Annotated in this window: 58 protein-coding genes (2 of these 58 only partly in view); 38 read left to right on the top strand and 20 right to left on the bottom strand. The window is 72.0% G+C overall.

The features are described from left to right. The 3 genes in view from ACFQU3_RS12970 to ACFQU3_RS12980 are tightly spaced (at most 37 nt apart) and all read left to right on the top strand, a layout consistent with a single transcriptional unit that may run on beyond the window. Nucleotides 1-1,041, top strand: partial view of a 6-phospho-beta-glucosidase gene (locus ACFQU3_RS12970; protein WP_385910365.1) — the 3' portion only. It extends 321 nt beyond the left edge of the window; only the last 1,041 of its 1,362 coding nucleotides appear in the window; its start codon lies off the left edge, out of view; its stop codon occupies nt 1,039-1,041. A gap of 34 nt (nt 1,042-1,075) precedes the next feature. Next, nucleotides 1,076-1,681, top strand: a complete 606-nt coding sequence (locus ACFQU3_RS12975) for a TetR/AcrR family transcriptional regulator (protein WP_385910367.1) — start codon at nt 1,076-1,078, stop codon at nt 1,679-1,681. A gap of 37 nt (nt 1,682-1,718) precedes the next feature. Further along, complete coding sequence (locus ACFQU3_RS12980) at nt 1,719-2,945, top strand: glycosyltransferase (RefSeq protein WP_385910369.1); 1,227 nt, start codon at nt 1,719-1,721, stop codon at nt 2,943-2,945. Here ACFQU3_RS12980 and ACFQU3_RS12985 read toward each other — a convergent pair. Both ACFQU3_RS12985 and ACFQU3_RS12990 read right to left on the bottom strand, forming a co-directional pair. Continuing rightward, nucleotides 2,935-3,369 (bottom strand): hypothetical protein, encoded by a 435-nt coding sequence (locus ACFQU3_RS12985; RefSeq protein ID WP_385910371.1) that lies wholly within the window; start codon nt 3,367-3,369, stop codon nt 2,935-2,937. The two genes, ACFQU3_RS12980 and ACFQU3_RS12985, sit on opposite strands and share 11 nt — an antisense overlap. 74 nt (nt 3,370-3,443) lie before the next feature. Beyond that, nucleotides 3,444-4,511, bottom strand: a complete 1,068-nt coding sequence (locus ACFQU3_RS12990; protein WP_385910372.1) for a LacI family DNA-binding transcriptional regulator — start codon at nt 4,509-4,511, stop codon at nt 3,444-3,446. Nucleotides 4,512-4,628: 117 nt separating this feature from the next. Between ACFQU3_RS12990 and ACFQU3_RS12995 the strand changes: the two genes are divergently transcribed. From ACFQU3_RS12995 to cobA, 10 genes are all read left to right on the top strand, one after another. Next, nucleotides 4,629-5,753: a substrate-binding domain-containing protein gene (locus ACFQU3_RS12995; RefSeq protein WP_385910374.1), complete on the top strand. Its 1,125-nt coding sequence runs from the start codon at nt 4,629-4,631 to the stop codon at nt 5,751-5,753. A 3-nt stretch (nt 5,754-5,756) separates the two neighbouring features. Continuing rightward, nucleotides 5,757-6,782: an ABC transporter permease gene (locus ACFQU3_RS13000; RefSeq protein WP_385910376.1), complete on the top strand. Its 1,026-nt coding sequence runs from the start codon at nt 5,757-5,759 to the stop codon at nt 6,780-6,782. Continuing rightward, nucleotides 6,779-7,642 (top strand): ATP-binding cassette domain-containing protein, encoded by an 864-nt coding sequence (locus ACFQU3_RS13005; protein WP_385910378.1) that lies wholly within the window; start codon nt 6,779-6,781, stop codon nt 7,640-7,642. The genes ACFQU3_RS13000 and ACFQU3_RS13005 overlap by 4 nt, the downstream gene beginning before the upstream one ends. 116 nt (nt 7,643-7,758) lie before the next feature. Further along, the gene (locus tag ACFQU3_RS13010) at nt 7,759-8,157 is read left to right on the top strand and encodes a universal stress protein (protein WP_385910380.1); all 399 of its coding nucleotides are present in this window, start codon (nt 7,759-7,761) and stop codon (nt 8,155-8,157) included. Nucleotides 8,158-8,275: 118 nt separating this feature from the next. Beyond that, on the top strand, nt 8,276-9,235 hold the full coding sequence (locus tag ACFQU3_RS13015; RefSeq protein ID WP_385910382.1) for a lytic transglycosylase domain-containing protein: 960 nt from the start codon (nt 8,276-8,278) through the stop codon (nt 9,233-9,235). A gap of 255 nt (nt 9,236-9,490) precedes the next feature. Continuing rightward, a complete protein-coding gene (locus tag ACFQU3_RS13020) occupies nt 9,491-11,209 on the top strand; it encodes a nitrite/sulfite reductase (protein WP_385910383.1) in 1,719 nt (572 codons plus the stop codon). Further along, nucleotides 11,206-11,955, top strand: coding sequence for a phosphoadenylyl-sulfate reductase (locus tag ACFQU3_RS13025; RefSeq protein ID WP_385910385.1), 750 nt, complete (start codon nt 11,206-11,208; stop codon nt 11,953-11,955). Before ACFQU3_RS13020 ends, ACFQU3_RS13025 begins: the two co-directional genes overlap by 4 nt. After that, on the top strand, nt 11,952-12,923 hold the full coding sequence (cysD, locus tag ACFQU3_RS13030; RefSeq protein WP_385910387.1) for a sulfate adenylyltransferase subunit CysD: 972 nt from the start codon (nt 11,952-11,954) through the stop codon (nt 12,921-12,923). The genes ACFQU3_RS13025 and cysD overlap by 4 nt, the downstream gene beginning before the upstream one ends. After that, on the top strand, nt 12,923-14,302 hold the full coding sequence (locus tag ACFQU3_RS13035) for a sulfate adenylyltransferase subunit 1 (RefSeq protein ID WP_385910389.1): 1,380 nt from the start codon (nt 12,923-12,925) through the stop codon (nt 14,300-14,302). Before cysD ends, ACFQU3_RS13035 begins: the two co-directional genes overlap by 1 nt. Further along, nucleotides 14,290-15,525, top strand: a complete 1,236-nt coding sequence (gene cobA / locus ACFQU3_RS13040) for a uroporphyrinogen-III C-methyltransferase (protein ID WP_385910391.1) — start codon at nt 14,290-14,292, stop codon at nt 15,523-15,525. Before ACFQU3_RS13035 ends, cobA begins: the two co-directional genes overlap by 13 nt. A gap of 205 nt (nt 15,526-15,730) precedes the next feature. Here the strand turns inward: cobA and ACFQU3_RS13045 are convergent, their stop codons facing one another. From ACFQU3_RS13045 to ACFQU3_RS13085, 9 genes are all read right to left on the bottom strand, one after another. Continuing rightward, entirely contained in the window at nt 15,731-16,303 is a 573-nt protein-coding gene (locus ACFQU3_RS13045) for a hypothetical protein (RefSeq protein WP_385910393.1), read from the bottom strand. 43 nt (nt 16,304-16,346) lie between these two features. Continuing rightward, a complete protein-coding gene (locus tag ACFQU3_RS13050) occupies nt 16,347-17,288 on the bottom strand; it encodes a phosphotransferase enzyme family protein (RefSeq protein ID WP_385910395.1) in 942 nt (313 codons plus the stop codon). Nucleotides 17,289-17,316: 28 nt separating this feature from the next. After that, nucleotides 17,317-17,796 (bottom strand): hypothetical protein, encoded by a 480-nt coding sequence (locus ACFQU3_RS13055; RefSeq protein ID WP_385910397.1) that lies wholly within the window; start codon nt 17,794-17,796, stop codon nt 17,317-17,319. A 35-nt stretch (nt 17,797-17,831) separates the two neighbouring features. Beyond that, on the bottom strand, nt 17,832-18,485 hold the full coding sequence (locus ACFQU3_RS13060) for a VWA domain-containing protein (protein WP_385910399.1): 654 nt from the start codon (nt 18,483-18,485) through the stop codon (nt 17,832-17,834). 12 nt (nt 18,486-18,497) lie between these two features. Beyond that, a complete protein-coding gene (locus ACFQU3_RS13065) occupies nt 18,498-18,926 on the bottom strand; it encodes a hypothetical protein (RefSeq protein WP_385910401.1) in 429 nt (142 codons plus the stop codon). A gap of 68 nt (nt 18,927-18,994) precedes the next feature. Then, nucleotides 18,995-19,864: an anti-sigma factor domain-containing protein gene (locus ACFQU3_RS13070; protein ID WP_385910403.1), complete on the bottom strand. Its 870-nt coding sequence runs from the start codon at nt 19,862-19,864 to the stop codon at nt 18,995-18,997. Next, nucleotides 19,861-20,472, bottom strand: a complete 612-nt coding sequence (gene sigK / locus ACFQU3_RS13075; protein WP_385910405.1) for an ECF RNA polymerase sigma factor SigK — start codon at nt 20,470-20,472, stop codon at nt 19,861-19,863. Before sigK ends, ACFQU3_RS13070 begins: the two co-directional genes overlap by 4 nt. 59 nt (nt 20,473-20,531) lie before the next feature. After that, nucleotides 20,532-21,206, bottom strand: a complete 675-nt coding sequence (locus tag ACFQU3_RS13080) for a fasciclin domain-containing protein (protein ID WP_385910407.1) — start codon at nt 21,204-21,206, stop codon at nt 20,532-20,534. A 111-nt stretch (nt 21,207-21,317) separates the two neighbouring features. Next, the gene (locus ACFQU3_RS13085; protein WP_385910409.1) at nt 21,318-22,898 is read right to left on the bottom strand and encodes a molybdopterin-dependent oxidoreductase; all 1,581 of its coding nucleotides are present in this window, start codon (nt 22,896-22,898) and stop codon (nt 21,318-21,320) included. A 93-nt stretch (nt 22,899-22,991) separates the two neighbouring features. Here ACFQU3_RS13085 and ACFQU3_RS13090 point away from each other — a divergent pair, with 93 nt between their 5' ends. After that, on the top strand, nt 22,992-24,008 hold the full coding sequence (locus ACFQU3_RS13090) for an LLM class flavin-dependent oxidoreductase (RefSeq protein WP_385910411.1): 1,017 nt from the start codon (nt 22,992-22,994) through the stop codon (nt 24,006-24,008). A 13-nt stretch (nt 24,009-24,021) separates the two neighbouring features. On the opposite strand, the gene ACFQU3_RS13095 is transcribed toward ACFQU3_RS13090, so the two are convergent. The 4 genes from ACFQU3_RS13095 to ACFQU3_RS13110 form a co-directional block, all read right to left on the bottom strand. After that, entirely contained in the window at nt 24,022-24,381 is a 360-nt protein-coding gene (locus tag ACFQU3_RS13095) for an SDR family NAD(P)-dependent oxidoreductase (RefSeq protein ID WP_385910413.1), read from the bottom strand. A gap of 139 nt (nt 24,382-24,520) precedes the next feature. Beyond that, nucleotides 24,521-25,213, bottom strand: a complete 693-nt coding sequence (locus tag ACFQU3_RS13100; protein WP_385910415.1) for an MBL fold metallo-hydrolase — start codon at nt 25,211-25,213, stop codon at nt 24,521-24,523. A 9-nt stretch (nt 25,214-25,222) separates the two neighbouring features. After that, the gene (locus tag ACFQU3_RS13105) at nt 25,223-26,389 is read right to left on the bottom strand and encodes a sensor histidine kinase (RefSeq protein WP_385910417.1); all 1,167 of its coding nucleotides are present in this window, start codon (nt 26,387-26,389) and stop codon (nt 25,223-25,225) included. A gap of 48 nt (nt 26,390-26,437) precedes the next feature. Continuing rightward, the gene (locus tag ACFQU3_RS13110; protein ID WP_385910419.1) at nt 26,438-26,881 is read right to left on the bottom strand and encodes an SRPBCC family protein; all 444 of its coding nucleotides are present in this window, start codon (nt 26,879-26,881) and stop codon (nt 26,438-26,440) included. 112 nt (nt 26,882-26,993) lie between these two features. Between ACFQU3_RS13110 and ACFQU3_RS13115 the strand changes: the two genes are divergently transcribed. The 11 genes from ACFQU3_RS13115 to ACFQU3_RS13165 all read left to right on the top strand — a co-directional run bounded on the left by ACFQU3_RS13115 (nt 26,994) and on the right by ACFQU3_RS13165 (nt 38,402). Then, nucleotides 26,994-28,022, top strand: a complete 1,029-nt coding sequence (locus tag ACFQU3_RS13115; RefSeq protein WP_385910420.1) for an ABC transporter ATP-binding protein — start codon at nt 26,994-26,996, stop codon at nt 28,020-28,022. Then, entirely contained in the window at nt 28,019-28,765 is a 747-nt protein-coding gene (locus tag ACFQU3_RS13120) for an ABC transporter permease (protein WP_385910422.1), read from the top strand. The genes ACFQU3_RS13115 and ACFQU3_RS13120 overlap by 4 nt, the downstream gene beginning before the upstream one ends. Next, nucleotides 28,762-29,904, top strand: a complete 1,143-nt coding sequence (locus tag ACFQU3_RS13125; RefSeq protein WP_385910424.1) for a sensor histidine kinase — start codon at nt 28,762-28,764, stop codon at nt 29,902-29,904. Before ACFQU3_RS13120 ends, ACFQU3_RS13125 begins: the two co-directional genes overlap by 4 nt. Continuing rightward, nucleotides 29,901-30,515, top strand: a complete 615-nt coding sequence (locus ACFQU3_RS13130; RefSeq protein ID WP_385910426.1) for a response regulator — start codon at nt 29,901-29,903, stop codon at nt 30,513-30,515. Before ACFQU3_RS13125 ends, ACFQU3_RS13130 begins: the two co-directional genes overlap by 4 nt. Nucleotides 30,516-30,657: 142 nt before the next feature. Next, nucleotides 30,658-31,038 carry a YciI family protein gene (locus tag ACFQU3_RS13135; RefSeq protein WP_385910428.1) on the top strand — a complete coding sequence of 127 codons (381 nt, stop codon included), beginning with the start codon at nt 30,658-30,660 and terminating at the stop codon, nt 31,036-31,038. Between the two features lie 54 nt (nt 31,039-31,092). After that, nucleotides 31,093-32,316, top strand: coding sequence for an acetyl-CoA carboxylase biotin carboxylase subunit family protein (locus ACFQU3_RS13140; protein ID WP_385910430.1), 1,224 nt, complete (start codon nt 31,093-31,095; stop codon nt 32,314-32,316). Between the two features lie 4 nt (nt 32,317-32,320). Beyond that, nucleotides 32,321-33,262, top strand: coding sequence for a hypothetical protein (locus tag ACFQU3_RS13145; protein ID WP_385910432.1), 942 nt, complete (start codon nt 32,321-32,323; stop codon nt 33,260-33,262). After that, nucleotides 33,259-34,416, top strand: a complete 1,158-nt coding sequence (locus ACFQU3_RS13150) for an alpha/beta hydrolase-fold protein (protein WP_385910433.1) — start codon at nt 33,259-33,261, stop codon at nt 34,414-34,416. The genes ACFQU3_RS13145 and ACFQU3_RS13150 overlap by 4 nt, the downstream gene beginning before the upstream one ends. A gap of 28 nt (nt 34,417-34,444) precedes the next feature. Then, nucleotides 34,445-35,170, top strand: coding sequence for an esterase family protein (locus ACFQU3_RS13155; protein WP_385910435.1), 726 nt, complete (start codon nt 34,445-34,447; stop codon nt 35,168-35,170). Between the two features lie 8 nt (nt 35,171-35,178). Next, entirely contained in the window at nt 35,179-36,468 is a 1,290-nt protein-coding gene (locus tag ACFQU3_RS13160; RefSeq protein WP_385910437.1) for a Gfo/Idh/MocA family protein, read from the top strand. A 113-nt stretch (nt 36,469-36,581) separates the two neighbouring features. Next, nucleotides 36,582-38,402, top strand: a complete 1,821-nt coding sequence (locus tag ACFQU3_RS13165) for an ABC transporter substrate-binding protein (RefSeq protein ID WP_385910439.1) — start codon at nt 36,582-36,584, stop codon at nt 38,400-38,402. A 126-nt stretch (nt 38,403-38,528) separates the two neighbouring features. On the opposite strand, the gene ACFQU3_RS13170 is transcribed toward ACFQU3_RS13165, so the two are convergent. Beyond that, a complete protein-coding gene (locus ACFQU3_RS13170; protein WP_385910441.1) occupies nt 38,529-39,719 on the bottom strand; it encodes an ROK family protein in 1,191 nt (396 codons plus the stop codon). A gap of 67 nt (nt 39,720-39,786) precedes the next feature. On the opposite strand from ACFQU3_RS13170, the gene xylA reads away from it, so the two are divergent. Further along, entirely contained in the window at nt 39,787-40,965 is a 1,179-nt protein-coding gene (xylA, locus tag ACFQU3_RS13175; RefSeq protein ID WP_385910443.1) for a xylose isomerase, read from the top strand. A gap of 27 nt (nt 40,966-40,992) precedes the next feature. Here xylA and ACFQU3_RS13180 read toward each other — a convergent pair whose 3' ends face one another. Then, nucleotides 40,993-41,349: a VOC family protein gene (locus ACFQU3_RS13180; RefSeq protein WP_385910445.1), complete on the bottom strand. Its 357-nt coding sequence runs from the start codon at nt 41,347-41,349 to the stop codon at nt 40,993-40,995. Nucleotides 41,350-41,438: 89 nt separating this feature from the next. Between ACFQU3_RS13180 and ACFQU3_RS13185 the strand changes: the two genes are divergently transcribed. The 4 genes from ACFQU3_RS13185 to ACFQU3_RS13200 are packed head-to-tail and all read left to right on the top strand — an operon-like array spanning nt 41,439 to nt 45,377. Continuing rightward, on the top strand, nt 41,439-42,125 hold the full coding sequence (locus ACFQU3_RS13185) for an NTP transferase domain-containing protein (RefSeq protein WP_385910447.1): 687 nt from the start codon (nt 41,439-41,441) through the stop codon (nt 42,123-42,125). Between the two features lie 54 nt (nt 42,126-42,179). After that, complete coding sequence (locus tag ACFQU3_RS13190; protein WP_385910449.1) at nt 42,180-43,085, top strand: AAA family ATPase; 906 nt, start codon at nt 42,180-42,182, stop codon at nt 43,083-43,085. Further along, entirely contained in the window at nt 43,082-44,203 is a 1,122-nt protein-coding gene (locus ACFQU3_RS13195) for a VWA domain-containing protein (protein WP_385910451.1), read from the top strand. Before ACFQU3_RS13190 ends, ACFQU3_RS13195 begins: the two co-directional genes overlap by 4 nt. Next, nucleotides 44,196-45,377, top strand: a complete 1,182-nt coding sequence (locus ACFQU3_RS13200) for an XdhC family protein (protein ID WP_385910453.1) — start codon at nt 44,196-44,198, stop codon at nt 45,375-45,377. The genes ACFQU3_RS13195 and ACFQU3_RS13200 overlap by 8 nt, the downstream gene beginning before the upstream one ends. 23 nt (nt 45,378-45,400) lie before the next feature. Here the strand turns inward: ACFQU3_RS13200 and ACFQU3_RS13205 are convergent, their stop codons facing one another. Together ACFQU3_RS13205 and ACFQU3_RS13210 are read right to left on the bottom strand one after the other, a co-directional pair. Continuing rightward, on the bottom strand, nt 45,401-45,829 hold the full coding sequence (locus ACFQU3_RS13205) for a DUF309 domain-containing protein (protein WP_385910454.1): 429 nt from the start codon (nt 45,827-45,829) through the stop codon (nt 45,401-45,403). A 107-nt stretch (nt 45,830-45,936) separates the two neighbouring features. After that, on the bottom strand, nt 45,937-46,446 hold the full coding sequence (locus tag ACFQU3_RS13210) for a PaaI family thioesterase (RefSeq protein ID WP_385910456.1): 510 nt from the start codon (nt 46,444-46,446) through the stop codon (nt 45,937-45,939). An 82-nt stretch (nt 46,447-46,528) separates the two neighbouring features. On the opposite strand from ACFQU3_RS13210, the gene ACFQU3_RS13215 reads away from it, so the two are divergent. From ACFQU3_RS13215 to ACFQU3_RS13225, 3 genes are read left to right on the top strand one after another with little or no spacing between them, the layout of a single operon-like run. Then, entirely contained in the window at nt 46,529-47,269 is a 741-nt protein-coding gene (locus ACFQU3_RS13215) for a FadR/GntR family transcriptional regulator (protein ID WP_385910458.1), read from the top strand. Beyond that, a complete protein-coding gene (locus tag ACFQU3_RS13220) occupies nt 47,269-48,096 on the top strand; it encodes a sterol desaturase family protein (protein WP_385910459.1) in 828 nt (275 codons plus the stop codon). Before ACFQU3_RS13215 ends, ACFQU3_RS13220 begins: the two co-directional genes overlap by 1 nt. Before the next feature lie 8 nt (nt 48,097-48,104). Next, nucleotides 48,105-48,488 (top strand): YciI family protein, encoded by a 384-nt coding sequence (locus ACFQU3_RS13225; protein WP_385910461.1) that lies wholly within the window; start codon nt 48,105-48,107, stop codon nt 48,486-48,488. A 3-nt stretch (nt 48,489-48,491) separates the two neighbouring features. Here ACFQU3_RS13225 and mgrA read toward each other — a convergent pair whose 3' ends face one another. Beyond that, nucleotides 48,492-49,535, bottom strand: coding sequence for an L-glyceraldehyde 3-phosphate reductase (mgrA, locus tag ACFQU3_RS13230; protein WP_385910463.1), 1,044 nt, complete (start codon nt 49,533-49,535; stop codon nt 48,492-48,494). A gap of 164 nt (nt 49,536-49,699) precedes the next feature. On the opposite strand from mgrA, the gene ACFQU3_RS13235 reads away from it, so the two are divergent. From ACFQU3_RS13235 to ACFQU3_RS13255, 5 genes are all read left to right on the top strand, one after another. Further along, nucleotides 49,700-50,170, top strand: coding sequence for a (2Fe-2S)-binding protein (locus ACFQU3_RS13235; protein WP_385910465.1), 471 nt, complete (start codon nt 49,700-49,702; stop codon nt 50,168-50,170). Continuing rightward, nucleotides 50,167-52,662 (top strand): xanthine dehydrogenase family protein molybdopterin-binding subunit, encoded by a 2,496-nt coding sequence (locus ACFQU3_RS13240; protein WP_385910467.1) that lies wholly within the window; start codon nt 50,167-50,169, stop codon nt 52,660-52,662. Before ACFQU3_RS13235 ends, ACFQU3_RS13240 begins: the two co-directional genes overlap by 4 nt. After that, nucleotides 52,659-53,516: an FAD binding domain-containing protein gene (locus tag ACFQU3_RS13245; RefSeq protein ID WP_385910469.1), complete on the top strand. Its 858-nt coding sequence runs from the start codon at nt 52,659-52,661 to the stop codon at nt 53,514-53,516. Before ACFQU3_RS13240 ends, ACFQU3_RS13245 begins: the two co-directional genes overlap by 4 nt. A 7-nt stretch (nt 53,517-53,523) precedes the next feature. Beyond that, complete coding sequence (locus ACFQU3_RS13250) at nt 53,524-54,288, top strand: SRPBCC family protein (protein WP_385910471.1); 765 nt, start codon at nt 53,524-53,526, stop codon at nt 54,286-54,288. 69 nt (nt 54,289-54,357) lie between these two features. After that, nucleotides 54,358-54,440 carry the start of an NAD(P)H-binding protein gene (locus ACFQU3_RS13255; protein ID WP_385910472.1) on the top strand. Its footprint extends 571 nt past the window's final position, so only the first 83 of its 654 coding nucleotides appear in the window; its start codon is at nt 54,358-54,360; its stop codon lies off the right edge, out of view.

Here is a 54,440-nt window from a genome sequence, read left to right on the forward strand (position 1 = left end):
GGCCAGGAGACGACCGGCCCCGGTGGGGTCGGCTACGGCCTGCGCACCGTGCCCGTCGCGCTCGACGTCGCGCGTCGGGTCCAGCACCTCGCGCCCGACGCGTGGGTCATCAACTTCACCAACCCGGCCGGCCTGGTGACCCAGGCGATGCAGTCGGTGCTCGGCGACCGGGTCGTCGGCATCTGCGACTCGCCACTCGGGCTCGCCAAGCGCGCGGCCGCCGCCCTGGGCCATGACCTCGGCGACCTCGACATCGACTACGCCGGGCTCAACCACCTCGGCTGGCTCACGGGCCTGCGGCTGGAGGGCCGTGACCTGCTGCCCGACCTGCTCACCGACGACGCCGCGCTCGCGGGCATCGAGGAGGGCCACCTCTTCGGCACGGACTGGCTCCGGTCGCTCGGTGCACTGCCCAACGAGTACCTGTACTACTACTACTTCACGCGTGACGCGATCGCCCAGATCGCCGGTGCGCCGCAGACCCGTGGCGAGTACCTCGTCGCCCAGCAGGCCGACTTCTACCCCGCCGTCGCCAGACACCCCGGTGAGGCGTGGGACCGGTGGGATGCCGTGCGCCGCGAGCGCAACGCGACGTACATGCAGGAGACGCGCGAGGCCGACGACGGCGAGTCGCACGAGCGGTCCGAGGCCGACGTCGAGGGCGGCGGCTACGAGGGAGTCGCGCTCGCCCTCATGGCCGCGATCGCGCGCGACGAGCCGGCACGCCTGATCCTCAACGTGCGCAACCGCGGCACCGTGGCCTGCCTCCCCGACGACGCCGTCGTCGAGGTGCCGTGCCGGGTCGATGCGTCGGGCCCGGTGCCGGTCGCGGTCGGTCCGCTGCCCGGTCATGCGCTCGGGCTGGCGCAGCAGGTCAAGGCGGTCGACGAGCTCGTGATCAGGGCGGCGGTCGAGCAGTCGAGATCGCTTGCGGTGCAGGCGTTTGCGCTCCACCCGCTCGTCGACTCGGTCACGGTCGCGCGGGAGCTGCTTGCGGCATACGGCCGGCGGCTCCCGGAGTTCTACTCGAGGTTGCGGTAGACACGTCCAACATATTGGAGTTAACCTCGTTAACATGAAAAGCGAGGGAGGCCAAGGCGGTCGTGGCTACGTCATGCGCGAGCGTGCGCGGTCCACGGCCGAGACGGGCGAGCGCATCCTCGACGCGACGGCAGCGCTGTTCCTCGAGGTGCCGTACCCCCAGCTCACCCTCGCCTCCGTCGCTGCCCGTGCCGGGGTCACGGTCCAGACGGTGATCCGCCGCTTCGGCGACAAGGAGGGCCTGGTCGCGGCCGCCGCAGCGCGGGGCACTGACGCCGTGCGTGCACAGCGCATGACCGCGCCCATCGGCGACCTGCCGGGCATCGTCGACAACGTCGTCGAGCACTACGAGACGACCGGCGACGTGGCGCTGCGGCTGCTCGCCGAGGAGGAGTCGTCGCCCACCATCGGGGACATCACGGCGAGGGCTCGGGCCCTGCACCGTGAGTGGTGCGCGCACGTCTTCGCGCCCCAGCTGTCGGGGCTGACGGGGGTCGAGCACGACCGCCGACTTGCCCAGTTCGTCGCCGTGTGCGACGTCTACACCTGGAAGCTGCTGCGCCGCGACGCCGGCCTCAGCAGGCGCCAGCTCACCACCGCGCTGCTCGAGCTGCTCGAGCCGTTCACCACCGAGCGCTGACGCCGCACGCGTCACGCCCATGCCCGGGAGGGGCCCCATGTCCACCGTTCTCGCCTACACCTCTCCAGCCCTCGGTCACCTGTTCCCGATGACGCCGCTGCTGCTCGAGCTGCGTGACCGCGGCCACGACGTCCACGTGCGCACCCTCGGTTCGCACGTCGACCTCCTGCGCTCCCTCGGCCTGTCCGCTGAGCCGCTCGACCCTGCCATCGGGAAGATCGTCCACGCGGACTGGGAGGCCAGAGGCCCCAGGCAGGCCCTCGAGCTGACGGTGCGCACCTTCTGCGAACGTGCGGCCCTCGAGGCTCCCGACCTCGAGCGCGCCATCGGGCAGGTGCACCCCGACGTCGTCATCGTCGACATCAACGCCTGGGGTGCCTCGCTGGTGGCGGAGGCGTGGGGCGGGCCCTGGATCTTCTTCAGCCCGTACACGCCACCGCTCCGGTCACGCGGCACCCCGCCGTTCGGTCCCGGCCTGATGCCGATGGCAGGGCCTCTCGGCCGGCTGCGTGACGCCCTCCTGCGGCCGCTCGTCCTGGGCGCAGCGGAGAAGGCGATGGTGCCGCGGATCAACGCGCTGCGTGCTCCCCGTGGCCTGGCCCCCATCGACACCGCCGACGCCTTCTTCCGGCGCGCGGACGCCCTGCTCGTCACGACCGCCGAGCCGTTCGAGTACCGCCACGACGACTGGGGTGACGGCGTGACGATGATCGGCGCGCTCCCGTGGGAGCCACCGGCTGAGGTGCCCGACTGGCTCGACGAGATCGAGGGTCCGGTCGCGCTCGTGACGACGTCGTCGGAGTACCAGGCCGACGAGGCCCTGGTCCGGGCCGCGGTCGAGGGCCTCGCGGGCGAGCCCTGGACGGTCGTCGCGACGATGCCGGCCGGCGTCAGCGCCCCTGACGACCTGCCCGCCAACGTCCGTGTCGTCGAGTTCGTCCCTCACGGCACCGTCCTCGACCGGGCTGTCGTCGCCGTCACCCATGGCGGCATGGGCGCGACCCAGAAGGCCCTGGCGCGCGGCATACCTGTGTGCGTCGTTCCCTTCGGGCGCGACCAGCTCGAGGTCGCGGCCCGGGTCGTCCACGCGGGCGCCGGCACCAAGCTCACCCCGCGACGTCTCACGGCCGAGACGCTGCGCGACGCCGTCCGGGAGGCCGCGACGCGCGCAGAGGGTGCGCGGCGGGTCGCCTCGGGGTACGCCGCTGCGGGCGGTGCAGCCGCCGGTGCCGACCGCGTGGAGCGCGTCCTCGTCAGGCGGTGACGAGGCCGATCCCGAGCGTCGTCAGGGAGATCGCGAGGAGAACGGCGCCCCCGAACACGAGGCCGATGAGCCGGTTCGGGCGGTCCCGGCCGGCGCCCATCGAGGAGAAGAAGAAGCCGCCCGGCATGAGCAGGGCCGACGCCGCGACGCCGGAGCGCGCCAGCCACTCCCAACCACCGGTCAAGCCACTGTGGTCGACGAGGAGCTGGCAGATGAGCGCGAGCAGCAGCAGCACGCCGGCGTGGGCATGGCCGGCGCGGGCGAACTTCTCCTGGAAGGCGGTCGTGCCGGCGCGTCCCGTCACGACCTTCACCAGGTAGAGCCCGCCGGTCTCGACCGTGACGAGCGCGAGCAGCAGGATGCCGGCGAGCGTGCGCGAGGCGTCGGACAGGTGACGGCGTCCATGAAGAGCTCCTTGAAGCATTGGATAGTGAGGCTGTCCAATAATGGATAGTTCCGCTATCCAATGTCAAGGACGTAGACGAGCCGCGGTGCGGGTCAGGAGGGGGAGATCTCGCCCGACCCGCGGAGGACCAGCGTCGGCTCGATGATGACGCGGCGCGGGGGCGCCGTGTCGCCGGCGATCCGCGCGAAGAGCAGCCGGCCGACCTCGGCGCCGATCTGGGCGACGTTCTGCCGCACGACCGTGAGGGCGGGATCGAGCAGGTCGGCAAGAGGGAAGTCGTCGAAGCCGACGACAGCGACCCGGTGCGCGAGCCCGAGCGAGCGAAGGGCCCGTACCGCCCCGACGGCCAGGTCGTTGCGGCCGGCGAAGACGGCGGTGGGCGCCGGACCCGACCGGTGGTAGAGCGCGCGCACCGCCTGCTCGGCATCCTCGGGAGTGCGCAGGTCGCTCACCTCGAGCTGCTCGGCGGCCGGGATCCCCGCCGTGCCCATCGCGTCGCGATAGCCTCGCAGGCGGTCGCCGGCCGTCTGGATGGCCCCGAGGTCGCTCAGCACGACGATGCGTCGGTGGCCATGGGCGAGCAGGTGCTCGACGGCATGCCGGGACCCGAGGACGTTGTCGACGGTGACGGAGTCGGCGTCGACGCCGTGCGGCACGCGGTCGACGAAGACGGTCGGCAGCCCGGCTCGGAGCTCGGCCGCGAGGTACTCCTGACGAGACGTCGCCGGCATGAGCACCAGTCCGTCGACCCGCCGGGCGACGAAGGCCTTCACGAGGGCGCGCTCACGCTCGGGCTCCTCGTCGAGACTGGCCGCGAGCACCGCGGTCGAGTGCCCTCGCGCGACGTCCTCGAGCGAACGGAGCAGGCTGGCGGAGAAGCTGTTGCTGATGTCCTGGAACAGGGCGGCGATCGTTCCGGTGCGTCCGCTCGTGCGCCGGAGGTTGCTCGCGTGGACGTTGTGGCTGTAGTCGAGGCGGGCCGCGGCGCGGTTGACGCGCTCGCGCACCTGCTGCGAGACGCCGGGCTCGTCGTTCACCACGCGTGAGACGGTCTTGATGCTCACCCCCGACAGCGCTGCGACGTCCTTCATCGTCGCTCGCGCCACGGTCGGCGGGGCGACCTCGTCTGACGGCGGGGCCGCCTCCGGATCAGATGACATCGTTGTCTCATCCACGTTGCGATTTGTAGCCCATCACTTGACGTCACGGCAAGGGGGCGCCTATAACCGGACCTGACAACGTTGTCACAAGGCGACGTCAGACAGAGAGGTCACGTCATGCAGCAGAGCCCCACCTCCTCCCGACGCGCGGCGGCCGGACGCCGCGCCCTCGTGGCCGTTGCCGCCGGGACGCTCCTCCTCGGTGCCGCGGCATGCGGCAGCGGCGACGGCGGCGGTTCGGGCAGCACCGGCGGCGGCGCCGGCGGCGAGAAGATCGGCGTCGCGCTGATCACGAAGGACTCGAGCAACCCGTTCTTCGTGGCGATGCAGAAGGGCGCCAAGGCGGACGCCGACAAGAACAACGTCAGCCTCACCGTCGCATCCGGCAAGCAGGAGGGTGACGACGCCGGGCAGATCACCGCCATCGAGGACGCGATCGCCCGTGGTGACAAGGGAATCCTCATCACGCCGATGAGCACCGGAGTCAACGCGGCGATGAAGAAGGCTCGCGATGCGGGTCTCTACGTCATCGCCCTCGACACCCCGCCGGACCCCGCCGACACCGTCGACATCACCTTCGCCACCGACAACCGCGAGGCGGGCAAGCTCGACGGGAAGTGGGCTGCGGCGCAGCTCGACGGCAAGCCAGCCGTCATCGCGCTCCTCGACCTGTTCAACGACAAGATCGTCTCGGTGGACTACAACCGTGACCAGGGCTTCCTCGAGGGCATGGGCATCGACGTCAAGGACGGCAAGAAGAACGGCGACGAGGACAAGACCGGCAAGTACACCGGCGGCAAGGGCGGCGACTACACGATCGTCTGCAACGAGGCGGGCAACGGCGGCGAGGACGGCGGCCGCACGGCCATGGAGAAGTGCCTCAGCAAGAACCCCGACATCAACCTCGTCTACACCATCAACGAGCCGACGGCCGTCGGCGCCAACGGCGCCCTGCAGGCCCAGGGCAAGACCGCGCTCATCGTCTCGGTCGACGGCGGCTGCGCTGGCGTCAAGTCCGTCAAGGACGGCGTCATCGGCGCGACGGCACAGCAGTACCCGCTGAAGATGGCGACGCTGGGGATGGAGGCCATCGCCAAGGTGGCCACCGGCGGTGAGAAGCCGAAGGTCTCGCCCGGCCTCGACTTCTACAACACCGGCGTCGCGCTCGTGACCGACAAGAAGGTCGAGGGGCTCGACAGCATCAGCTCGGACGAGGCCACCAAGATCTGCTGGGGCAACTGAGTCATGACTGCCACCCAGTCCACTGCTGCCGCCGAGTTCGCTCGGCGGCAGCAGAGCCCGCTCCAGAGGATCCAGCACGTCCTCCACGGATACCCGTGGCTGAGCCCGCTGTTCATCCTCGTCATCGCGTTCATCGCCTTCACGTCGCTGAACCCCAGGTTCGCGTCACCCTCGTCGATGGGGCTGATGCTGCAGCAGACGGCTGTCGTCGCGGCGCTCGCCATCGGCCAGACCCTCATCATCCTCACGGCCGGTATCGACCTGTCCGTCGGCGCGATCACCGTCCTGTCGATGATGGTGATGGCGAGCCTGGCTCAGGACGGCGGCATGAACGGGTTCCTGGCCCTGCTCATCGGCTTGTTCCTCGCCGTCGTCGCCGGCTGGCTCAACGGCCTGCTCGTGACGAGGCTGAACCTGCCGCCCTTCATCGTCACGCTCGGCACGCTCAGCATCTTCACGGCGATCGCGCTGCTCTACTCGGGCGGCTCGAGCATCCAGGCAGACCACCTCCCGGGCCTGCTCAACTCGCTCGGCGAGGGCTTCGGCCCACGCGGCGGCTTCCGCCTGACGTGGGGCGTCGTGGCCGTCGGCCTCATGTACGTCGCCGTCGGTTTCGCCCTCTCACAGACCGCCTGGGGACGGCACGTGTATGCCGTGGGCGACGACCGCGAGGCCGCCCGCCTCTCCGGCGTGGCGACCCAGCGCGTCCTCCTCACGGTGTACACCGTGGCGGGGCTCATCTACGGCATTGCGGCGTGGGTGCTCATCGGCCGCTCCGGCGCCGCCACGCCGAACGCCATCGTCGACGCCAACCTCAACAGCATCACGGCAGTCGTCATCGGCGGCACGAGCCTCTTCGGTGGCCGGGGCCGGCTCGTCGGCACCCTCATCGGTGCGCTCATCGTCCAGTCGCTGCAGTTCGGTCTCTCGCTCGGCGGCGTCGACCAGCAGTTCCGAGTCCTCGCGACCGGCGTGCTCGTCATCATCGCCGTCTCGGTCGACCAATGGATCAGGAAGGTCAAGGCATGAGCGCCGACGCTGTCTCCACCACAGACATCTCCACCACCGACGAGGCCACCCACCACCACGGCAGCATCTTCGCGACGACGGAGCCGAGTGCGAACAAGGGCGAACCCGTGCTCTCGGCGCGCGGCCTCGTCAAGACGTTCGGCCGCGTCGTCGGTCTCGACGGCGTCGACCTCGACCTCTACCCGGGCGAGGTGCTCGCGGTCATCGGCGACAACGGCGCCGGCAAGTCCACCCTCATCAAGTGCCTCACCGGCGCCCTCGTCCCCGACTCCGGCGAGATGCGGCTCGACGGCCAGGTCGTGCACTTCAAGCGGCCGCAGGACTCCCGCGACGCCGGGATCGAGACGGTCTACCAGCAGCTGGCTGTCATCCCGGCGCTCGACATCGCGAGCAACCTCTACCTCGCCCGCGAGGAGCGCCGGCCGGGTCCGCTCGGCTCCGTGCTCCGCATGCTCGACAAGAAGGGCATGAAGGAACGCGCCGGAAAGGCGGTACAGGACCTCGGCATCCAGACGATCCAGAACATGGGCCAGGCGGTCGAGACCCTCTCCGGAGGCCAGCGCCAGGCGGTCGCCGTCAGTCGCGCGGCGGCCTTCGGCGGCAAGGTCGTCATCCTCGACGAGCCCACCGCCGCGCTGGGTGTCAAGGAGGGCAACCAGGTGCTCGAGATGATTCGCCAGCTGCGTGACCGAGGGCTCGGCATCATCCTCATCTCGCACAACATGCCGCACGTCTGGGACGTCGCAGACCGCATCCACATCCAGCGTCTGGGCGGTCTGGCCGGCGTCATCACCCCGTCGTCGCACTCGATGACCGACGGTGTCGCGATCATGACCGGCGCGATGAAGCTCGAGCCCTGAGTCCACACCGACGGGCGGGGCCGCCGACCGAGACCGGCGGCCCCGCCCCACTCGGGCAACCCTCGCGTACCCGGACGCGCACCCACCGGGACGCCAGCACCCCAGTCAGGAGAGGCATGTTCGCCAAGATCGTCGTCGGCTACATCCCGACCAAGGAGGGCATCGCAGCCCTCGACGCCGCCATCGAGATCGCCAAGGAGCGCGGGTCCCAGCTCACCGTCGTCAACACCGGGCGCGACGGCAACTACGCCGACCCGTCCTTCGCGACGGCGGAGGACATCGACACGATCGACCTGCAGCTCGCCAACGCCGACATCGCGCACGAAGTCCGTCAGCCGACGAGCGGCCGCTCCGCGGCCGACGAGATCCTCGCCGCGGTCGACGAGCTCGGTGCCGACCTCGTCGTCATCGGCGTCCGACGTCGCTCACCCGTCGGGAAGCTCGTGACTGGCAGCACCAGCCAGCAGGTGCTCCTCGATGCGGCCTGCGACGTCCTCGCCGTCAAGGCCCGCTGACCGCTCGCGTCCCCCCGACGGGCCCGGCGTTCACCGGTTCACATATCGGACCGGCCCCCTCGTTCGGCCACGGCGCTCCCTCCCTCTGGGGTTCCATGGTCGGAGGAGGCGAGGGACCATGCGTCGCACCGAGCGAGGGGCCGCCGCAGTCACGACCGCGGCGCTCGTAGCCGTGCTCGTGGCCGTGCTCGTGACTGTCTCGGCCATCCTCACGACCGCCCTCCCGGCTCACGCCGCAGACGACGGTTCCGTGCCGACGCCGACACCGTCGCCCGCGCTGACGTTCCCGCCCAGGCAGGGCCCGGGTGCCTCCGGGGCACCCGGCCCGCCAGTGACCTCAGGTCCCGGGTTCGGTGCCGTGGCGGCCGAGCTCGTCGGTCCGCTGTTCGACGGGATCAGGGTCGCGGCCGCCTACGTCGTGGGCGTCCCGGTGACGGAGGAGGTCGCCCGGCTCGAACCCGGCGGAGGCTCGAGCACCAGCCCCCGCAACTGGACGCCACCGGCCGACCTGCGCACCCCGACCGCCGTCGCCCCGCGTCCAGGGTCGACCGGCCGCCGCGCCGCCCGCACGAAGGAGGAGATCCTCTGGGCGGCCTACGAGTCCGCGGCGGCCAGCGAGGCGAAGGGCTGCCGCATACCCGTGATGCTCCTCGCCGCGATCGGTGAGGTGGAGTCGTCATCGCTGCGCGGACGCTCGCTCGACGCCCGGCACGACGTCGTCCCGCCCGTGCGCGGCCCGGCCCTCTCGGGCGGGTCCTTCGCGGCCATCCGCGACAGCGACGGCGGGCGCTACGACGGCGACCCCGTCTGGGATCGGGCCGTCGGGCCGATGCAGTTCATCCCGGGGACGTGGCGGCTGTGGGGCGCCGACGGCAACGGGGACGGCGTCGCCGACCCGCAGAACGTCGAGGACGCGACGCTCGCGGCCGCCCGTTACCTGTGCGCCGGTGGCCGCGACCTGTCCCGGACCGACGACCTGCGCGCCGCGGTGCGCTCGTACAACCACTCCGACCGCTACGTACGCACGGTCCTCGGACTCGTCGAGGCGGTCACGTCAGGAGAGCAGGCCGGCCCCTGAGTCGGACGTGCGAGTCGGACGTGCGAATCGGACGTGGTGAACCGCCGCCGGGGGCGGCCGCCGTGGTCACGCGGTTCACAGTCGCCCCGGTTCATGGGACCCTTCCTCATCCGGGCTCGCCCGGGACCACCGCCGCAGGGCTGAGGACGCCGCCCGCGAGACCCGGCGGGGCGGCATTCCCACTTGGGTGGTGGGAAAGGGCCGGAATCTGGACCCCATTGGGCGCAGATAATGGCTGGTTATACATTCTATTACATGACCGTCACTGACATCGCGTCCGGGCCCGCCCGCCCGGCGACCCGCCCGCCGCGCGCCGGCCGCTCCAACGGGCAGTGGAAGGTCGACGGCACCGAGCCCCTCAACGCCAACGAGACGTGGAAGCAGGAGGACGGCGGCCTCAACGTCCGGGAGCGGATCGAGCAGATCTACTCCAAGGAGGGCTTCGCCTCCATCCCGCCGCAGGACCTCAGCGGCCGGTTCCGCTGGTGGGGCCTCTACACGCAGCGCAAGCCCGGCATCGACGGCGGCCGCACGGCCCAGCTCGACGACACCGAGCTGTCCGACGAGTACTTCATGCTCCGCGTCCGCCTCGACGGCGGCGCGCTCACCCTCGCCCAGCTGCGCACCCTCGCCGAGATCAGCCAGGAGTTCGCGCGCGGCACCGCCGACATCAGCGACCGGCAGAACATCCAGTACCACTGGATCCGCGTCGAGGACGTGCCCGAGATCTGGCGGCGCCTCGAGGCCGTCGGCCTGCAGACGACCGAGGCGTGCGGTGACACCCCCCGCGTCATCCTCGGCAGCCCGCTCGCCGGCATCGCCGAGGACGAGATCATCGACCCGACGCCGGTCATGGACGAGATCCTCGACCGCTACATCGGTGACCCCGAGCTCGCGAACCTCCCGCGCAAGTTCAAGTCGGCGATCACCGGCCACCCGAGCCTCGACGTCGTGCACGAGATCAACGACATCTCGCTCGTGGGGGTCGTCCACCCCGAGCTCGGTGCCGGCTACGACCTCTGGGTCGGCGGTGGCCTCTCGACGAGCCCGCGCCTCGCCGAGCGGGTCGGCGTCTTCGTGCGGCCCGAGGAGGCGGCCGAGGTCTGGCACGGCGTCATCCGGATCTTCCGTGACTACGGCTACCGCCGGCTGCGCAACAAGGCCCGGCTCAAGTTCCTCCTCGCCGAGTGGGGTCCGGAGAAGTTCCGTCAGGTGCTCCAGGACGAGTACCTCGAGCGGGCCCTGCCCGACGGCCCGGCTCCCGCGCCGGCGACCGGGCCGGGCGACCACGTGGGCGTCCACCTGCAGAAGGACGGCCTGCGTTACGTCGGTGCCGCCCCGACCGTCGGCCGCATCAGCGGTGACGTGCTCGCCGGCCTCGCCGACATCATGGAGTCGGTCGGCTCCGACCGGCTGCGCCTGACCCCGCACCAGAAGCTCGTCCTGCTCGACGTGCCAGGGCGCCGCGTCCGCGGGGTCGTCAGTCGCCTCGAGAAGCTCGGTCTGACGACGACGCCGAGCCCGTTCCGGCGGCACACGATGGCCTGCACCGGCATCGAGTACTGCAAGCTCGCCATCGTCGAGACGAAGGCGACGGCCGCCACCACCATCGCGACGCTCGAGCAGCGCCTTGCCGACGTCGCGCCGCAGCTCGACACCCCGATCAGCCTCAACGTCAACGGCTGCCCCAACTCGTGCGCCCGCATCCAGGTCGCCGACATCGGCCTCAAGGGGCAGCTCGTCACGATCGACGGAGAGCAGGTGCCGGGCTTCCAGGTGCACCTCGGCGGCGGCCTCGCCTCCGTCGACCGCGACGAGGCCGGCCTCGGCCGCACCGTCCGCGGTCTCAAGGTGACCGCCGACGACCTGCCCGACTACGTCGAGCGCGTCGTGCGCCGCTTCCTCGACGAGCGCGAGGGGGGCGAGACGTTCTCCCAGTGGACCGCCCGAGCCGACGAAGGAGCGCTGGTATGACCACCGTGGATCTCGCGATGCCGAAGGTGCCGCGTCGCCGTCGCAGCACCGAGGAGCTCAAGGCCCTCGTCGACGACTTCAACGCGACGCTGGGCGCCGACCCCGACAACGAGCCGACCGCCGACGAGGTGGCCGCGTGGGCCGCGTTCCACTTCGACGGCACCCTCGCGGTGGCCTGCTCGATGGCCGATGCCGTGCTGCCGCACGTCGTCTCGCGGTTCTCGCCCGGCGTCGACGTGCTCTTCCTCGACACCGGCTACCACTTCTCCGACACGATCGTGACGCGCGACATCGTCGCCGAGGACCTGCCCATCACCCTCGTCAACGTCATGCCCGAGCTGACCGTCGCCGAGCAGGACGAGAAGTACGGCGCCCGCCTCTACGAGCGCGACCCGGCCCTGTGCTGCCAGATGCGCAAGGTCGAGCCGCTCGCGCGCACGCTGCCGCTCTACGAGGCCTGGGTGACCGGTGTCCGCCGCGAGGAGTCCCCGACCCGGACGGACACGCCGCTCGTGTCGTGGGACGACAAGAACGGCCTCATCAAGATCAACCCGCTCGCGGCGTGGACCTTCGACGAGCTCCTGGCGTATGCCGAGGAGCACCAGGTCGAGGTCAACTCCCTTCTCTCCGACGGCTACCCGTCGATCGGCTGCGAGCCGTGCACCCGCCGGGTCGAGCCCGGTGAGGACCCCCGCGCCGGCCGCTGGGCCGGCTTCTCCAAGACCGAGTGCGGACTCCACACATGACGGCGACGACGAAGGACCTCACCGTGCCCACGGTGCCGACTGCTGACGCGGCCGCGGCGGCATCCGCCGACGACCGGCGCCTGACCCACCTCGACGCGCTCGAGGCGGAGGCGATCCTCGTCATCCGTGAGATGGCGGGCGAGCTCGAGCGCCCCGCCCTGCTCTTCAGCGGAGGCAAGGACTCCGTCGTCATGCTGCACCTCGCGGCCAAGGCCTTCTGGCCGGCGCCGATCCCGTTCCCGGTGCTGCACGTCGACACGGGCCACAACTTCCCCGAGGTGCTCGCCTACCGCGACGAGACCGTCGAGCGGCTGGGCCTGCGGCTCGTCGTCGCGAGCGTGCAGGACTACATCGACGACGGACGGCTGCGTGAGCGCGCCGACGGCACGCGCAACCCGCTGCAGACGCTGCCGCTGCTCGATGCCATCAACGACAACCGTTTCGACGGCGTCTTCGGTGGCGGCCGCCGCGACGAGGAGAAGGCCCGCGCCAAGGAGCGCATCGTCTCCCTGCGTGACGAGTTCGGCCAGTGGGACCCGAAGAACCAGCGGCCCGAGCTGTGGAACCTCTTCAACCCGCGGCACCGCCCGGGCGAGCACGTGCGCGTCTTCCCGATCAGCAACTGGACCGAGGTCGACATCTGGCGCTACATCGAGCGGGAGGACATCCCGCTGGCGCCGCTGTACTACGCCCACGAGCGCGAGGTGTTCCACCGCGACGGCATGTGGCTCGCGGTCGGCCCGTACAGCCAGCCGCGCGACGACGAGCCGGTCCAGACGCGCCTCGTGCGCTACCGCACGGTCGGTGACATGTCGTGCACCGGGGCCGTCGAGTCGCCCGCCCGCACGAACGCCGACATCGTCCTCGAGGTGGCCGCCTCGACCCTGACCGAGCGCGGCGCCACCCGCGCCGACGACCGGATCTCCGAGGCTGCCATGGAGGACCGCAAGAAGGAGGGCTACTTCTGATGTCCAGCCCCACACAGACCACGGCACCCGTCCTCGACCCTGCCGCCGTCGCCGGTGCCGCCCGTGGCACGCTGCTGCGGCTCGCGACCGCCGGCTCGGTCGACGACGGCAAGTCGACCCTCGTCGGCCGGCTGCTCCACGACACGAAGTCCGTGCTGTCCGACCAGCTCGCAGCCGTCGAGCGGGTCAGCCGCGACCGTGGCCTGACGGCCGCCGACCTGGCGCTGCTCACCGACGGCCTGCGCGCCGAGCGCGAGCAGGGCATCACGATCGACGTCGCCTACCGCTACTTCGCCACGGCCAACCGCTCATTCGTCCTCGCCGACTGCCCCGGCCACGTGCAGTACACCCGCAACACGGTCACCGGGTCCTCCACGGCCGACGTCGTCGTGCTCCTCGTCGACGCCCGCAAGGGCGTCCTCGAGCAGACCCGCCGTCACCTCGCGGTGACCGCGCTGCTCCGGGTGCCGCACGTCGTCGTCGCCGTCAACAAGATCGACCTCGTCGACTTCTCGCAGGAGGTCTACGACCGTGTCAACGCGGAGGTGCAGGCCGTGGCCCGCGACCTCGGGCTCGAGGACGCCATCGCGATCCCGGTCAGCGCGCTCGACGGCGACAACATCGCCGGGCGGTCCGCGCGCACCCCGTGGTACACCGGCCCGAGCCTGCTCGAGCTGCTCGAGGCGCTGCCCCCGTCCGACGACCCGGCCAACGAGTCCTTCCGCCTGCCGGTGCAGCTCGTCATCCGCCCGCAGGGCGCGGCGCGCGACGAGGCCTACCGCGACTACCGCGGGTACGCCGGCCAGGTCGCCTCGGGCGTCGTGCGCGTCGGTGACGAGGTCGTGGCCCTGCCGTCCGGCCGCCGCACCACCGTCGTGGGCATCGACCTCGGCGAGCGCACGCTCGAGGAGGCCTTCGCGCCGCAGTCGGTGACGCTGCGCCTCGCCGACGAGATCGACATCTCGCGGGGCGACGTCATCGCGTCGGCGTCCGACGCCCCCGAGCCCACCCAGGACATCAAGGCCGTCGTGTGCTGGCTCGGCGACGCGCCGCTGCGGCCCGGCCAGCGCCTGCTCCTCAAGCACGGGTCACGCACGGTCCAGACCGCGGTTCGTTCGCTCGACGGCGCGCTCGACCTGGACGACCTGCACACCGTCCCGTCAGAGGCGCTGTCGCTCAACGACATCGGCCTGGTCACGCTGCGCCTCGCCGGCCCCGTGCCGGTCGAGAACTACTCCGTCTCGCGCCGTGGCGGCTCGTTCCTGCTCATCGACGCCCACGACGGTCGCACCGTCGCTGCGGGCATGGTCGGCGCGACCCTGCCGAGCTCGGCGCCGGCGCCGACCCGGCCCGAGGGTGACGAGGAATGGGACATCTGAAGCCCGCCCTGCCGGTCGTCCTCGACCTGACCGGCCGCCTCGTCGTGGCCGTCGGCGGCGGCCCCGTCTCGGCGCGCCGGGTGCGGGCCTTCCTCGACGAGGGTGCGGTCGTGCGCGTCGTCGCGCCCTGGGTCTGCGAGGACCTGCGCGACCTCCTGGCGGACGACCGCGTCGAGTGGCTCGAGCGCGACTACGCCGGCCCGGCGGACCTCGACGGCGCCTGGTTCGCGCACACCGCGACCGGTGAGCCGTCCGTCGACCGTGAGGTCGCGGCCGACGCCGAGACCCTGCGGATCTGGTGCGTCGACGCGACCGATGCCGCGGGCACCAGCGCGAGCGTGGCCGCACGTGCCGACGTGTCCACCCCGGACGGCCGCGTCACCGTCTCGGCGTATGCCGCCGGGGACCCCGGCCTCGCCGTGACCGTCCGCGACGGCGTGGAGCGGGCGATCGTCTCGGGCGCCCTCGACCTGCGCCGCACCCGGACCCACGGTCGCCCTGGCTGGGTCGCGCTCGTCGGTGGCGGGCCCGGTGCTGACGGGCTGCTGACGACCCGAGGGCACGAGCTGCTCGCGTCGGCCGACGTCGTCGTCGTCGACGGGCTCGCTCCGCGCGCCGTCGTCGACCGGCTGCCCGCGTCCGTTCGCGTCATCGATGTCGGCAAGACGCCCGGTCGCCACCCGGTGCCCCAGTCGCGGATCAACGACATCCTCGTCGAGGAGGCCCAGCGCGGCGTCGGCGTCGTGCGACTCAAGGGCGGTGACCCCTACGTCCTCGGCCGCGGGGGCGAGGAGCGCGAGGCCTGCGAGGCGCACGGCATACCCGTGGAGGTCGTGCCCGGCGTCACGAGTGCCGTCTCGGTGCCTGCGGCGGCCGGCATCCCGGTGACCCACCGCGGGGTCGCGCGCGGCTTCACGGTCGTCACCGGGCACGACGACATCCCGGTGCTGCCCACGGGCGGTGACCACACGCTCATCCTGCTCATGGGCGTCAGCCGCCTGAGCCGGACCATGGACCTGCTTGTGGCCCATGGCCGCTCGGCCGACTGCCCGGTTGCGATCGTCGAGCGGGGCTTCATGCCGACGCAGCGCACGACGGTCGGGACGGTCGCGACCATCGCCCGGCTGGCCACTGCGGCAGCGGTCGAGGCGCCGGCCGTCGTCGTCGTGGGCGACGTCGTGCGGCTGTCCCCCGACTGGCGCCGTGTCTCCTCCGCCGGTTAGCGTGACGGTCGCCGGACATCCCCGGGGATGTGCCACGACCGCTGGAGGAGACCGACGATGTGCCGAGCCGTGACCTGCCGGACGTGCGGCAGGACGACATGGGCGGGCTGCGGCCAGCACGTCGACGACGTGATGCGCCACGTGCCCGCCGACCAGCGATGTGAGGGGCACGAGACGTCCGAGAAGCCTGCGAGCGGAGGCTTCCTCAGCCGGCTGCTCGGTCGCGGCTGAGCGCCGCGAGCTGCGCCTCGACGATCCCCGACAGCTGCGACCAGCGCACCACCTCGGCGCGGCCGCCGAGACCGGCCACCACGACGAACGGGCCCATCGTGCACCACAGGGTGAGCGTGCGGGCGTGCTCGCCGTCGAGGACGAAGGCCTGCTCCGCGGCCTCGGTCCGGTCGGCGCCCGCCACCTCGGGACGCGACGCCGTTCGCAGTGGTCCCACGTCGGACACGCCCTTGGCGTGAGGCACCGAGCGCGGCAGTGCGCGCAGCTCGTCCACCGCCACCCGCGCGTCGCCGGCCGAGGCGAACTCGACGACCTGCACGAACAGGTCTGCCCGCCCGGCGTCCCGGTAGGCGCGCAGGCTCGTCACCGAATGCACGGCCCGGGCGCGTTCGACGACCTCGCTCGTGCTGCCGCTCGCGCCGGTGCGGTAGGTGCGCTGCCCGAGCACGGTCCACGGACCGCCGGGCACCTCGCGAGCGGGCAGGCACGCGTTGCGTGAGCCGATGGCGCGGACCTGGGCCAGCAGCAGGCGTCCGAGACTCGTCACCGCGCCAGCGTAGGCCCGCGGTGGCGGGGTCGGACGGCCCTGGTCAGGCGACCGCGGCGAGGATCCGGTCGATCCGGGCCAGGGTGACGGGGTCCTCCGGGATCTCGAGGAACCACGCCGCGAGCCGCTCGCGCTCCGACCCCGCGGGCGTGCCGACCCAGCGCGAGCAGGCGAGCTGACCGATGTGCGCCTGCTCGGCCACGAGCATCGTGAAGTGTCCCCTCCTGGTGACGCGACCCGGGCCGCCGGCCTCGCGGTAGGCCGTGTGGAGGCGTCGCGCACGGGAGGGGTCGTCGTTGCCGAACTCGAAGAGCACCATCGCGAGCTCCTGGCTCGGGTCGGCAGGGCCCATGTTCTCGAAGTCGATCACACAGACGCGTCCGTCCGCTGTCGCGAGGACGTTGTCGGCCCACAGGTCGCGGTGGCAGGCGATCGGCGCCTCGTGCGGCTCGATGACCGACTCGACGGCGACGAGCTCGTCGACGAGCGCCCCGAGCTGGCCGGCGAAGGGCGCGCCTTCATCGGTGACGCGACGGAACAGCTCGCGCCAGCTCTGCTCGCCGAAACCCGTCGCGAACCAGTTGTCGACGCCGTCGACGCTGCGGGGGCCGGCGCGATGCAGTCCGGCCACGGTGCGACCGACCTGCGCCGGGTCGAGGCGGCGCGACCGCGCCCGGAGGTCGACCCAGCCGAACACGCGGACCGCCGTGCCGTCGACGGTCGTGGCGACCGCGCCGCGCGGCGTGCGCACGATCTCGGGGGTGAGCACCCCGTGGCTGCGGGCGGCCTCGACGAGCTCGGCGTCGCGCGAGGCGTCGGCGAGGTCGGGCGCCGCGAACCATTCCTTGACGGCGTAGCTGCCGTGCGCTGTGTCGAGCCGCCACACCTGACCGAGCTGGCCCCGCGCGACCGGCCCGGTGAGCCGGGCCGGCGAGGGGAGGCCGTAGGCGTCGGCGACTGCCGCCGCTGCCGAGGGTTCGAGCACCGTGCGTGCCCCGCTCAGGAGGTCCGCGTCATGGCAGCAGCCGCCAGACGGCGACCGCCACGGTGAGGACGGCGAGCACCGCGGAGGCCCAGCCCAAGGTGGAACGACCCGCGCGACCACGCCCGAGAAGGAGCAGCAGGGCCGCGAGCACGGAGAGGACGGCGGCGACGACCGTCTCCTCGGCGCCGCGGTCGATGGTGCGGATGACGATCGTGTCGGTGAGCCCGAAGCGGGTGAGGTGGCCGAGGACACGGATGACGAGGAAGGCCCACCAGCCGACGACGACCCAGAGGAGCGCGGCCCCGATCTGGCCGATGAGCGGGTCGACAGCCGGGCCGCCCTGGGGAGGCCCGACCGGCCAGGCCGGCCCTCCGGCATACGGGTTGGGCGGGACGGCTGGTGCAGCGAAGGGCAGGACTCGGGTCGGCTCGGCGACCGGCAGCTCCTGGGTCCGGCTCGCGGTGGGCACCGGTGGGACGGGCACGGTGAACTGCTCGTCGTCCGTCATGGCGACAACGTACCCCGCGGGCCCGTCCCGGGCGCTCACTCCTGGGCGGCGGCGCGCTGCTCGGCGTCGAACGCGATCAGCGAGGACGCCTCCTGCATCGAGGCGCCCGCAGCGACGGCGGAGCGAGTGCGGCCGATGTTGCGCGACGTCGCGGCCATGGCGGCGGCGACCCGCCCCCGGCTGTACGTCATCGAGTTGGCGGCGGACACGCCGATGCTCGAGCCCACCTCGATGGCGTCCTGGTCGGCGCCCATGTAGAGGAACTGCCAGCCGTAGTCCTTGGTCTGCCGCTCGATCAGCGCCTTGACCTGCGGGTGCGTCAGCTCGCGCGACGCGTTCTCGTGTCCGTCGGTCATGATCCCGACGATGACGACTCCCGGACGCTGCTCGTCGGGCAGGGCGGCAAGCCGCTCGCCGGCCTCGCCGACGAGGCGGCCGATCGAGTCGAGCAGGGCCGTGCTGCCGCGTGGCTGGAGCTTGAGCGGTGGCACGTCGCCGACGGGGCGGTCGCGGTAGACCTCCTCGTACTGGTCGTCGAACTGGGCGAGGGTGACACGGCAGTCGCCCGGCTGCGAGCGCTGCTCCGCGATGAAGGCGTCGAAGCCGCCTTCGGTGTCGTCCTTGATGGACTGCATCGACCCGCTGCGGTCGAGCAGGAAGTAGAGGTGGGTGAGGTTCGGGTCGGTCATCGTGGTCCCCTCTCAGGTGGTGCGCCGAGCGCGGAAACGCATCGGCTTGGGCTGGTCGGGCAGGTCGGCCGCCACGCGGTGGCGTCCCTCCTCGAGGTCATAGCGGGCGCGCTCGACGCCGGCTGCCGTGACGCGTCCGGACTCCGAGCCGTATGCCGCGAGCAGTCGGGTGCGGGCGAGCCGCGGCCCGACGGCGTTCTCCGACAGGCCGGCGAGCGCACCAGTGGTGCGGATGGTGCCGCCCTCGGCGACGAGCACGGCGGCCATGGCCTCGTCGATGGCGGTGGTGACGTGCTCCTGGGCGGAGCGCAGCAGGGGCAGTGCGGCGCTCGGCGCCGCCGGGTCGGCCTTGGCGAGTGCCGCCGTGGCGGCCTCGATCGCCGCCCGGACGGTCTCGCTCGAGGCCTCGGGTGCTGGCGGCCGGCGCTCACTGCTGTTCATGCCACCATCGTGCCGCATTAACTGCGGCAGCGCAATACTCGCGTTGCCGCGTCATCGTCGACGCGCAATCAGGCGAAGCTGAACAGAGCGATGGGGTCGGACGTCGGCTGTCCCGAGCCGCCTGCGGGCTCGATCGTGATCCCGGCACCCGTCGCCCTGCTCGCGTCGCCCTCGAGGACGACGACGTGGTCGGGGCCCGGGGGCATGACGCCGGCCGAGGCCATGTGCCCGGTCGGGTCCTGCAGCCAGAGCTGGTAGACCTTGCCGCTCGGAGCCTGCGCCATGCCGCTCGTGATGATGACGGCCTTGCGGAGCGAGCCCGACCGCACGATCGTGGCCGTGGACCCGTCGGGGAAGGTCTTGGAGGTCCGTGTCGCGTCGCCCGCGGCGAGCACCTGGTCGGCGATCCTCGTGGACGGGTCGTCGGTCACCTGCCGCCACACGACGAACCCGCTGATCGCCAGCACGGCCACGGTCGCCGCCGCGACGAGCCCGCGCCAGCCGCGAGACAGACCCCGCGCGCGACGTCGGTCGGCAAGCCGCTCGACGGGTGCCGCCTCGGCCCCCTCGTCGTCAGGCCGGTCACCAGGCCGGTCACCAGGCCGGTCACCAGGCCGGTCACCAGGCCGGTCACCAGGCCGGTCACCAGGCCGGTCACCAGGCTGGTCGGCACGCGCGGCGCCGAACTGGTCCGCAGGCGTCGTCAGCGGCGGCAGCGGACGAACGGTCGCGATCTCGGAGAGGAGCCGGGCACGCAGGGACGCCGGAGCGGTGGCCTCGGTGAGCACCGACAGCTCGGACGCGGCCGCGACGAGGCTCTCGACCTCGGCCTGGCAGGCGGAGCAGCCGGCGAGGTGGCGTTCGAACCGCGCCCGCTCGTCGTCGTCGAGAGCATCGACGGCGTAGGCGCCGGAGAGAGCGTGGATGTCGTCGTTCATCGTGTCACCCCCAACGTGTCTCGTAGTCTGATGAGTCCATCACGGATGCGGGTCTTGGCCGTCCCGAGTGGCAGGTCCAGCATGGTCGCCACCTCCGTATGCGTGTAGCCCGAGAGGTAGGCCAGCTCGAGCGCCTGGCGCTGGGCCGCGGTCAGGGTCTCCAGTGCCCGGCGGACCCGCTCGGCATCGAGCCGTTCGACGACGGCCTCCGACGTGGAGTCGTGCGTCACGTCCTGGTTGCTGGAGCCGTAGCCCTCGTCGCGGTGCCGGGCCGCCTCCGCCGACCTGACCCGGTCGACGGCCTTGCGGTGGGCGATGGTGAGCATCCAGGAGAGTGCGCCCCCCTTGCTCGGGTCGAACCGTCCGCTGTGCCGCCAGATCTCGAGGAAGACCTCCTGGGTGACCTCCTCGGACTGGGCGGGGTCGCGCACGACGCGGCGCACGAGGCCGAAGAGCCGTGCGGAGACGGTGTCGTACAGCTCGGCGAAGGCCGTCTCGTCCCCGGTCGCGGATCTGCGGAGCAGCTTCTCGAGCGTGACGGGGCGGGTGGTTCCCTCCGGCGACTCGTCGCCGGAGGGAACCACCGAGAACCGTGACATGGGGTCCATTGTCTCGCCCGTCGTCGTGGTCTGCGTCAGCCGTGGCTGTGCGGAGGTCAGGGTGTTGGTCAGGGCATCAGGACGGAGTCGACGATGTAGACCGTCGCGTTGGCGGTCGGCACGTTGCCGCAGAGGACGGCGGCCTTCTCCTTGCCGACGGTGAACGACTCGCCCGAGCCGGCGACCGTCAGCTCGGTGCCCGCGAGCGTCTTGTGCGTGCCCGTGAGCTGGCCGGGGGCCAGCGTGCCCGCGACGACATGGTTCGTGAGGATCTTGGTCAGGGTCGGCTTGTCCGCCAGGACCTTCTTCAGGGTGTCGGCCGGGATCTTGGCGAATGCGTCGTTGGTCGGCGCGAAGACGGTGATGTCGGGTGCCGAGTTGAGGGTGTCGACGAGGCCGGCGGCCTTGACGGCGGTGACCAGGGTCGAGAGCAGCGGGTTGTTGCTCGCGGCGGTCGCGACGGGGTCGGTCGCCATTCCGGTGAAGGAGCCCTTGCCGTCCTTCGGCACGGCCGAGCAGGCCTCGCCGAAGACCTGCGCGGCCGGGTCCGCCATGCCGTCGTCGGAGGGCGTCATCGTCTCGGAGGGCGTCGGGGCCATGGCGTCCGAGCCGGAGGCGGACGGCGTGCTGCCGGCAGCCGCCGGGGTGTCGGACGAGCTGCCGCAGGCGGCGAGGCTGAGGGGCAGGATGATCGCGAGGGCGACGAGGCCGGTGCGGGTCTTCAGGGTCTTCGTGGTCTTCATGTCAGTCACTCCTTGTGGCGCGGTGGTGCGAGGTCTGCTGGGGTTCGGCGCCACGTCGGTCTCGGATTGGTTTGGCGCACAAGTATTTTCGTGACACTCGTCGAGGCGCTGTCACGCGACGGTCACCACGACCTCCTGGATCCCGCTCGACCCGTCCGGGAAGGGAGTGGCTCGTTCGGCGACCTGCTGCCGCCCCTGCAGGTCCGTGGCCCGGACGGCGAGTCGGTGAAGCCCGGGCCTGACGTCCCACGCGAGGTACCACTGGCGCCAGTAGTCGATGCCGACGTCGGGCCCGAGCGTCGTCTGCTGCCACGGGCCGTCGTCTACCCGAACCTCGACCGTGCCGACACCGCGGTGCTGCGCCCAGGCCACGCCGCCGACGGCGACCGTGCCCGCCCTGACGGTCGAGAGGGGCGCGGGTGTGTCGATGCGCGCGCTCGTCTTGATGGGCGCGTCCGTCGCCCACTGGCGCTTCGTCCAGTACGCCTGCTCGGCGGCATACGTCGTCAGGGTCAGCTTGGTCAGCCACTTCGTCGCGCCGACGAAGCCGTAGAGGCCAGGCGTGACGAGGCGGGCCGGGAAGCCATGGACGTCCGAGAGCTGGGCGCCGTTCATGCCGATGGCGATCATCGCGTCCCGGCCGTCGCGGACCACGTCGAGCGGCGTGCTGATGGTGAAGCCGTCGACGGCGGTGCTGAGCAGCTGGTCGGGTGTGCCCGTCGTGCCGGCGCGGTCGAGGACGTCGGTGAGGCGGACACCGAGCCAGCGGGCGGCGCCGATGTAGCCGCCGCCGACCTCGTTGGAGACACACGTCATCGTGATGTCGCGCTCGATGAGCGGCATGGCGGCGAGCTCGGCGAAGGTCAGGGTGAAGGGCCTCTCGACCATGCCGTCGACCTCGAGCGTCCAGGCCTCGACGTCGACCGTGGGCACGACCAGGTTGGTGTCGACGCGGTAGAAGGTCTCGGTCGGCGTGCGCAGGGGCGAGATGCCGGAGACGGTGGCCTCGAGCCCCCTGGGCAGGGCCTTCGCGGGCTCGGCGGCCTGCGGGAGCACGACCTTCTTCACGGCCTGGGCGCCGCTGCGCAGCTGGCCGCCGGCGGCGGCGAGCACCGACAGCAGGCTGACGCCGAGTGCGCCACCGAGGAAGTGGCGCCGGCCGGTGCCGGCCAGGGCGCCGCGGTCGGTGGGGTTCGTCATGAAGGAGCCGCGCGGACCGGCGGTCACGTCGTCCTTCCCGGCGTTCTTCGTGGGACCTTCGCCCGAGGCGACGCGCGCGGAGCGGGCGAGCCAGACGAGCGTCGCGACACCGGCGGCCATGCCGACCGCGGCGGGCAGCGCGTCGAGCGGTCGCGCCGCGGGCCGCAGCAGCGCCGCGGCCCCGGCCAGCGCGGTGAGCAGGACGATGAAGCCGATCGCGAGCGCGAGCCGGCGACGAGCGAGCAGGCCCGCCACGGCCGCGAGGGCCAGGGTGACGAGGACCACCGACCCCTGGAGGATCGTCTTGTCGGCGGTCCCGAAGGTCGCGATCGCCCACTCCTTCACCGGCGTCGGCGTCAGGTCGATCACCGTCGAGCCGATCGCGAGCACCGGCGACGAGGCCGGGGCGACGAACGCCGCGACGAGGTGACCGGCGGCGATGCCGGCGGCCGCGGCGAGGATCCCGCTGAGGGCAGCTCGTGAGCGCGTCATGTCCGTCGTTCGCAGCCGACGGCCCGCGCGGATTGTCCGGAGCCCCGCGCCGGCCGCGGGAAGGGTGCGCACGCCCGCGTTGTTGCACGCCACGTGAAGAACATCGGCTTCCTCTCGTTCGGGCACTGGAACCCCTCGCCGCACTCGCAGACGCGGTCGGCGTCCGACGCGCTGCTGCAGTCGATCGACCTTGCGGTCGCGGCCGAGGAGCTCGGCGCGGACGGTGCCTACTTCCGCGTGCACCACTTCGCTAGGCAGCTCGCGTCGCCGTTCCCACTGCTGGCCGCGGTCGGGGCGCGCACGAGCCGGATCGAGATCGGCACGGGTGTCATCGACATGCGCTACGAGAACCCGCTCTACATGGCGGAGGACGCCGGCGCCGCCGACCTCATCTCCGGCGGACGGCTCCAGCTCGGCATCAGCCGGGGGTCACCCGAGCAGGTCGTCGACGGCTTCCGGTACTTCGGCTACGAGCCCGCCGACGGCGACCACGCCACGCTGGCCCGCGAGCACGCGCAGGTCTTCCTCGACGTGCTCTCCGGCAAGGGTTTCGCCGAGCCGAACCCGCGCCCGATGTTCCCCAACCCGCCGGGCCTGCTCCGCGTCGAGCCGCACTCGCCCGGCCTGCACGAGCGCATCTGGTGGGGCGCCGGAAGCCGGGCGACGGCCGAGTGGACGGCGGCGCAGGGGATGAACCTCATGAGCTCGACGCTGCTGACCGAGGACACGGGTGTGCCCTTCCACCAGCTGCAGGCCGAGCAGATCCAGCGCTTCCGCGACGCGTGGCGCGAGGCCGGCCACGAGCGCGAAGCGCGGGTCTCCGTGAGCCGCAGCGTCTTCCCCATCGTCACGGACGTCGACCGCGCGTACTTCGGTCGCGAGGCCGCCAGCCAGGACCAGGTCGGGATCATCGACGGTGGCACGGCGCGCTTCGGCAAGACGTATGCCGGTGAGCCCGACCAGCTCGTCCGTGACCTCGCCGAGGACGAGGCGATCGCGGCCGCCGACACGCTCCTGCTCACCGTGCCGAACCAGCTCGGCGTCGACTACAACGCCCACGTCATCGAGAGCGTGCTGACGCACGTGGCCCCCGGGCTCGGCTGGCGCTGACGGCATTCCGCCGCTAGACGGCCTCGGGGTCGGGCCCGTTGACGGCACGCCCACCGTCGACGGGCAGCACTGCCCCGTTGACGAACCCGGAAGCCCGTGACAGCAGGAACGCCACGACCTCGGCGACCTCCTCCCGCGTGCCGACCCGGCCGAGCGGGTGCAGCCGCGCCATCTGCGCCCCGGCATCCGGGTGCTCGCGGAGGTGCGCCTCGTAGCGAGCGGTCGCGATGGAGCCCAGGGCCACGGCATTCGTGCGTATGCCGTCCGGCCCGTGGTCGACGGCAACCGCCCTCGTCAGCCCCTCGACGGCGGCCTTGGCCGTGGCGTACGGCAGCGCGCCGCGCACCGGACGCTGGCCTTGGTGCGACGACACGTTGACGACCCGCCGTCGAGCGCAGTGGCCACGTCGAGCACGACCACGTGGCCGTCCCGGGCGAGCCGCTCGACGATCGCGCGCCCGACGCCCTGCGCGCCGCCCGTCACGACGTACGACGGTCGGCCCTCGCCCGTGTTCACGGCACCCAGACGGCGGAGTCGTGGGCGAAGACGACCCGGCGCGGGTCGAACTCGAGGATCCGGGCCATCCACGGACTCGGGGTCGGCAGGGGAGGCTGGTGACCCAGCTCGGGCGCCCGCGCCGCCAGCGCGTCGGCGGACCAGCCGGATGCCGTGTCGTGGGCCTGGCCGGCGAGGACGAGCGACCCGTCCTCGCACTCGACGACGACCGACTGGTGGCCGTGGACGTGCCCGGGCGTCGGGATCACGTGGACGCCGGGGGCGATCTCGGCCTCACCGTCGAGCAGCTCGTACCGGGCCCCGTCGAAGTCGACCAGCTCGGGCACCGTGTAGTCGCCCGCCCTCGCGGTGTCGAGCTCGCGGCGCTGGCAGTGGATCGGGCGGCCGGCGAAGGCCGGGTTGCCGCCGATGTGGTCGAAGTGCAGGTGGCAGTTGACGACGAGTGCGACGTCGTCGAGCGCGACACCGACCGAGCTCAGGGCGTCGGCGATCCGGACCCGGCGGGGTCGGTACCACGCGTCGGTCTCCTCGTCGGCCTCGCCGAGGCCGGTGTCGAGCAGCAGCAGGCCGGCCGGCGTGCGGGCGAGGTAGCCGAAGACCGGCTCGACGCGGGGACTTCCCGTGCCGGTCTCCTCCGCCGGGCGCACGAAGCCGCCGAGACCGATCCGCACCACGTCGTCCACGCGCACGGTGCCACCCTAGGAGCCCTGGGGCAGCCGGACGACGAACCGCGCTCCCGGCTCGGCCGGCTCGTGGCTCACGCTGCCCCCGTGGGCCTCGGTCAGGGTGCGCACGATCCAGAGACCGAGACCGACGGAGTCCGTGCCGGCCCGCCCTCGAGCGAGACGCGTGAAGAGCCGCGGGAGATCCTCGGGGCGCACACCGGGCCCATGGTCGCGCACCGTGACGAGGACATCGGTGCCTTCACGCCGGGCGTCGACGACGACGGGCCCGCCGCCGTGCCGACGGGCGTTGTTCGTCAGGTTGACGAGGACCTGCTCCATGCGTTCGCGGTCGGCCACGACCGTGAGCCCTTCGGGCACCTCCACCTTCACGACGCCGGGGTCGGTGAGGCGTGCGACGCGGTCGGCGAGGTCGCGCACCTCCCACTCCGTGGGGTTGAGCCGGAGCTTGCCCTGGTCGACTCGCTCGAGGTCGAGCAGACCTGCCGCGAGCCGCGTGATGCGGTCGGCCTGGCGCGCGGCAGCGTCGATGAACCGACGGGTCACGGGCGACGTGGCCGGGTCGTCGGCCGCGATCTCGAGGGCGCCGGTGATGGACGACAGGGGCGAGCGGATGTCGTGGGCGAGGGTCGCGACCATCGCGGCTCGCCACTGCTCCTGCTCCCTCAGCTCGCGCTGGCTCTCACGCAGCGCCTCCACCCTGCGAGAGATGACCAGCCCGACCGCGACGACGACCGGCATGAGGATCGCGGTCGCGCCGACCTGCTCCGGTGGTGCCCCGGCCGCCACCAGGCCGAGCGCGTAGGACAGCGTGGCGGGCACGGCGGTCCACCAGATGACGCGCGTGCTCTGGTGCAGGCCGAGCCATGTGAACGTCAGCACGTAGAAGGGGATGGTCCCACCGGTGTAGCCACCGAACGCCCACGTCGACACGCCCATGATCGCGAAGGCGGCCAGCGACACCCACGCGACGCGGCTGACGGGCCAGCGTCGCCACGGCAGCAGCAGGCAGGCGGCGGCGACGGCGAAGTCGGCGGCCGCGATGGACAGGAGCACGCCGGCGCGGTCGGGTTGGGTGCCGAGGCCGAGCACGCCGAGGGCCCCAGCGAGGGCGAACAGCGCCGCGCCCTGGCGTGCCGCTCCCTGACTTCGCGCGGCGGGCGACTCCTCACCGACTGGCACACCGACAGGCTAGCCATGGATGACGGGGGCGGCATGACGCCGCTCCGGTCAGGCGCCCGCCAGCAGCCGGCGCAGCGCCCTCCCGTACGCGGCCCGCGCGACGCGTGACACGAGGGGGTCGAGCACACCGGGCACGCCCCGGACCCCGATGCGCTGCCACCAGGCAACGGTGCAGCCGGTCGTCGCCGGCGCGATGCGTAGCTCGATACGGCCACGAACGACATTGCCGCGCTTGCGGATTCGCACGCTGCCGGCGGCGTGCACGGTCGGCGGCACGATCGACTCGACGACCATGGCGTCATCGACCGCGAGCGGTCCCACGCCGGTCCGGGCCACGAACCGTGAGCCGTCGATGAGACGGTCCGCCTCGAGCACGTCACCGGTGACGGTCGTCAGCGGGATCACCGCGCTGTGCGCCTGCAGGTCGAGCAGCCGACGCCACGCCTCGGGCGCCGTCAGCTCGGAGTCGATGAGGACCTGGAAGGTGGCCATGGGCCCAGTGTGGCCGTCCGGGCGGCGCCGCACCCGGGAGATGACACCTGTCACGGTCACGACGTGACGACTGCCGCTGTGGACGGCGCCACGCCGCAGGCAGAGTGTGCCCATGACCAGTGCAACCCATTCCGCCGCAGAGGCGGCGGGCGTGCCCGCGATCGAGCTGCGCGGGCTCGTCAAGAGCTTCGCCCCGAGCCGGGGCTCCCACGACCGCGAGGTGCGGGCCGTCGACGGCATCGACCTGAGGGTCCGTCCCGGGGAGGTCGTCGCCTTCCTCGGTCCCAACGGCGCGGGCAAGACGACGACGCTCGACATGGTGCTCGGGCTCACCCAGCCGACGAGTGGCACGGTGGAGGTGTTCGGCGGCAACGCCCGCGCGGCCGTCGTCGCCGGCCAGGTCTCCGCGGTCCTGCAGACCGGCGGCCTGCTCCGCGACCTCACGGTGCGGGAGACGGTCCGGATGATCGCGTCGACGTATGCCGTCCACACCCCCGTCGACGAGGTGGTCGAGCGCGCCGGGCTGGCCCCGCTCGCCGACCGCCGCGTCTCGAAGTGCTCGGGCGGCGAGCAGCAGCGGCTGCGCTTCGCCCTGGCGCTGCTGCCCGACCCGCGGCTGCTCGTCCTCGACGAGCCGACGGCCGGCATGGACGTCACCGCCCGCCGCGACTTCTGGGACACGATGCACGCCGACGCGAGCGCCGGGCGCACGGTCGTCTTCGCGACCCACTACCTCGAGGAGGCCGACGCGTTCGCCGACCGGATCGTCCTCGTCGCAGGAGGTCGCATCGTCGCCGACGGCACGACGGCCGAGATCCGCGCGCGGGCGAGTGGTCGCACCGTGTCCGCCACCCTGCCCGCCGCCGTGGTCGCCGACGCGGTCGCGCGGCTGCGTGACACCGACGGCGTGCGATCGGTGGAGGAGCGTGGCGCCCGCGTCGTCGTCACCGCCACCGACTCGGACGCGGTGGCCCGGCTGCTCCTGCTCGATCTCGGCGGCACCGACCTCGAGATCGTCACCGCCGGCCTCGAGCAGGCCTTCATGGCCCTGACCGCCGACCCTCGCAACGGCGACCACGGCCGCTCGGCCGTCATCCCCGGCCGCTCGGCCATAACCCAAGACGAGGAGCTCGTGCGATGAACGCCACCTTCACCCTGCTCGAGATGCGCCGGATCACCCGCGACTGGGCGGGCATGTTCTTCACGGCCGTCCTGCCGGCGTTCTTCTACCTCATCTTCGGATCGACCGTCGACGCGAAGGGCGAGACGATCGGCAACGGCAACGTCGCCATGTACGTCATGATCAGCATGGCGGCCTACGGCGCGGTCACGGCCACGACGAGCATCGGCGGCAACGCCGCGGTCGAGCGGGTCCAGGGCTGGGGCCGCCAGCTCGGGCTCACGCCGCTCGCCGACTCGTCCTACATCGCCATGAAGGCCCTCATCGCCATGACTGTCGCCGCAGTGCCGATCCTGCTGACCTACCTGCTCGGCGCCCTCACCGGCGCGACGGGGTCGGCCGCCGCGTGGGGACTCAGCGCCCTGCTCGTCCTCGGCGGGTCTGCGGTCTTCGCCCTCTACGGCCTGCTCATCGGCACCGCATTCCGCTCGGAGGCGGCGGTGGGCGCGGCGGCCGGCACGCTCGTCATCTTCGCGTTCCTCGGCAACCTGTTCATCCCGCTGTCGGGCGCCCTGCTCTCCTTCGCCAAGCTGACGCCTCTCTACGGGTATGCCGCCCTCGCCCGTTACCCGCTCACCGAGGGCTACCTGCCCGACGGGTCGCAGGACCCCCTCTGGCTGCCCGTGGCCAACGTCGTCGCGTGGGCGCTCGTCTTCGGGGTGCTCGCGACGGTGCTCGTGAGGCGTGGGCGGGAGCGCCAGTGAACCCTCGCCGGCGGGCGACGACCGCGGGCCACACCCCCTCGGCCGCCCTGCCCGAGGGGGTACCGGGCCACAACCCGTGGGAGCGCTACGGCTGGCTCATCCGGTCCGTGTGGCTCGTCTTCCTCGTCTTCCCGGTGCTCGCGATCTGGGCACATGCCGGCACGTGGTGGCTGCGGGGCCTGGGCCTCGTGCTCGTCGCCGGCTTCGGGCTCGTGTACGCCCTCGCGGCCCAGCACCTCGACCGTCTCGAGAAGCGCTGCGCCTCGAGGTACCGCTGGGGCACGGCCTACCTCGTGGTGCTCGTCGTGTGCGCGGGCGGAACCGTGCCGTTCATCGACGTGGGGGCCCTGAGCTTCCTGCCGTTCGTCGTGTCCTTCGCGATGTTCGCGCTGCCCGTCCTGTGGTCGCTCGCCGTCGGTGTCGTCTCGGTGGCGCTCGCCGTCTTCTGCGCGATCTTCGTCACCCCCGACGAGGGCACGTGGGTCGTCGCCATCATCGTCTTCGCCGTCGGCTCGATGACCGCGGGCATCCGGCTCATGTCCGACCGGGGCCGTCAGTACGAGTCGATGTCGCGCGAGCTCGCCCTCGTCGCGGAGCGTGAGCGGGTGGCCCGCGACGTGCACGACGTGCTCGGCCACTCGTTGACCGTCGTCACCGTCAAGGCCGAGCTCGCCGAGCGGCTCGTGGACATCGACCCCGCACGGGCGCGGGTCGAGCTCGCCGAGATCCAGACCCTGAGCCGTCAGGCCCTGGCCGAGATCCGGGCCACGGTCGGCGGGCTGCGCGTTGCACGTCTGGGTGACGAGCTCGCTTCTGCGAGAAGGGCGCTCGAAGGCGCAGGCATCGAGGCGCACGTTCCCGACGACCCGGCCTCGGTGGACCCGCGACACCGCACGGTGCTCGCCTGGGTGCTGCGCGAGGCCACGACGAACGTCGTGCGCCACAGCGACGCCGACACGTGCTGGGTCGAGCTCGGCTCGAACCGGCTCGTCGTGCGCGACGACGGGCGCGGGCTCGAGGGCAGACCCGAGGGCAACGGCATACGGGGACTGCGTGAGAGGGTCGGGGCGGCCGGCGGGACGCTCTCGCTGACACCAGGCCCCGAGGGCCACGGAACCGTGCTGGAGGTGACGCTGTGACCGATCCGATCAAGGTGCTGCTCGCCGACGACCAGGCCCTCGTGCGTGGGGCGCTGGCCGCCCTGCTCGCGCTCGAGTCGGACCTCGTCGTGGTGGCCGAGGTCGGCCGCGGTGACGAGGTCGTCGACCGCGCGCGGGAGTCGGGCGCCAACGTCTGCCTCCTCGACATCGAGATGCCCGGGCTCGACGGCATCGCGGCCGCAGCCGCGGTCCGGGACGCCCTGCCCAGGGTCCGCACGCTGATCGTCACGACCTTCGGGCGACCGGGCTACCTGCGGCGCGCCCTCGAAGCCGGTGCGTCGGGCTTCGTCGTCAAGGACACGCCCGCCCGCCAGCTCGCCGAGGCCGTACGCCGCGTCCACGCCGGGCTGCGCGTCGTCGACCCGTCGCTCGCCACGGAGTCGCTCGTCGACGGTGCCAACCCACTCACCGAGCGCGAGCGCGAGGTGTTGCGCGTCGCCCTCGACGGCGGCACCGTCGCAGCCATCGCCGCACAGGTGCACCTGTCACCGGGCACGGTGCGCAACCACCTCAGCTCGGCCATCGGCAAGACGAGCACGTCCACCCGGGCCGAGGCCGCCCGCGTCGCACGCGAACGCGGCTGGCTCTGACCCGCAGGGCGCAGGGCCACGCCGGTAGCACGCGGGGGATGGTTTGATCCTCGAAACGTCGAAACGAGGATGCGTCGTTCGACGTGGGCGTGAAGGCTGGTTCCGACCCGGACCGGCCCGACCACCGACGAAGGAGACCACCATGCGTTACCTCATGATCCACAAGCTCGACGAGTCCCTCCCGGAGGCGTGGAACCCGAGCCCCGAGTTCATCGAGCAGATGGGCACGTTCATGGAGGAGTACGCCACGTCGGGCGTGCTGCTCGCCGCGGAAGGCGTCCACAAGAGCGACCAGGGCGCCATCGTCCGCAAGGACTCGAGCGGGCTCAACGTCACCGACGGCCCCTTCTCCGAGGCTCGCGAGGTCATCGGGGGCTTCGCGCTCGTCAAGGTCGCCGACAAGCAGGAGGCGGTCGAGCTCGCCAAGCGCTTCGCGGACCTCTTCCCGGAGGTCTCCGTCGAGGTGCGGCGCGTCTTCGAGGAGGAGGACTTCGCCGACCTGCCGGGCCAGCCGGAGAGCTGACGCCACCGGGGCCGTCTCGTGACGTTCACCCCGTCGCCCCCTAGGGTCGGTGGGGTGAACATCATCTTCGTGGAGCCGTCGTTCCCGGCGAACCAGCGCCGGTTCGTGCACGCCCTCGCATCGGTCGGCGCGAACGTCTACGGCATCGGCGAGTCGGAGGAGGGCCACCTCGGCGAGGACGTGCTCGGAGCGCTCCGCGGCTACTACCGCGTCGGGTCCGTGACCGACGTGGGCCAGATGGTCGAGGCGGTCCGCTACTTCCAGGACAAGGTCTGGATCGACGCGCTCGAGGCGACGGTCGAGGCGCACACGATGCCGGCGGCCCACGTCCGTGAGGCGTGCGGCATCCCGGGCACGAGCGTGCGCACGACGTGGCTGTGCCGCGACAAGCCGTCGATGAAGGAGGCGCTGCGCCAGGCGGGTGTCCCGACCGCTGCGAGCGCGGCCGTCGACTCGGCCGCCGAGGCGCGCGACTTCGCCGCCCGGGTCGGCTACCCGCTCATCCTCAAGCCACGTGCGGGGGCCGGGGCGCAGGGCACCGTCCGGGTCGACGACGCCCACGAGCTCGAGCAGGCCCTCGCGGGCTACGGCCGGGAGGGCGCGAGCTCGATCGCGGTCGAGGAGTTCGTCGAGGGCCACGAGGGGTTCTACGACACCATCACGCTCGACGGTGAGGTCGTGCACGACTGGGCGACGCACTACTACCCCAACGTCCTCGAGGCGATGCGCCACCGCTGGATCTCGCCGCAGTTCATCACGACCAACCGCCTCGACGGCAACCCGTTCTACGCCGAGGTCCGCCGACTCGGCGCGCGCGTCATCCAGGCCCTCGGCATCGAGACGTCCGCAACCCACATGGAGTGGTTCTACGGCCCGAAGGGTCTGAAGTTCAGCGAGATCGGCTGCCGCCCACCGGGCGTCGGTGCGTGGGACCTCTACTCCGCGGCCAACGAGGTCGACGTCTACCGCGAGTGGGCGCACGTCATCACCCACCGAAAGCCCGAGCAGCAGATGAGCCGCGAGTATGCCGCCGGGATCGTCGCGCTGCGCCCCGACCGGGACGGGGTGATCCGGGGGTACTCCGGCATCGACGAGATCCAGTCGCGCTACGGCGAGTGGATCATCGACGGCCACTTCCCGCCTGAGGGGCACGGCACGCAGGCCGTCGAGGCCGGCTACATGGCCAACGCGTACCTCCGCCTGCGTCACCCCGACTACGACACCGCGCGCGCCATGCTCGACGACGTCGGTCGCACCGTCCACGTGCACGCCGGCTGACCAGATGACGACGATCCTTCTCGGTCCGCAGAGGTTCACCACGACCGTCGCCCCCACGCTGCGGTCCCTCGGAACCGAGGGCCCCGTCGCCATCATCAACGCCGGGTGGGAGGAGCGCGAGGCGGACGACGCAGAGCTCGTCGCCGCGGTCGACGGCCGTGGCGTGAACCTGCGCCTCTACGCGCGTGCCGTCGAGCTGCTCTCGCGGGACGAGGACCTGCGCGCGGCCGTCCTCGACCACCGCTCGCGCCACGACGAGCTGCGCGCCTTCTACGGCATCCGGCTGCAGTCAGCGTGGGACACCGTCTTCGCCGTGCGGCGCCGCACGTCGCGACACGGCATCGGCGAGGGCGCTGAACGGTCGGCCGTGCAGGCGTTGCGCGACGTCGACGACTGGTACGCGTGGGAGGTGGCCCGCCTCGTCGAGCGCACGGCCGCGACCGAGGCGGTCCGCGGCAGCGACGCGCTCGCCGAGCACCGCGCCGAGGTCGCGCAGACACTCGCCGAGTCGGCTGCGCTCGTCGTCGCCGGCGGCCACGTCGGCATCCTCATGGAGACGTTGCGCCTGCTCGCCGTGTCGATGCCGCCGGAGCTGCCGGTCATCGCGTGGTCCGCCGGCGCGATGGCGGTGTGCGACCCCGTCGTCCTCTTCCACGACTTCGCCCCGCAGGGCGTCACGGCGCCCGAGGTCCACGACCGCGGGCTGGGCCGCCTGCGCGGCGTCGTGCCGCTGCCGCATGCCCGCCGGCGTCTCGCCCTCGACGACCGGGAGCGGATGGCCGTCTTCGCGTCGCGGTTCCCGGCGCACCGGCTGGTGCCCCTCGACGCCGGGACGGTCGTGCGCTTCGGCCCGGACAGCACGACGTCCGACGGCCGGGCCGTCGTCCCCGCCGGTGCCCGTGTGCTGTCCACCGAGGGCACGCTCGTCGCGGTGGGGGCGTCATGACGACCACGCCTGTCTCCCGCCTGGCGATCAACCGCCTCCGCGAGCGGCTGCCGCTCGACGGCCCGACGATCGACCGGTTCGTCACGCGCTACGGCTCGCCCGTCATCGAGGGCGAGCGGGCGACGTTCCTCTACCGTGGAGACGTCGACGAGGTGTGGGTGCGTCACCGTGTCGTCGGGTTGCCCGATCCGTTGCCGCTCAAGCGGATCGGTGACTCCGACCTCTGGTCGGTCACGACGGTCCTCCCCGAGGGGTCGCGGGTCGAGTACCAGGTCGAGATCCGCAAGGGCGAGCACTACGAGCGGTTCAACGACCCGCTCAACCCGCGGCTCGCGCACAGCCCGTTGGGCTCGTCGTCGGTGTGTGCGGCCATCGGCTACCGCGCGCCGGACTGGGTGGCGTTCGACCCCGAGGCCCGCGAGGGCACTCTCGTCGAGGAGCACGTCCGGAGCAGGGCGCTGCGCCGCGACCAGCCTGTGCAGATCTACCTGCCGGCACGCTTCAACGGGGCCCAGCGCTACCCGCTCCTCGTCGTCCACGACGGCACCGACTACCTCGAGTTCGCGGCGATGAAGACCGTGCTCGACAACCTCATCCACCGGCTCGACGTCGATCCGCTCGTCGCGGTCTTCGTGCCGCCGCGCGACCGGCTCAAGGAGTACCCCAACCATGCGCCGCACGCCAGGTTCGTCGCGCGCGAGCTCGTGCCGCTGCTCACCGAGCGGCTGCCTCTCGCCGACACCCCGGAGGCCCGTTGTCTCATGGGCAGCTCCTTCGGCGGCGTCGCGTCGCTGTCGACCGCGGTGCGCTACCCCGGGCTCTTCGGCTCGCTCATGCTGCAGTCGGCCTCGCTCGTCTTCACCGACATCGGCTTCGACCACGGCGGCGGGCCGGCGTTCGACCCGGTCGTGAAGTTCGTCAACCGCTTCCGCGAGAAGCCCCGCGCCGTCGTCGACCGCATCTACATGACGTGCGGTGTCTACGAGCCCCTCATCACCCCGAACCGTTCGATGGTGCCCGTCTTCCGGCACACCGGCATGAAGGTGCGCTACACGGAGTCGCGCGACGGCCACAACTGGGAGAACTGGCGGGACCGCCTCGGCGACGGCCTCTCCTGGCTCTTCCCCGGACCCCAGAAGTTCGTCTACGAGTGACGAGCGCGAGTGTGAAGGCAGGTAGCCCATGAAGGTGACCGACCGGTGGTACTCCGACCGTCTGGGTCAGGACATCACCGTCGCGAGATGGGGCACCTACGGGGTGCCGGTGCTGCTCTTCCCCACCGCAGGAGGTGACGCGGAGGAGGTCGAGCGCCACAAGATGGTCGCCCACCTCGGGCCGCTCATCGACGCCGGTCGCGCGAAGGTCTACTCGTGCGACAGCGTCGCCGGCAAGGCCATGGCCGAGCGCGTCGGGTCGACCGACTACCGGATGGCGCTCTTCAACGCCTTCCACGAGGCCGTCGCCGAGGAGGTCATCCCGGCGATCCACTCGGACGTCGGCGGTCACCTTCCCGTCGTCGTGGCCGGCGCGTCGATCGGCGCCTTCAACGCGCTGGCGATCACCTGTCGCTACCCGCACCTCGTCGACTCGGCCGTCTGCATGAGCGGCACGTATGCCGTCGAGAAGTTCATCGGCGGCCGCTTCACCGACGACATGTACTTCAGCTCGCCGCTGCACTTCCTGCCTGACCTCCAGGGGCCCGACCTCGACCTGCTCAGGCGGCGGATGATCGTCCTCGCCTCGGGCAGCGGCCAGTGGGAGGACGTCGGCGAGTCGTGGGCCGTCGCGAACCTGTTGGGCGCCAAGGGGATCCCCAACCGCGTCGATGACTGGGGTCCCGGCTACAAGCACGACTGGCCGACGTGGTGGGACATGCTCCCGACCTACCTCGACGACCTGCTGCCCTAGCGCCTCCCATGGACCAGCACGACCAGCTCGGCCGGCCCGACCTGCGCATCGGGCTCATCGGCTTCGGCCTGCGCGCGAGCCTCACGAGGTATGCCCACCGTCCCGGGCAGGGCAGCCGCGTCAGCGTCGTCTGCGACTCCGCCGAGCGCGGCCGACGCGACGCCGCCGAGCGCATCGAGGGTGTCCGGCTCGTCGAGACCCTCGACCGGCTTCTCTCGCCCGACGTCCGCTCCGAGGTCGACGCCGTGCTCGTGCTCACCCCCGACCACGTGCACGCGGAGCACGCCGTGCGGACCCTGGAGGCCGGCATACCGACGTTCGTCGAGAAGCCGCTCGCGACGAGCGTCGCCGACGCCGACCGCATCCTCGAGGCGGCGCACCGCACCGGGACACGCCTCTACGTCGGCCACAACATGCGCCACCTGCCCGTCGTCACGGCGATGCGTGCGGTCATCGAGGCCGGGACGATCGGCGAGGTCAAGGCGGTGTGGTGCCGCCACTTCGTGTCCGCCGGAGGCGACTACTACTTCAAGGACTGGCACGCCGACCGCCGCAACACGATGGGCCTGCTGCTGCAGAAGGGCGCCCACGACATCGACGTCGTCCACTGGCTCGCCGGCGCCTACACGCGGCGCGTCAGCGCGGTCGGCGACCTGGCGGTATACGGCGCGATCAGCGACCACCGCGACAACTCCGACCGGCGGATGGCCGACTGGTACTCACTCGACAGCTGGCCGCCCACCGAACAGCGCGAGCTGCATCCCGTCGTCGACGTCGAGGACATCTCGATGGCGCACCTCGTCCTCGAGGGAGGCGTGCTCGCCAGCTACCAGCAGTGTCACTTCACGCCCGACTACTGGCGCAACTACACCGTCATCGGCACGAAGGGCCGGCTCGAGAACTTCGGCGACGGTCCGGGTGCCGTCGTCAAGGTGTGGACCCGCCGCACCGACGCCTACCGAGAGGACGCCGACGAGGTCATCGAGATCCCGGACGCCGACACGACCGGGCACGGCGGTGCCGACCCGCTGCTCGTGGCCGAGTTCGTCCGCTTCGCGCGCGAGGGTGGCCCGACGACGACCTCGCCCGTCGCGGCGCGCGAGGCCGTGGCGGCAGCCTCATGCGCCACCTCCTCCCTGCGCACCGGTGGTGGTGCCGTCGACGTCCCGGCGCTCGATCCCGTGCTCGTCGCGTGGTTCGAGGGCGGCCAGGCGGCCGAGGAGCCCGGGCCGGTCGAGCAGGTGGTGCTCGCCCCTGACGATCCGGAGGCGAGCGTGGCGGCGGGCGGCGGCGGCTAGACTTCGGACCACGGACAGGGGTGCTCCGGGGTTGTCGTCGGTGCCATCTGTCGTCGTGCTGTAGTGCCGCTGCCCCCGCCCCGCGCCCTCTCGGGCGCGCCCGAAGGAAGTCCATGCCTCGACGTGTCGCCCGCCCCGCCGCGGTAGCGGTGCTCGTCGTGCTCGCGCTGGCCTCCGCAGGGGCGTGCACGGCTGTCACCGCCGACCCGGGCGCGACCCCCGGCACGACGCCGGACGCCACGGGGGCGCCGGGCACCGCGGCGCCGACCGCCGAGCCGCGCCCGCTCGTCGTGGGCACCGTGTTCGACCACTCGACTCTCGACCCGACCCGGCAGTTCGACCGCAGCGGAGCCATGCTCACGCACGCGCTCTACCAGACACTGACCACCCTCGACCCGGGCGACCCGACGAAGGTCGTGCCCGGCATGGCCGAGTACACCTTGTCGCCCGAGGGTCGGTGGCTGACCCTCCGGCTGCGCAAGGACCTCGTCTTCTCCGACGGCACCCCGGTCACGACCGACGACGTGCTCTTCACGCTCGCGCGCGCGAAGGGCCTCCCCGGTCCGGCGCAGAGCATCCTGGGCACCGTGTCGGCCGTGAAGATCGACGACCGCACGTTCACGCTCAGCTCACCCGGCTCGAACTTCGCCCTCCCCGCCATCCTCGCCAACCCGGCGTTCGGCATCCTCAACGCCGCCGCGGTCAAGGCGCACGGCGGCACGATCGGCCCCGGCGACAGCGCGGGCCCCTACCTCTCGGCGCACTCCGCCGGCTCGGGACCGTACGTCATCGAGAGCGTGCGCGGCACGTCCGAGATCCGCCTCGCGGCCAACCCCAGCTGGAGCGGCCCCGCTCCGGCCTTCCCCGAGGTGGTCGTCCGCAACCTCACGCCGCGCCAGCAACTCGACGCCATCGGGTCGGGTGCCGTTGACGTCGCGCTCGACCTGTCGCCGTCGCTGGCCGACGAGGCCGCGGCCCGCCCGCAGACCTCGCCCGTCACCGTGACGACGATGCGCTCGAGCACGCTCGTCTACCTGGCCCTCAACCGCACTCCGGCCGTCAACGCCTGGACGGCCGATCCCGACTTCGCCGAGGCCGTCCGCCGTGGGATCGACCGGACGGCGGTCGGCGCTGCCGTGCCCGGTGCCATGCCGGCTGCCGGGCTGATCCCCGCGGGCATCGTCGGCGCCCTCGACGACCTGACTCCACCGACCTCGGCGACCGCCGCGCCGGTTCCCGGGCCCACCGGCACGGCCCCGACCCCGACGGGCACGCCGGTCCCGTCGGGCACCGGCCCGACCCCCGCACCCACCGGTTCCACGGCGCTCCCGGACGCCGTCCTCACGACCGGGCCGGACGGCATACCCACGCCGATCGTGACTCACCCCGTCGTGCCCGAGCGTGACCTCGCCGCCGCCAAGGCGGCATTGCGCCGATCGGGCTACAAGGGCCAGCCGATTCCCCTGACGTATGCCGTCGACCTGCCGATCCAGGGCATCCCGCCGAGCGTGCTGGCCGGGGTCGTCAGCAGGCAGCTGGGCGAGGTCGGCATCAAGGTGAAGCTCAACCCGGCGCCCGCGCGCCAGGCGCTCGCCGCGTACCAGAGCGGCCACAGCGCCTTCAGCCTGTGGAGCTGGAACCCCGACTACCCCGACCCCGAGAACTACCTGGCGTTCGCTCCGAGCGAGCTCCTCGGCTCGCGCGTCGGTTGGTCGCGAGCCAACGACACGTTCATGGACGACCTCACCGAGACCGCGCGCGCCTCCGTCGGTGACAACCGCGCGGCGGCGTATGCCGCCTGGCAGCTCGCGATGAACCTGCGCGGCCCCTTCGTCCCCCTCATCCAGCCGGCCACCCGATTCGCGAACGGCGAGCGCGTGAAGACCCTGCCGGGCAACCCCGTCTGGACGCTCGACCTCGCCGGCATCGGCTGACCCCACGCGGAGGCGGGTGCGACGTGGTGGGTCGAGGCGGTCCACCCCTGGCGGTTCGGCTGGACGGCGGGTGAACCCCTGCCCGAGGCCCAGATGCGCGGCCGGCTCACGGCAGGCCCGTGACGGTCACGCGTCGGTGAGGCGCACGGGTTCGGTGACGACCTTCTGCAGTGCGAGCAGGGCGGCGCCGGTCGCGCCGGGGGCCGGGTCGTCGGACGCGACGACCACCGTGGGGCTCACCCAGTGCGCCGACAGCACGCGGCGGCCGAGCAGCACGTCGACCTCCGGGGCGAGCAGGTCGCCGACCTGGGCCAGGTGACCACCGAGGACGACGGTCGGGATGTCGAGCACGTTCACCACCCCGGAGAGGGCGATGCCGAGGGCGCGTGCCGCGGATCGCACTGCAGCGCATGCCTGCTCGTCGCCCTCGTGCGCTCGGCGGGCGAGCTCCGCGGAAGGCGTGGCGGCGTCGAGCCCGGCGGCCGAGAGCATGGCGAGCCGGCCGGCGTACTGCTCGAGGCATCCGGTGGACCCGCACCGGCACGCCGGGCCGTCGGGGTCGACGCAGACGTGGCCGATCTCGCCGGCCCAGCCGTGGCGACCGGTCATGACCGCGCCGCCGACGACGACCGCGCCGCCGATGCCGACCTCACCGCTCAGGTACACGAAGTCGGACGGCTCGCGGTGTCGCCCGGGGGCGGGTGACGCGAAGGCATGGGCCGCGAGGTCTGCCTCGTTGCCGACCTGGAGCGGCAGGTCGCCGAGCGGCTCGGCGAGCGCCGGTCCGGGATCGACGTCCTCCCATCCGAGGTTCGGCGCGCTGAGCAGGCGGCCTGACGTGGCGTCGACGATGCCCGGGAGTGCGAGGCCCGCGCCGATGACGCGGCAGCCGTCAGGGGCTGCGGCGAGCACCCGGGCCGCGTGGCTGCGCAGGCGCCGCAAGGTCGGGGCGGGTCGGGAACCCGCGAGGTCGGTGGTCACGAGGCGCTCTGCGAGCACCGCTCCCGACAGGTCGACGAGTCGTGCGGCCAGGTGGCCCACACCGATCTGCAGTCCGAGCGCGGCGAAGCGGCCGGTCGACGCGCGCAGCGGCGTGCCCGGCCGACCCGGACGTCCCGGGCCGCCGACGACCGAGGCAACCTCCTCGAGCACGCCGCCGGCGACGAGGTCGTCGACGAGTCGCGACACCGTCGAGCGGGTCAGTGACGTCACCGCGGCCACGTCCGCCCGAGACGGGGGCACATCGGCCCCGAGCACCGTGCGCGCGACGAGGGCGAGGTTGGCATGGCGCAGACTCGCCTGCCGCAGGTTGGCCATGCCTTGACCCTAGCCGGTCACGGCTATAAGTTGCACTGCAAAACAAACCATTCGACGAGGAGTCGCGATGACGCGCCAGCCCACCCCCGACGACCGTTTCTCCTTCGGCCTCTGGACCGTCGGCTGGACCGGCACCGACCCCTTCGGCGGCCCCAGCCGCCCCGCCCTGAACCCCTGGGAGTACTCCGACAAGCTCGCCGAGCTCGGCGCGTGGGGCATCTCGTTCCACGACAACGACGTCTTCCCCTTCGACGCCGACGACGCGACGAAGGCGAAGCTCTGCGGCCGTCTCAAGGAGGCCACCGACCGGGCCGGTCTCACGATCGAGATGGTCACGACGAACACCTTCAGCCACCCGGTCTTCAAGGACGGCGGTCTCACCGCGAACGACCGCGGCGTGCGCCGGTTCGGCCTGCGCAAGGTCCTGAGCGCGGTCGACCTCGCGGCCGAGATGGGCGCCAGCACCTTCGTCATGTGGGGCGGGCGCGAGGGCAGCGAGTACGACGGGTCGAAAGACGTGCACGCCGCGTTCGACCGCTACAAGGAGGGCCTCGACACCGTCGCGGGCTACATCAAGTCCCAGGGCTACGACCTGCGAATCGGCTTGGAGCCCAAGCCGAACGAGCCTCGAGGCGACATCTTCCTGCCGACGGTCGGCCATGCGCTGGCGCTCATCGCCGAGCTTGACCACGGTGACATCGTCGGTCTCAACCCCGAGACCGGTCACGAGCAGATGGCCGGGCTCAACTACACGCACGCGCTCGCCCAGGCGCTGTGGAGCGACAAGCTCTTCCACATCGACCTCAACGGCCAGCGCGGCATCAAGTACGACCAGGACCTCGTCTTCGGCCACGGTGACCTCGTGTCCGCGTTCTTCACCGTCGACCTGCTCGAGAACGGCTTCCCCGGCACGCCCGACGGCCCGCGCTACACCGGCCCGAAGCACTTCGACTACAAGCCGTCCCGCACCGAGCACCTGGACGGTGTCTGGGAGTCGGCCAGTGCCTGCATGGCGACCTACCTCATGCTCGCCGACAAGGCCGCAGCCTTCCGTGCCGACCCTCGCACGGCAGAGGCCTGGGCGTACGCCGGTGTGCTCGACCTCGCAGAGCCCACCCTGGATGCCGGGGAGTCGCTGGAGGACTTCCTCGCCACCGACGACGGCTTCGACCCCGAGAAGGCGGCGGAGCGCGACTACGGCTTCGTCCGCCTCAACCAGCTCGCCCTCGAGCACCTCATCAGCTGACGCGGTCGGGGGTGGCTGGACGGGTCGTCAGTCGACGCAGAGGCAGAACGGGTGGCCGGCGGGGTCGAGGAAGACCCGGAACGACGTGCCCGGCTGGTGCTCGTGCTTCGTCGCGCCGAGGGCGACGACGGCCTCCTCGGCCGCGTCGAGGTCCTCGACCATGACGTCGACGTGCATCTGCTGCGGCACGTCCTGTCCCGGCCACTCGGGCGCGGTGTAGCTCTCGACCTGCTGGAAGCAGATGCAGCTGCCGTTGTCGGCCCGGATCTCGCCCCAGCCGTCGGACGTCTTGACCGTCCAGTCGAGGAGCGAGCCGTAGAACGTCGCGAGGGCGGCGGCATCCGGACAGTCGATGACGAAGCTGGGGTAGCTAGCGATGGCCATGGCGGCAACCGTAGAGGCGCTCCCGGACGATCCGCGTCCGGGAGCGCGCAGGACGTCCGAAGCCCCCTGCGCCGGGTAGGTTCCGAGACGTGAGCGACAGCGACGACCACGGTCCTCCGGGACCACCGCCGGCGGCCGCGCGCGGACGCGCGGCCCACGTCCGGGGCCTCGTCCTCGCAGCCGGGGAAGGCCGCCGCATGGGTGGCCCGAAGGCCCTGCTGCGCCGTCACCCCGACGACCCGACCCTCGTCGAGCAGGCCGTGACGCTGCTCCACGAGGGTGGCTGTACGGGCGTCACCGTCGTCGTCGGAGCCGCCGGTGACGAGGTCTCGCGCATCGTCGGCAGCCTCGGTCGTGACGTCGACGTCGTGCCCTGCCCCGACTGGCACGAGGGCATGGGCGCCTCGGTGCGCGCCGGCCTGACCGGCCTGGCGCGCGCGGCCCACGAGGGCGAGGCCCCCGTCGACGCCGCGCTCGTGACTCTCGTCGACCTGCCCGATCTGACGCCCGAGGTCGTCGGACGCGTGCTCGACGTCCCCGGCCGAGACACCGAGGGCGCCCTCCGCACGGTGCTCCGGCGGGCGGCATACGCCCACGTCCCCGGTCACCCCGCGCTCATCGGGCGCGACCACTGGGAACGGGTCGTGGCGAGCGCAGTCGGAGATCACGGTGCGCGCGAGTACTTCCGGGCGACGCCGCACGAGCTCGTCGAGTGCGGCGACCTCGCCACGGGGCGCGACACCGACACCAGGGCGGAGCTGGACGCGTCCCGCTGACCCGCACCGACGGCAGCGCTTCCGTCCCGCGCGATTCTCGGCGATGCTCAGGGAATGGATCACGTCTTCAACAGCGCCGACGCCGTCACGACCGCCCTCGGCGGCACGGGCTACCTCGCCGACGACGCGCTCGCGACCGTGACCTTCCTCGCGACCCGCCTGAACCGCCCCATCCTGCTCGAGGGCGAGCCCGGCACCGGCAAGACCGCGCTCGCCGAGGCCCTCGCCCAGGCGCTCGACCTGCGCCTCATCCGGCTCCAGTGCTACGAGGGCATCGACGCGACGCAGGCCCTCTACGACTGGGACTTCCCACGCCAGATCCTGCACCTGCGCACCGTCGAGGCGCTGACCCGCGACGGTGACCTCGCCCGTGACACCCCCCGTGACACCCAGGCCCTCGAGTCCGAGCTCTTCGACGAGCGGTTCCTGCTCGCCAGACCGGTCCTCGAGGCTCTGCGCGCGGCCCCGTGCGTGCTGCTCATCGACGAGATCGACCGCGCCGACGACGAGTTCGAGGCGTTCCTGCTCGAGGTCCTCTCGACGTGGCAGGTCACGATCCCCGAGCTCGGCACGGTGAGCGCCTCCACCCCGCCGATCGTCGTCCTCACCTCGAACCGCACGCGTGAGCTCCACGACGCGCTGAAGCGGCGCTGCCTCTACCACTGGATCGACCATCCCGGGCTCGCGCGCGAGCTCGAGATCGTGCGCACCCGCCTGCCCGAGGTCTCGGCCGCGCTCGCCGAGCAGGTCGTCACCCTCGTCCAGCGCCTCCGCGCCTCGGGTGAGCTCATCAAGCCCCCCGGCGTCGCCGAGACCCTCGACTGGGCGCGCGCCCTCGAGACCGTCGGGGCCACCCGCCTCGACGCCGAGGTCGCCGCCGCCACGCTCGGTGCGGCCCTGAAGTACCGCGAGGACTCCGAGCGCATCCGCGCCTCGCTCGACAAGCTTCTCACCGCATGACCGCAGCACCCGAGCAACAGGCCGAACCCGAGCCCGACGAGCTGCTCCTCGGCTTCGCCCGCGCCCTGCGTGCGGCCGGGCTCGGGGTCACTGCCGACCGCGAACGCACCTTCCTCGTCGCCGCAGCGACCGTCGGCCTCGGCGAGCGGGCCCACGTGTACTGGGCCGGCCGCGCGACGATGACGTCGGTGCCGGCCGACTTCCCCGTCTACGACGAGGTCTTCGAGCGCTGGTTCGGCGGCGAGGCGATCCCGCGTGGCCGCCGGGTCGAGGTCCTGCGGCCTCCCGTACGCCAGGCGCCCCTCGACGGCGGCGACGGTCACGGAGGAGAGGCCGACGCCGACACGCTGGAGGCGCGCGCGAGCGCCCAGGAGGTGCTGCGCCACCGCGACGTCGCCACGCTGAGCGCGGCGGACCGCGTCGCCGCCGCACGGCTCTTCGCGAGCCTCGCTCCACGGAGTCCGCTGCGTCGCGCCCGTCGCCACGTGCGCTCCACGAACGGGTCGGTCGACGGCCCGGCGACTCTTCGCGAGCAGCTGCGCCGCATGGGCGAGCCGGGCCGCATCCACCACCGACGCCGCGGCGTGCGCCCGCGCCGCATCGTGCTGCTCGTCGACGTGTCCGGGTCGATGAGCCCCTACGCCGACAGCCTCCTTCGCCTCGCCCACGTCTTCGTGCGCTCGGTGCCCCACGTGGAGGTCTTCACCATGGGCACGCGCCTGACCCATGTCACGCGAGCCCTCAGCGAGCGCGACCCCGACCGGGCGCTCGCCGCCGCCGGACGCGTCGTGCCCGACTGGTCCGGCGGCACCCGGCTCGGTGAGGCGATCGGTGCGTTCCTCGACCGCTGGGGCCGACGGGGTATGGCCCGGGGCGCCGTCGTCGTTGTCTTCTCCGACGGTTGGGAACGCGAGGGCCCGGAGGTGCTCGGCGAGCAGATGCGCCGGCTCGCCGCCCTCTCGCACCGGGTCGTGTGGGCCAACCCGCACCGCGGGAAGGTCGGCTACGAACCGGTGCAGCAGGGCATCGTCGCGGCCCTGCCGCACATCGACGACTTCGTCGCGGGCCACTCGCTCGCGGCGTTCGAGGAGCTGATCGAGGTGGTCTCCCGTGCGTGAGGTCCTGGACGAGATGATGCGTTGGTGGTCAGCCGGCGAGACGGTCGGCGTCGGTACCGTCGTCGGCACGTGGCGCTCGGCGCCGCGCCAGCCCGGCGCGTCGATGCTCGTCGGCCCCGGCGGCGAAGCCGTCGGCTCGGTGTCGGGCGGCTGCGTCGAGGGCGCGGTCTACGAGCTCAGCCAGGAGGTCGTCGAGACGGGCCGGCCCGTGCTCCAGCGCTACGGCGTGAGCGACGACGACGCGTATGCCGTGGGGCTGACCTGCGGGGGCATCCTCGACGTGTTCGTCGAGAAGGTGAACCGCGAGACCTTCCCGGAGCTCGGAGAGGTCGCCGACGACATCGCGTCCGGGCGGCCGGTCGCGGTCGTCACCGTCATCGAGCACCCCGACCCGGCCTGGGTGGGCCGGCGCGTCGTCGTGCACCCGGAGAGCGACGGCGACGCCGACGACACGGCATCCTTCCTCGGGTCGCTCGGCAGCGGCCGCGCCGACGACGCTGTCCGCGACGACGCGAGAGGCCTTCTCGCGCAAGGGCGGTCGGCGATACTCACGTACGGGCCCGACGGCGAGCGGCGCGGCGAGGGGATGCGCGTCTTCGTGGCCTCCCACGCCCCCAAGCCGCGCATGCTCGTCTTCGGCGCGATCGACTTCGCCGCTGCCGTCGCCCGCGTCGGCGGGTTCCTCGGCTACTCCGTGACCGTGTGCGACGCCCGCCCGGTGTTCGCGACGAAGACGCGGTTCCCCGGAGCCGACGAGGTCGTCGTCAGGTGGCCGCACGACTACCTCCAGAACGAGGTCGACGAGGGACGCATCGACTCCCGCACCGTCATCGCCGTGCTGACCCACGACCCGAAGTTCGACGTGCCGCTGCTCGAGGTCGCGCTGCGGCTGCCGGAGGTCGCCTACATCGGTGCCATGGGCTCGCGGCGCACGCACGAGGACCGGCTCGAGCGGCTCCGCGAGGCCGGCCTGACCGAGGACGAGCTGGCTCGGATGAGCTCACCGATCGGGCTCGACCTCGGTGCGCGCACGCCGGAGGAGACGGCCGTGTCGATCGCCGCCGAGATCATCGCGCTTCGGTGGGGCGGAGCCGGCGAGCGGCTCGCGGCGACGGAGGGGCCGATCCACCACCACCACGCGACACACGACGGCGATCCGAGGCCACACGCCTGAGCGCCCGAGGCCGCCGGTGCCGGCTACGCCGTGGTGACGCGGTCGCGTGCGCACGCGACCACCGCGGTGAGGTCGAGCCCGTACGTCGGGCCTCCGCCGGCGCCGTAGTCCTGCAACCTGCCGGCACCGCGCTCGAGCAGCCGGGCGGCCCCGACGCCGTTGCCACGGGCGGCGTGGGTCAGGGCGACGCAGAGCTGGGCGAGCCCCTGCCACAGGTCACGCTCCTGCTCCGGGCCGGCCTTCCAACGCGCCTCGAGGACCTCGTGTGCCGAGAAGGGTCTGCCCTCCTCGACGAGGCTCTTGGCCGCCGAGAGCGTGTCGTGCGGGGGCAGCGGCTCCTCGGAGACCGGTTCGACGCCCACGCTGCCGTAAGGCAACGGCCGGCCAAGAGCATCACGGGGCCGCTCCTGACGCGGTCGCCCGGCGGGGTCGCGGTCGCGCTCGTCGGTCACGGCCGGATCCCTCGCGCGTGGCCCCGTTGCAGTGGCAGCGTCATGCGGCCAGCGTATGGCGCAGGCCTCGCCGTGTCGTCAGCTGGTGGTCGTCAGCCGGTGGGTCGTCAGCCGGTGGCCCGCGGACGCCAGCGCTTCCAGAGCGCGGTGGCCTGCGCGCGCACCTTGCCGTCCCAGCGCAGCTCGACCTCGACCGTCATCTGCGGCTCGTCGGCGGTCGTGACGACGGCGTGCAGCTCGACGGTGTCGTGGAGCGGCGCCGGGCGCAGGTAGCGCAGGTCGAGACCGGCCGTGACGTACGAGAGGTCGGCGCCGGGCAGCGGTGGCCAGCCGGCGCGGTCCGCCTCGAGCATGACGGCGGCGGCGCTGTGGCAGTCGAGGACGGTGCCGATGATGCCGCCGTTGAGGTAGCCGAGACCGTTGTCGTGCTCGGGCCAGGGCGTGAAGAGCGCCGTGACCCCGTCCGTGGCCGTCTCACCGAGGGGGTAGCTCTTGAGCTGCAGGCCCTTGGCGTTGGCCTGGCCGCACCCGAAGCACGGGAGGTCCGGGTAGAGCCGCTCTTGGATGCTGAGTCGGCTGCTGAGTCGGCTGCTGGGCGTGACGTCGGTGTCCGGCATGCGCCCAACCTACAAGCGGCGGGGCGTCCAAAATTGGTCCAACCACTTGATGAGTGGATGTGTCTGCTGCCATGGTGTCGGCATGAGCCAGAGTGGATTCAAGCCCGTGACGCGTCGCTCGGTCTCCGACGAGGTCTTCGCGGAGCTGCGCGACGCCGTCCTCACCGGCCGGTTCAGCCCGGGCGACTCGCTGCCGCCCGAGCGCGAGCTCGCCGCCTCCTTCGCGGTCAACCGGCACGCCGTGCGCGAGGCGCTCCAACGCCTCCAGGCGGCCGGCTTCGTGCACGTCGTCCACGGCGGTGGCACGCGGGTCCTCGACGTGCGCAGCACCGCCGGTCTCGACCTGCTGGCCCACCTCGCACGCTCCGGCGACGGCCTCGACCCGACGATCGTGCGCGACGGCCTCGAGATGCGCCGGTGCATCGGCGTCGAGGCAGCGCGCCTCGCCGCGGCCCGCGGCACGGCCGTGGCCCGCGAGAGGGTCGCCGCCGCCGCGGCGGCCTACGCCGACGAGGGCCACCCGGACGCCGACCGCGACTTCTGGCTCGAGGTCGTCGAGGCGAGCGGCAACCTCGCCTTCCGCCTCGCCCTCAACTCGCTCGTGCACGCCATCGACGGCAGCCCCGACGTCATGGACGCGCTGCTCGCGGCCGATCGGGCCGACCTGCTCCCGCACGCGCCGCTCGCGGCGGCGATCGGGGACGGTGACGTTGACGAGGCTGCGCGATGCGCCGACGCGATCCTGTCCCAGGCCGTCGACGTGTGGGCCGCGCTCACCGACTCCGGTCGCTCCCGCGGCACCACCGCGACCAAGGGGGCCTGATGGTCGACCTCATCGTCACCGCGATCCCGTTCTTCGTCGCCTTCATCGTCGTCGAGGTCGTCTCGCTGTGGTTCGCTCCCGACGCCGACGAGGTCGGCTACGAGGTGCGCGACACCGTCACGAGCCTGTCGATGGGCCTCGGCAGCGTGGCCGTCGGGATCGCCTACAAGTCACTGCAGCTCGTCGTCTACGCCGCGCTGTATGCCGTCACGCCGCTGCGCCTCGACACCTCGCTGTGGTGGGTGTGGGTCGTCGTCGTCGTCGCCGAGGACCTCGCGTACTACTGGTACCACCGCGCCCACCACGAGGTGCGCATCCTCTGGGCCAGCCACGTCGTGCACCACTCGAGCCGGCGCTACAACCTCTCCACGGCGCTGCGCCAGACCTGGACGCCGTTCGGCGGCATCCCGTTCTGGGCCCCGCTCGCCCTCCTCGGCGTGCCGCCGTGGGCGATCTTCCTCCAGCAGTCGATCTCGCTGCTCTACCAGTTCTTCCTGCACACCGAGCGGGTCGGAAAGCTCTGGCGCCCGGTCGAGCTCGTCATGAACACGCCGTCGCACCACCGTGTGCACCACGGCACGAACACTCCCTACCTCGACCGCAACTACGGAGGCATCCTCATCGTCTGGGACCGGCTCTTCCGGTCGTTCGAGCCCGAGGGCGAGCGTGTCGTGTACGGCCTCACGAAGCAGCTGCGCACGTACAACCCGCTCGTCGTCGCCACCCACGAGTACGCCGCCATCTGGCGTGACGTGCGCACCGCCGCGTCGTGGCGCGACCGCGTCGGCCACGTCGTCCGCGGCCCTGGCTGGCAGCCGCAGGGGTGAACGAGACGATGCCACGCGATCCCGACGTCCCCGACTCGTTCGACGTCTACACGGTCGTGGTGCTGCGGCGGCCCGCCGATGCGCCGGAGCTGTCCGACGAGGAGCTCGACTCCCTCCAGGCCGAGCACCTCGCCTACCGCGCCGAGCTGGCGCGGCAGGGTCTGGTGGTCGTGAACGGGCCCTTCGACGAGCAGAGCGACCCGACGTACCGCGGGATGTCGATCTTCGCCTGCGACCCCGAGGAGGCCGCACGGCTGTCGGACGGCGACCCGTCCGTCGTGGCGGGGCGGCTCGCCTACGACGTGATGGAGTGGTGGGTCCGCACCGGCTCGCTGGCGTTCCCGCTCACCGACCGCCCGGTCGGCGACCGCCGGTCGATGCCCGACGACTGACCCTCAGCGGGAGCTGGACCGCTTCCAGAGGTTGATGCCGCCCTCGACGGCGTGCCTGTCGATCTTCTCGAGCTCCTCCGACGTGAAGCCGAGGTTCCTCAGGGAGCCGAGGCTGTCCTCGAGCTGGGTCACCGACGAGGCGCCGATGAGCACCGACGTGACGCGCGGGTCACGCAGCACCCAGGCGAGCGCCATCTGCGCGAGCGACTGGCCGCGGGCCTTCGCCATCCGGTTGAGCGCCCGGATGTGCTTGAGGTTCTGCTCGCTGAGCAGCTTCGGCGAGAGCGACTTGCCCTGCGCGGCACGCGATCCTGCTGGCACGCCCTTGAGGTACTTGTCGGTCAGCATGCCCTGGGCGAGCGGCGAGAACGCGATGCAGCCCACGCCCTCCTCGCCGAGCACGTCGAGCAGGTCCTCCTCGACCCAGCGGTTGAGCATCGAGTAGCTCGGCTGGTGGATGAGCAGGGGTGTGCCCATGCTGCGGAGGATCTCGACGGCCTCCTCGGTGCGGGGGCCGGAGTAGCTGGAGATGCCGGCATACAGCGCCTTGCCCTGGCGGACCGCGGTGTCGAGCGCGCCCATCGTCTCCTCGAGCGGCGTCGTCTCGTCGAAGCGGTGGCTGTAGAAGATGTCGACGTAGTCGACGCCCATCCGCTGCAGCGACTGGTCGAGCGAGCTGAGGACATACTTGCGGCTGCCGCCGCCCTGGCCGTACGGGCCGGGCCACATGTCGTAGCCGGCCTTCGTCGAGAGGATCAGCTCGTCGCGATAGCGCCTGAAGTCCTGCGCGTAGATCGCGCCGAAGTTGCGCTCGGCCGAGCCGTACGGCGGGCCGTAGTTGTTCGCGAGGTCGAAGTGCGTGACGCCGAGGTCGAAGGCGCGACGCAGCGTCGCGCGCTGCCGGTCGAGGGGGACGTCGTCGCCGAAGTTGTGCCACAGGCCGAGCGAGACGGCCGGGAGGTCGAGCCCCGATCGGCCCGTCCGGCGGTAGGTCATCGAGTCGTAGCGGCTGCGAAGCGCCTGGTAGTCGTCGGCGTGAAGAGTCATGCCGACAGTCTTGTCCGGCGCGACGCCGCGGCGAAAGCGGAGGTCATCCCGTGGATGTCCTGCAGATGCGCAGGGTTGATCCCGTTGCCCTTGTGAAGTGGTTGACGGCGAGCAAGACTCACTCTCGGGAAGTCAACTGCAGCGCGGCAGGAGGACAGACAGCAATGACCCGTATCCAGGTGACCGTCGACAGGGTGAGCTACTCCGACGACGTCGAGCCCAGGACCCTCTTGGTCCAGTACCTACGCGAGACGCTCGGCAAGACCGGCACCGTCGTCGGCTGCGACACGAGCAACTGCGGTGCGTGCACCGTGCACCTCGACGGCGTGAGCGTGAAGTCGTGCAACGTCCTCGCCGTCCAGGCGGACGGCCACGAGGTGACGACGATCGAGGGGCTCGCCACGGATGGCGAGCTCCATCCGGTTCAGCAGGCCTTCCATGAATGCCATGCCCTCCAGTGCGGCTACTGCACGCCCGGCATGATCATGCAGGCCGTCGACCTCCTCAACGACAACCCCGATCCCAGCGAGCAGGAGATCCGTGAGGGTCTCGAGGGCAACCTCTGCCGCTGCACCGGCTACCACAACATCGTCAAGGCCGTCGCCCAGGCAGCGAAGGCGGGGGTGACCTCATGACGATCACCGAGGACCGCCAGACCGATGCGCCGGAGGCCGAGGTCGGCAGGTCGCGCAGGCGCAAGGAGGACCAGCGCCTGATCACCGGTCGCACCCGCTGGACCGACAACATCCAGCTGCCCGGCATGCTGCACCTCGCCATGGTGCGCAGCCCGTTCGCGCACGCCAACATCACCGCCATCGACACTGGCGAGGCCAAGGCTGCCCCGGGCGTCATCGGCGTCTTCACGGGGGCGGACCTCAAGGACACGCAGGGCGTCAACGCCAACGCCTGGCCGCTCAACGCGGAGCAGAAGACGCCCGAGCACCTGCCCGTGGCCATCGAGCACGTGGCCTGCGCCGGTGAGATCGTCGCCGTCGTCGTGGCCCGCACGGCCGCGCAGGCCCGCGACGCCGCGGAGCTCGTCGACGTCGACTACGACGAGCTGTCGGCCGTCCTCGACCTCAGGGAGGCCGTCAAGGACGAGGTGCTGACGCACCCGTCGCTCGGCACCAACACGTCCGCCTTCTGGAAGCTCGACTCCGCCGAGCAGGGCTCGGGCGGCGACATCGAGGCGGCCATCGCCAAGGCCCGCGAGGACGGCATCGTCATCGAGCGCGAGTACCGCCAGCAACGCCTCGTCCCGGCGTTCATGGAACCGCGCTCGACCGTCGTCGACCCCACCGGCGAGCAGCTCGTCGTGTGGTCGGCCACCCAGATCCCGCACATCCTGCGCTTCCTCATCGCCGCGACCATGGGCATCCCCGAGTCCAAGCTGCGGGTCATCGCCCCCGACGTGGGCGGCGGCTTCGGCGGCAAGCTCCAGACGACGCCCGAGGAGTTCGCGACGATCGCGGTCGCCCGCCGGCTCGGCAAGCCGTGCAAGTACACCGAGACCCGCTCCGAGTCGATCCTGTCGGCCCACCACGGCCGCGACCAGATCCAGAAGCTGACGCTCGCGGCCGAGAAGGACGGCCGCGTCACCGGGCTCAAGGTCGAGCTGCTCGCCGACCTCGGCGCCTACGTCGCCATCGTCGGCGGCGGTGTGCCGGTGCTCGGCGCGTGGATGTTCAACTCGATCTACAAGTTCGACGCCTACCAGTTCAACTGCCAGACGGTGCTGACCAACAAGACGTGGGTCGACGCATACCGCGGGGCCGGCCGCCCCGAGGCGACGTACGGCATCGAGCGGCTCATGGACGAGCTCGCCGTCGAGGTCGGGGTCGATCCGCTCGAGATCCGCGCGAAGAACTGGATCACGCACGACGAGTTCCCCTTCACCACTGTCGCCGGCATGACGTACGACTCCGGCAACTACGAGGCCGCGACGGCGCGGGCGAAGGAGCTCTTCGGCTACGACGAGCTGCGTGCGGAGCAGCGCCGGCGGCGCGAGGCCAACGACCCCGTACAGCTCGGCATCGGCATCTCGACGTTCACCGAGATGTGCGGCCTCGCCCCGTCCCGCGTCCTCGGCTCGCTCAACTACGGCGCCGGGGGCTGGGAGAGCGCGAGCATCCGGATGCTCGCGACCGGCAAGGTCGAGGTCGTCACCGGAGCCTCCGCGCACGGGCAGGGCCACGAGACGGCCTGGAGCCAGATCGTCGCCGACCGGCTCGGCGTCCCCTTCGAGGACATCGAGGTGCTCCACGGCGACACCCAGGTCTCGCCGAGGGGCATGGACACCTACGGCTCGCGCTCGCTCGTCGTCGGGGCCGAGGCCGTGATCCGCGCGGCCGACAAGGTCATCGAGAAGGCGAAGCCGATCGCCGCCCACATGCTCGAGGCGAGCGTCGACGACATCGAGTTCTCGGCAGGGCGTTTCGGCGTCAAGGGCACCGACCGGGGCGTCACGATGCCCGAGGTGGCCCTGGAGACGTGGACGTGCCACAACCTTCCCGAGGGCATCGAACCCACCATCGACGCCGACGCGACCTTCGACCCCGACACGTTCTCCTTCCCGCACGGCACACACCTCTGCGCGATGGAGGTCGACACCGAGACCGGGGCGACGAAGATGCGGTCCTACGTCGCGGTCGACGACATCGGCAACATCGTCAACCCGCTCATCGTCGAGGGGCAGGAGCACGGAGGGCTCGTCCAGGGCATCGCCCAAGCGCTCTGGGAGGGTGCGGAGTACGACGACCAGGGCACCCTCGTCACGGGCTCCTTCGTCGACTACACGCTGCCGACGTCGGCCGACACGATCAGCTTCGTCACCGACCACACGACGTCGCCGTCGACGACGAACACCTTGGGCACCAAGGGAGTCGGCGAGGCGGGGACGATCGCCTCGACGCCGGCGGTGGTCAACGCGATCGTCGACGCGGTGCGCCACCTCGGCGTCAACGACATCGTCATGCCGTGCACGCCGGAGCGGGTGTGGAAGGCGATCCAGGCCGGCAGGCCCGTCTCCGCCGAGGGCGAGCGCGAGGCCGCGCCGCACTTCGACGAGGGCGCGCCGAACCAGGCGGACCCCGATCCGTCCGCCTCGGCCGAAGGGAGCCGGTCGTGATCCCCGCCCAGTTCGACTACGTCGCGCCCGAGACCGTCCAGGACGCCATCGCCGCGCTCGCCGAGCACGGCGACGAGGCCAAGGTGCTCGCCGGCGGTCAGTCGCTGCTGCCCATCCTCCGGATGCGGCTCAACGCGCCAGGGGTCATCGTCGACCTCGGTCGCATCGCCGAGCTGCAGGGCATCTCGGAGGAGGGTGACCATCTCGTCATCGGCGCCATGACGACGTATGCCGCCGTGCTGGCCTCCGAGGCCGTGTCGACGCACGCGGCCTTGCTGTCCAAGGCGATCCAGACCGTCGCCGACCCGCAGATCCGCCACCGGGGCACGATCGGTGGTGCGCTCGTGCACGCCGACCCGGCCGGAGACGTGGGGGCTCCGGCGCTCGCGCTGGGCGCCGAGCTCGTCATCGTCGGTGCGGGTGGGTCGACGCGTACCGTGGCGGCGGACGACTTCTTCGAGGACCTCTTCACGACGGCGGTCCGTGACGGTGAGCTGCTGACCCAGATCCGCGTTCCGAAGCACACCGGGTGGGGAGCGCACTACGAGAAGTTCGTGAGGGTCAGCCACCAGTGGTCGATCGTCGGGGTGGCGGCGACCGTCCGCAGCGAGGGCGGCTCGATCGCCGAGGCGCGGGTCGGCCTCACCAACATGGGCTCGACTCCCTTGCGCGCCAAGGCCGTCGAGGAAGCCCTCGTCGGGCAGCCGGCGACGGACGACGCGGTGCGGGCGGCTGTCGCCTCGGTCGCGGACGGCACCAACCCGCCCTCGGACCTCAACGGCGACGCGGACTACCGCAAGCACCTCGCGACGGTGCTGACGCGGCGCGCGGTCCTCGCCGCTGCAGGAGCGTGATCGCCGGATGGAGCTGACGCACTCCTTCACCGTCCCGACCTCCGTCGACGACGCGTGGGCCCTGTTCATGGACCTCGAGCAGGTCGGCGGGTGCTTCCCGGGCGCGACCGTGACGGAGGTGACCGACGACTGGTTCTCCGGCACCGTCAAGGTCAAGCTCGGTCCGATCGCCCTCGTCTACTCCGGCTCGGGCTCGTTCGTCCAGCGCGACGACGCCGCGCACCACGCCGTCATCGAGGCGAAGGGCAAGGACAAACGGGGCAACGGCACGGCCGGCGCCACGGTGTCCATCCAGCTCGCTCCCGACGGGGCGGGCACGCGTGCCGAGGTCGTCACCGACCTGGCGGTCACCGGCAAGCCGGCGCAGTTCGGCCGCGGCGTCATGCAGGACGTGTCCGACAAGCTGCTCCAGGCCTTCGTCGCCTGCATCGAGCGGCAGCTGTCCGGCGCAGAGGAGGCACCGGGGGTCTCGGAGCCGGTGTCGGAGCCGGCCTCCGACGTGTCCCCGGAGACCGGTTTCGTCGAGACGGCCTCCGACGCGCTTGCCGCCGACACGCGCTCGGCTCCGAAGGCTGCGCCGACGGGCGCGGCGACGGCTCCGGCACGCGGCGGCATACCCCGACGGGTCACGTCCGACATCGAGGAGGACCAGGCGCTCGACCTCGGGTCGGCCGTCATGCCGGTCCTCGTCAAGCGGTATGCCGGCTACGCAGCGGCCGCGGCCGTCGGCATCGTCGTCGGCTGGCTCATCGGACGCGGTTCCGGCGACTGAGTCGAAGGTGCTGCCGGCCCGGTCGGGCTCCCGCGGGCCCGGCGGCGCTCCGTCTGAGAGGCTGGGCAGATGTCCCGAACTGTCATCATCGGCGGCCACGGCAAGGTGGCCCTCCTCGCCGCTCCGCTGCTCGTCGCCGACGGCCACGACGT

The sequence above is a fragment of the Terrabacter sp. GCM10028922 genome (assembly GCF_042666095.1).
In the GTDB taxonomy this organism is placed as follows: domain Bacteria; phylum Actinomycetota; class Actinomycetes; order Actinomycetales; family Dermatophilaceae; genus Terrabacter.

Coding starts and splice junctions, on each gene's coding strand:
- ACFQU3_RS12975 (WP_385910367.1), top strand. CDS start 1,076: ATGAAAAGCGAGGGAGGCCAAGGCGGTCGTGGCTACGTCATGCGCGAG.
- ACFQU3_RS12980 (WP_385910369.1), top strand. CDS start 1,719: ATGTCCACCGTTCTCGCCTACACCTCTCCAGCCCTCGGTCACCTGTTC.
- ACFQU3_RS12985 (WP_385910371.1), bottom strand. CDS start 3,369: ATGCTTCAAGGAGCTCTTCATGGACGCCGTCACCTGTCCGACGCCTCG.
- ACFQU3_RS12990 (WP_385910372.1), bottom strand. CDS start 4,511: ATGTCATCTGATCCGGAGGCGGCCCCGCCGTCAGACGAGGTCGCCCCG.
- ACFQU3_RS12995 (WP_385910374.1), top strand. CDS start 4,629: ATGCAGCAGAGCCCCACCTCCTCCCGACGCGCGGCGGCCGGACGCCGC.
- ACFQU3_RS13000 (WP_385910376.1), top strand. CDS start 5,757: ATGACTGCCACCCAGTCCACTGCTGCCGCCGAGTTCGCTCGGCGGCAG.
- ACFQU3_RS13005 (WP_385910378.1), top strand. CDS start 6,779: ATGAGCGCCGACGCTGTCTCCACCACAGACATCTCCACCACCGACGAG.
- ACFQU3_RS13010 (WP_385910380.1), top strand. CDS start 7,759: ATGTTCGCCAAGATCGTCGTCGGCTACATCCCGACCAAGGAGGGCATC.
- ACFQU3_RS13015 (WP_385910382.1), top strand. CDS start 8,276: ATGCGTCGCACCGAGCGAGGGGCCGCCGCAGTCACGACCGCGGCGCTC.
- ACFQU3_RS13020 (WP_385910383.1), top strand. CDS start 9,491: ATGACCGTCACTGACATCGCGTCCGGGCCCGCCCGCCCGGCGACCCGC.
- ACFQU3_RS13025 (WP_385910385.1), top strand. CDS start 11,206: ATGACCACCGTGGATCTCGCGATGCCGAAGGTGCCGCGTCGCCGTCGC.
- cysD (WP_385910387.1), top strand. CDS start 11,952: ATGACGGCGACGACGAAGGACCTCACCGTGCCCACGGTGCCGACTGCT.
- ACFQU3_RS13035 (WP_385910389.1), top strand. CDS start 12,923: ATGTCCAGCCCCACACAGACCACGGCACCCGTCCTCGACCCTGCCGCC.
- cobA (WP_385910391.1), top strand. CDS start 14,290: ATGGGACATCTGAAGCCCGCCCTGCCGGTCGTCCTCGACCTGACCGGC.
- ACFQU3_RS13055 (WP_385910397.1), bottom strand. CDS start 17,796: ATGACGGACGACGAGCAGTTCACCGTGCCCGTCCCACCGGTGCCCACC.
- ACFQU3_RS13060 (WP_385910399.1), bottom strand. CDS start 18,485: ATGACCGACCCGAACCTCACCCACCTCTACTTCCTGCTCGACCGCAGC.
- ACFQU3_RS13065 (WP_385910401.1), bottom strand. CDS start 18,926: ATGAACAGCAGTGAGCGCCGGCCGCCAGCACCCGAGGCCTCGAGCGAG.
- ACFQU3_RS13070 (WP_385910403.1), bottom strand. CDS start 19,864: ATGAACGACGACATCCACGCTCTCTCCGGCGCCTACGCCGTCGATGCT.
- sigK (WP_385910405.1), bottom strand. CDS start 20,472: ATGGACCCCATGTCACGGTTCTCGGTGGTTCCCTCCGGCGACGAGTCG.
- ACFQU3_RS13080 (WP_385910407.1), bottom strand. CDS start 21,206: ATGAAGACCACGAAGACCCTGAAGACCCGCACCGGCCTCGTCGCCCTC.
- ACFQU3_RS13085 (WP_385910409.1), bottom strand. CDS start 22,898: ATGACGCGCTCACGAGCTGCCCTCAGCGGGATCCTCGCCGCGGCCGCC.
- ACFQU3_RS13110 (WP_385910419.1), bottom strand. CDS start 26,881: ATGGCCACCTTCCAGGTCCTCATCGACTCCGAGCTGACGGCGCCCGAG.
- ACFQU3_RS13115 (WP_385910420.1), top strand. CDS start 26,994: ATGACCAGTGCAACCCATTCCGCCGCAGAGGCGGCGGGCGTGCCCGCG.
- ACFQU3_RS13120 (WP_385910422.1), top strand. CDS start 28,019: ATGAACGCCACCTTCACCCTGCTCGAGATGCGCCGGATCACCCGCGAC.
- ACFQU3_RS13135 (WP_385910428.1), top strand. CDS start 30,658: ATGCGTTACCTCATGATCCACAAGCTCGACGAGTCCCTCCCGGAGGCG.
- ACFQU3_RS13145 (WP_385910432.1), top strand. CDS start 32,321: ATGACGACGATCCTTCTCGGTCCGCAGAGGTTCACCACGACCGTCGCC.
- ACFQU3_RS13150 (WP_385910433.1), top strand. CDS start 33,259: ATGACGACCACGCCTGTCTCCCGCCTGGCGATCAACCGCCTCCGCGAG.
- ACFQU3_RS13155 (WP_385910435.1), top strand. CDS start 34,445: ATGAAGGTGACCGACCGGTGGTACTCCGACCGTCTGGGTCAGGACATC.
- ACFQU3_RS13160 (WP_385910437.1), top strand. CDS start 35,179: ATGGACCAGCACGACCAGCTCGGCCGGCCCGACCTGCGCATCGGGCTC.
- ACFQU3_RS13165 (WP_385910439.1), top strand. CDS start 36,582: ATGCCTCGACGTGTCGCCCGCCCCGCCGCGGTAGCGGTGCTCGTCGTG.
- ACFQU3_RS13170 (WP_385910441.1), bottom strand. CDS start 39,719: ATGGCCAACCTGCGGCAGGCGAGTCTGCGCCATGCCAACCTCGCCCTC.
- xylA (WP_385910443.1), top strand. CDS start 39,787: ATGACGCGCCAGCCCACCCCCGACGACCGTTTCTCCTTCGGCCTCTGG.
- ACFQU3_RS13180 (WP_385910445.1), bottom strand. CDS start 41,349: ATGGCCATCGCTAGCTACCCCAGCTTCGTCATCGACTGTCCGGATGCC.
- ACFQU3_RS13190 (WP_385910449.1), top strand. CDS start 42,180: ATGGATCACGTCTTCAACAGCGCCGACGCCGTCACGACCGCCCTCGGC.
- ACFQU3_RS13195 (WP_385910451.1), top strand. CDS start 43,082: ATGACCGCAGCACCCGAGCAACAGGCCGAACCCGAGCCCGACGAGCTG.
- ACFQU3_RS13210 (WP_385910456.1), bottom strand. CDS start 46,446: ATGCCGGACACCGACGTCACGCCCAGCAGCCGACTCAGCAGCCGACTC.
- ACFQU3_RS13215 (WP_385910458.1), top strand. CDS start 46,529: ATGAGCCAGAGTGGATTCAAGCCCGTGACGCGTCGCTCGGTCTCCGAC.
- ACFQU3_RS13220 (WP_385910459.1), top strand. CDS start 47,269: ATGGTCGACCTCATCGTCACCGCGATCCCGTTCTTCGTCGCCTTCATC.
- ACFQU3_RS13225 (WP_385910461.1), top strand. CDS start 48,105: ATGCCACGCGATCCCGACGTCCCCGACTCGTTCGACGTCTACACGGTC.
- mgrA (WP_385910463.1), bottom strand. CDS start 49,535: ATGACTCTTCACGCCGACGACTACCAGGCGCTTCGCAGCCGCTACGAC.
- ACFQU3_RS13235 (WP_385910465.1), top strand. CDS start 49,700: ATGACCCGTATCCAGGTGACCGTCGACAGGGTGAGCTACTCCGACGAC.
- ACFQU3_RS13240 (WP_385910467.1), top strand. CDS start 50,167: ATGACGATCACCGAGGACCGCCAGACCGATGCGCCGGAGGCCGAGGTC.
- ACFQU3_RS13250 (WP_385910471.1), top strand. CDS start 53,524: ATGGAGCTGACGCACTCCTTCACCGTCCCGACCTCCGTCGACGACGCG.